Source organism: Cytobacillus sp. SAFR-174, assembly GCF_051964675.1.
GTDB lineage: Bacteria > Bacillota > Bacilli > Bacillales > Cytobacillaceae > Cytobacillus.
In genome coordinates this window covers 1-57,671 of the sequence record NZ_JBQCMZ010000025.1, presented here as the reverse complement: position 1 = coordinate 57,671, position 57,671 = coordinate 1, and the positions used below count along the sequence as shown (strand labels likewise).

Annotated in this window: 51 protein-coding genes, 2 pseudogenes and 2 riboswitches (1 of these 55 running past the window's edge); of the genes and pseudogenes, 7 read left to right on the top strand and 46 right to left on the bottom strand. The window is 40.9% G+C overall.

Translation table 11 applies throughout. From position 1 onward, the window contains the following. The 5 genes from guaA to ACTHRG_RS20430 all read right to left on the bottom strand — a co-directional run. Positions 1 to 1,321, bottom strand: partial view of a glutamine-hydrolyzing GMP synthase gene (gene guaA, locus ACTHRG_RS20450; protein ID WP_175609161.1) — the 5' portion only. It extends 200 nt beyond the left edge of the window; only the first 1,321 of its 1,521 coding nucleotides appear in the window; its start codon is at positions 1,319 to 1,321; the stop codon falls past the left edge of the window. Positions 1,322 to 1,538: 217 nt separating this feature from the next. Further along, a riboswitch (purine riboswitch) is annotated at positions 1,539 to 1,640 on the bottom strand. A 70-nt stretch (positions 1,641 to 1,710) separates the two neighbouring features. Then, positions 1,711 to 3,915: a transglutaminase TgpA family protein gene (locus ACTHRG_RS20445; RefSeq protein WP_440231875.1), complete on the bottom strand. Its 2,205-nt coding sequence runs from the start codon at positions 3,913 to 3,915 to the stop codon at positions 1,711 to 1,713. After that, positions 3,915 to 5,129 carry a DUF58 domain-containing protein gene (locus ACTHRG_RS20440; protein WP_076262128.1) on the bottom strand — a complete coding sequence of 405 codons (1,215 nt, stop codon included), beginning with the start codon at positions 5,127 to 5,129 and terminating at the stop codon, positions 3,915 to 3,917. Before ACTHRG_RS20440 ends, ACTHRG_RS20445 begins: the two co-directional genes overlap by 1 nt. A gap of 1 nt (position 5,130) precedes the next feature. Next, positions 5,131 to 6,087: an AAA family ATPase gene (locus ACTHRG_RS20435; RefSeq protein ID WP_076262131.1), complete on the bottom strand. Its 957-nt coding sequence runs from the start codon at positions 6,085 to 6,087 to the stop codon at positions 5,131 to 5,133. Between the two features lie 183 nt (positions 6,088 to 6,270). Further along, on the bottom strand, positions 6,271 to 7,728 hold the full coding sequence (locus ACTHRG_RS20430) for an esterase/lipase family protein (RefSeq protein ID WP_083675415.1): 1,458 nt from the start codon (positions 7,726 to 7,728) through the stop codon (positions 6,271 to 6,273). A 166-nt stretch (positions 7,729 to 7,894) separates the two neighbouring features. Between ACTHRG_RS20430 and ACTHRG_RS20425 the strand changes: the two genes are divergently transcribed. After that, positions 7,895 to 9,808 carry a DUF2207 domain-containing protein gene (locus ACTHRG_RS20425; protein ID WP_076262134.1) on the top strand — a complete coding sequence of 638 codons (1,914 nt, stop codon included), beginning with the start codon at positions 7,895 to 7,897 and terminating at the stop codon, positions 9,806 to 9,808. 39 nt (positions 9,809 to 9,847) lie between these two features. On the opposite strand, the gene ACTHRG_RS20420 is transcribed toward ACTHRG_RS20425, so the two are convergent. The 25 genes and pseudogenes from ACTHRG_RS20420 to ACTHRG_RS20300 all read right to left on the bottom strand — a co-directional run bounded on the left by ACTHRG_RS20420 (position 9,848) and on the right by ACTHRG_RS20300 (position 37,586). Continuing rightward, entirely contained in the window at positions 9,848 to 11,542 is a 1,695-nt protein-coding gene (locus ACTHRG_RS20420; protein WP_076262136.1) for a transglutaminase domain-containing protein, read from the bottom strand. A 200-nt stretch (positions 11,543 to 11,742) separates the two neighbouring features. Continuing rightward, on the bottom strand, positions 11,743 to 12,294 hold the full coding sequence (locus ACTHRG_RS20415; protein WP_076262139.1) for a DUF5381 family protein: 552 nt from the start codon (positions 12,292 to 12,294) through the stop codon (positions 11,743 to 11,745). 66 nt (positions 12,295 to 12,360) lie between these two features. Then, positions 12,361 to 12,912, bottom strand: a complete 552-nt coding sequence (locus tag ACTHRG_RS20410; RefSeq protein WP_076262225.1) for a DUF5381 family protein — start codon at positions 12,910 to 12,912, stop codon at positions 12,361 to 12,363. Further along, positions 12,905 to 13,717 (bottom strand): hypothetical protein, encoded by an 813-nt coding sequence (locus ACTHRG_RS20405; RefSeq protein ID WP_076262141.1) that lies wholly within the window; start codon positions 13,715 to 13,717, stop codon positions 12,905 to 12,907. The genes ACTHRG_RS20410 and ACTHRG_RS20405 overlap by 8 nt, the downstream gene beginning before the upstream one ends. Before the next feature lie 9 nt (positions 13,718 to 13,726). Then, complete coding sequence (locus ACTHRG_RS20400; RefSeq protein ID WP_076262144.1) at positions 13,727 to 14,977, bottom strand: hypothetical protein; 1,251 nt, start codon at positions 14,975 to 14,977, stop codon at positions 13,727 to 13,729. A gap of 36 nt (positions 14,978 to 15,013) precedes the next feature. Beyond that, a complete protein-coding gene (locus ACTHRG_RS20395) occupies positions 15,014 to 15,157 on the bottom strand; it encodes a hypothetical protein (protein ID WP_175609160.1) in 144 nt (47 codons plus the stop codon). A 26-nt stretch (positions 15,158 to 15,183) separates the two neighbouring features. Beyond that, positions 15,184 to 15,486, bottom strand: coding sequence for a WXG100 family type VII secretion target (locus ACTHRG_RS20390; protein WP_076262146.1), 303 nt, complete (start codon positions 15,484 to 15,486; stop codon positions 15,184 to 15,186). Between the two features lie 176 nt (positions 15,487 to 15,662). Beyond that, complete coding sequence (essA, locus tag ACTHRG_RS20385; protein WP_076262149.1) at positions 15,663 to 16,142, bottom strand: type VII secretion protein EssA; 480 nt, start codon at positions 16,140 to 16,142, stop codon at positions 15,663 to 15,665. Next, a complete protein-coding gene (gene esaA, locus ACTHRG_RS20380; RefSeq protein WP_076262151.1) occupies positions 16,132 to 18,978 on the bottom strand; it encodes a type VII secretion protein EsaA in 2,847 nt (948 codons plus the stop codon). Before esaA ends, essA begins: the two co-directional genes overlap by 11 nt. After that, a complete protein-coding gene (essC, locus tag ACTHRG_RS20375; RefSeq protein ID WP_076262153.1) occupies positions 18,975 to 23,447 on the bottom strand; it encodes a type VII secretion protein EssC in 4,473 nt (1,490 codons plus the stop codon). Before essC ends, esaA begins: the two co-directional genes overlap by 4 nt. Before the next feature lie 20 nt (positions 23,448 to 23,467). Next, a complete protein-coding gene (gene essB, locus ACTHRG_RS20370) occupies positions 23,468 to 24,811 on the bottom strand; it encodes a type VII secretion protein EssB (protein ID WP_076262156.1) in 1,344 nt (447 codons plus the stop codon). Positions 24,812 to 24,825: 14 nt separating this feature from the next. Continuing rightward, on the bottom strand, positions 24,826 to 25,065 hold the full coding sequence (locus ACTHRG_RS20365) for an EsaB/YukD family protein (protein WP_076262158.1): 240 nt from the start codon (positions 25,063 to 25,065) through the stop codon (positions 24,826 to 24,828). Positions 25,066 to 25,145: 80 nt separating this feature from the next. Then, positions 25,146 to 25,439, bottom strand: a complete 294-nt coding sequence (locus tag ACTHRG_RS20360) for a WXG100 family type VII secretion target (RefSeq protein ID WP_076262160.1) — start codon at positions 25,437 to 25,439, stop codon at positions 25,146 to 25,148. 478 nt (positions 25,440 to 25,917) lie between these two features. Then, a complete protein-coding gene (locus ACTHRG_RS20355; RefSeq protein WP_076262162.1) occupies positions 25,918 to 26,916 on the bottom strand; it encodes an ABC transporter substrate-binding protein in 999 nt (332 codons plus the stop codon). Between the two features lie 167 nt (positions 26,917 to 27,083). Then, positions 27,084 to 28,274: a M14 family zinc carboxypeptidase gene (locus ACTHRG_RS20350; protein ID WP_076262164.1), complete on the bottom strand. Its 1,191-nt coding sequence runs from the start codon at positions 28,272 to 28,274 to the stop codon at positions 27,084 to 27,086. Positions 28,275 to 28,461: 187 nt separating this feature from the next. Beyond that, the gene (locus ACTHRG_RS20345; RefSeq protein WP_440231873.1) at positions 28,462 to 30,030 is read right to left on the bottom strand and encodes a glycine betaine ABC transporter substrate-binding protein; all 1,569 of its coding nucleotides are present in this window, start codon (positions 30,028 to 30,030) and stop codon (positions 28,462 to 28,464) included. A gap of 30 nt (positions 30,031 to 30,060) precedes the next feature. Further along, positions 30,061 to 31,182, bottom strand: coding sequence for an ABC transporter ATP-binding protein (locus ACTHRG_RS20340; RefSeq protein ID WP_076262168.1), 1,122 nt, complete (start codon positions 31,180 to 31,182; stop codon positions 30,061 to 30,063). 336 nt (positions 31,183 to 31,518) lie between these two features. Next, positions 31,519 to 31,719 carry a hypothetical protein gene (locus ACTHRG_RS20335; protein WP_076262170.1) on the bottom strand — a complete coding sequence of 67 codons (201 nt, stop codon included), beginning with the start codon at positions 31,717 to 31,719 and terminating at the stop codon, positions 31,519 to 31,521. A 168-nt stretch (positions 31,720 to 31,887) separates the two neighbouring features. Further along, positions 31,888 to 32,343, bottom strand: coding sequence for a DUF4274 domain-containing protein (locus ACTHRG_RS20330; protein WP_076262227.1), 456 nt, complete (start codon positions 32,341 to 32,343; stop codon positions 31,888 to 31,890). Positions 32,344 to 32,377: 34 nt separating this feature from the next. Then, complete coding sequence (locus ACTHRG_RS20325; protein WP_076262172.1) at positions 32,378 to 32,752, bottom strand: immunity 22 family protein; 375 nt, start codon at positions 32,750 to 32,752, stop codon at positions 32,378 to 32,380. Positions 32,753 to 33,034: 282 nt separating this feature from the next. Continuing rightward, a pseudogene (locus ACTHRG_RS20320) lies at positions 33,035 to 34,150 on the bottom strand (T7SS effector LXG polymorphic toxin); the annotation flags it as partial. A gap of 77 nt (positions 34,151 to 34,227) precedes the next feature. Continuing rightward, entirely contained in the window at positions 34,228 to 34,668 is a 441-nt protein-coding gene (locus ACTHRG_RS20315) for an SMI1/KNR4 family protein (RefSeq protein ID WP_076262174.1), read from the bottom strand. Continuing rightward, positions 34,668 to 35,024 (bottom strand): annotated as a pseudogene (locus ACTHRG_RS20310) (LXG family T7SS effector ribonuclease toxin YxiD); the annotation flags it as partial. The gene ACTHRG_RS20315 and the pseudogene ACTHRG_RS20310, both read right to left, overlap by 1 nt. A gap of 355 nt (positions 35,025 to 35,379) precedes the next feature. Beyond that, complete coding sequence (locus tag ACTHRG_RS20305) at positions 35,380 to 35,817, bottom strand: SMI1/KNR4 family protein (protein ID WP_076262176.1); 438 nt, start codon at positions 35,815 to 35,817, stop codon at positions 35,380 to 35,382. Between the two features lie 8 nt (positions 35,818 to 35,825). Continuing rightward, positions 35,826 to 37,586: a ribonuclease YeeF family protein gene (locus ACTHRG_RS20300; protein WP_286149059.1), complete on the bottom strand. Its 1,761-nt coding sequence runs from the start codon at positions 37,584 to 37,586 to the stop codon at positions 35,826 to 35,828. 213 nt (positions 37,587 to 37,799) lie between these two features. Here ACTHRG_RS20300 and ACTHRG_RS20295 point away from each other — a divergent pair, with 213 nt between their 5' ends. Then, the gene (locus tag ACTHRG_RS20295) at positions 37,800 to 38,156 is read left to right on the top strand and encodes a YwqH-like family protein (protein ID WP_076262178.1); all 357 of its coding nucleotides are present in this window, start codon (positions 37,800 to 37,802) and stop codon (positions 38,154 to 38,156) included. 16 nt (positions 38,157 to 38,172) lie between these two features. Continuing rightward, positions 38,173 to 38,469, top strand: coding sequence for a YwqI/YxiC family protein (locus tag ACTHRG_RS20290; protein ID WP_076262180.1), 297 nt, complete (start codon positions 38,173 to 38,175; stop codon positions 38,467 to 38,469). Between the two features lie 101 nt (positions 38,470 to 38,570). On the opposite strand, the gene ACTHRG_RS20285 is transcribed toward ACTHRG_RS20290, so the two are convergent. The 4 genes from ACTHRG_RS20285 to ACTHRG_RS20270 form a co-directional block, all read right to left on the bottom strand. Next, the gene (locus ACTHRG_RS20285; protein WP_076262182.1) at positions 38,571 to 40,220 is read right to left on the bottom strand and encodes a pyridoxal phosphate-dependent decarboxylase family protein; all 1,650 of its coding nucleotides are present in this window, start codon (positions 40,218 to 40,220) and stop codon (positions 38,571 to 38,573) included. Positions 40,221 to 40,499: 279 nt separating this feature from the next. After that, the gene (locus ACTHRG_RS20280) at positions 40,500 to 41,699 is read right to left on the bottom strand and encodes a methyl-accepting chemotaxis protein (protein WP_076262184.1); all 1,200 of its coding nucleotides are present in this window, start codon (positions 41,697 to 41,699) and stop codon (positions 40,500 to 40,502) included. A 60-nt stretch (positions 41,700 to 41,759) separates the two neighbouring features. Continuing rightward, positions 41,760 to 42,536 (bottom strand): hypothetical protein, encoded by a 777-nt coding sequence (locus ACTHRG_RS20275; RefSeq protein WP_286149060.1) that lies wholly within the window; start codon positions 42,534 to 42,536, stop codon positions 41,760 to 41,762. Continuing rightward, positions 42,526 to 42,894 carry a hypothetical protein gene (locus ACTHRG_RS20270; protein ID WP_076262186.1) on the bottom strand — a complete coding sequence of 123 codons (369 nt, stop codon included), beginning with the start codon at positions 42,892 to 42,894 and terminating at the stop codon, positions 42,526 to 42,528. The genes ACTHRG_RS20275 and ACTHRG_RS20270 overlap by 11 nt, the downstream gene beginning before the upstream one ends. A gap of 112 nt (positions 42,895 to 43,006) precedes the next feature. Next, positions 43,007 to 43,094: riboswitch (cyclic di-GMP riboswitch) on the bottom strand. A gap of 386 nt (positions 43,095 to 43,480) precedes the next feature. Here ACTHRG_RS20270 and ACTHRG_RS20265 point away from each other — a divergent pair. Next, a complete protein-coding gene (locus ACTHRG_RS20265; protein WP_076262188.1) occupies positions 43,481 to 44,665 on the top strand; it encodes a DUF4317 domain-containing protein in 1,185 nt (394 codons plus the stop codon). 137 nt (positions 44,666 to 44,802) lie between these two features. Here ACTHRG_RS20265 and ACTHRG_RS20260 read toward each other — a convergent pair whose 3' ends face one another. The 6 genes from ACTHRG_RS20260 to groES all read right to left on the bottom strand — a co-directional run bounded on the left by ACTHRG_RS20260 (position 44,803) and on the right by groES (position 49,639). After that, complete coding sequence (locus tag ACTHRG_RS20260) at positions 44,803 to 45,150, bottom strand: VOC family protein (RefSeq protein ID WP_076262190.1); 348 nt, start codon at positions 45,148 to 45,150, stop codon at positions 44,803 to 44,805. Positions 45,151 to 45,384: 234 nt separating this feature from the next. Further along, positions 45,385 to 45,717 carry a hypothetical protein gene (locus ACTHRG_RS20255; protein WP_076262193.1) on the bottom strand — a complete coding sequence of 111 codons (333 nt, stop codon included), beginning with the start codon at positions 45,715 to 45,717 and terminating at the stop codon, positions 45,385 to 45,387. Positions 45,718 to 45,777: 60 nt separating this feature from the next. Then, a complete protein-coding gene (locus tag ACTHRG_RS20250; protein ID WP_076262196.1) occupies positions 45,778 to 46,299 on the bottom strand; it encodes a hypothetical protein in 522 nt (173 codons plus the stop codon). A 608-nt stretch (positions 46,300 to 46,907) separates the two neighbouring features. Beyond that, the gene (locus tag ACTHRG_RS20245; RefSeq protein ID WP_076262199.1) at positions 46,908 to 47,111 is read right to left on the bottom strand and encodes a hypothetical protein; all 204 of its coding nucleotides are present in this window, start codon (positions 47,109 to 47,111) and stop codon (positions 46,908 to 46,910) included. Between the two features lie 550 nt (positions 47,112 to 47,661). Next, positions 47,662 to 49,293 carry a chaperonin GroEL gene (groL, locus tag ACTHRG_RS20240; protein WP_048010891.1) on the bottom strand — a complete coding sequence of 544 codons (1,632 nt, stop codon included), beginning with the start codon at positions 49,291 to 49,293 and terminating at the stop codon, positions 47,662 to 47,664. Positions 49,294 to 49,354: 61 nt separating this feature from the next. Next, positions 49,355 to 49,639, bottom strand: a complete 285-nt coding sequence (groES, locus tag ACTHRG_RS20235; protein ID WP_009336289.1) for a co-chaperone GroES — start codon at positions 49,637 to 49,639, stop codon at positions 49,355 to 49,357. 291 nt (positions 49,640 to 49,930) lie between these two features. Here groES and ACTHRG_RS20230 point away from each other — a divergent pair, with 291 nt between their 5' ends. Both ACTHRG_RS20230 and ACTHRG_RS20225 read left to right on the top strand, forming a co-directional pair. Then, complete coding sequence (locus tag ACTHRG_RS20230) at positions 49,931 to 50,656, top strand: CPBP family intramembrane glutamic endopeptidase (protein WP_076262201.1); 726 nt, start codon at positions 49,931 to 49,933, stop codon at positions 50,654 to 50,656. Positions 50,657 to 50,700: 44 nt separating this feature from the next. Beyond that, a complete protein-coding gene (locus ACTHRG_RS20225) occupies positions 50,701 to 50,892 on the top strand; it encodes a YdiK family protein (protein WP_076262204.1) in 192 nt (63 codons plus the stop codon). A 23-nt stretch (positions 50,893 to 50,915) separates the two neighbouring features. Here ACTHRG_RS20225 and ACTHRG_RS20220 read toward each other — a convergent pair whose 3' ends face one another. Continuing rightward, positions 50,916 to 51,560 (bottom strand): redox-sensing transcriptional repressor Rex, encoded by a 645-nt coding sequence (locus ACTHRG_RS20220; protein ID WP_061794079.1) that lies wholly within the window; start codon positions 51,558 to 51,560, stop codon positions 50,916 to 50,918. A gap of 27 nt (positions 51,561 to 51,587) precedes the next feature. Next, positions 51,588 to 52,070, bottom strand: coding sequence for a cyclic pyranopterin monophosphate synthase MoaC (gene moaC / locus ACTHRG_RS20215; RefSeq protein ID WP_076262206.1), 483 nt, complete (start codon positions 52,068 to 52,070; stop codon positions 51,588 to 51,590). A 190-nt stretch (positions 52,071 to 52,260) separates the two neighbouring features. Here moaC and ACTHRG_RS20210 point away from each other — a divergent pair, with 190 nt between their 5' ends. Continuing rightward, the gene (locus ACTHRG_RS20210; protein ID WP_076262209.1) at positions 52,261 to 54,186 is read left to right on the top strand and encodes an ABC transporter ATP-binding protein; all 1,926 of its coding nucleotides are present in this window, start codon (positions 52,261 to 52,263) and stop codon (positions 54,184 to 54,186) included. A gap of 225 nt (positions 54,187 to 54,411) precedes the next feature. Here ACTHRG_RS20210 and tsaD read toward each other — a convergent pair whose 3' ends face one another. The 4 genes from tsaD to tsaE are packed head-to-tail and all read right to left on the bottom strand — an operon-like array spanning position 54,412 to position 57,062. Then, entirely contained in the window at positions 54,412 to 55,440 is a 1,029-nt protein-coding gene (tsaD, locus tag ACTHRG_RS20205; RefSeq protein ID WP_076262212.1) for a tRNA (adenosine(37)-N6)-threonylcarbamoyltransferase complex transferase subunit TsaD, read from the bottom strand. Then, positions 55,440 to 55,889: a ribosomal protein S18-alanine N-acetyltransferase gene (gene rimI, locus ACTHRG_RS20200; RefSeq protein WP_076262215.1), complete on the bottom strand. Its 450-nt coding sequence runs from the start codon at positions 55,887 to 55,889 to the stop codon at positions 55,440 to 55,442. Before rimI ends, tsaD begins: the two co-directional genes overlap by 1 nt. A gap of 16 nt (positions 55,890 to 55,905) precedes the next feature. Then, positions 55,906 to 56,610, bottom strand: coding sequence for a tRNA (adenosine(37)-N6)-threonylcarbamoyltransferase complex dimerization subunit type 1 TsaB (gene tsaB / locus ACTHRG_RS20195; RefSeq protein WP_076262218.1), 705 nt, complete (start codon positions 56,608 to 56,610; stop codon positions 55,906 to 55,908). Continuing rightward, on the bottom strand, positions 56,607 to 57,062 hold the full coding sequence (tsaE, locus tag ACTHRG_RS20190; protein ID WP_076262221.1) for a tRNA (adenosine(37)-N6)-threonylcarbamoyltransferase complex ATPase subunit type 1 TsaE: 456 nt from the start codon (positions 57,060 to 57,062) through the stop codon (positions 56,607 to 56,609). The genes tsaB and tsaE overlap by 4 nt, the downstream gene beginning before the upstream one ends. Between the last annotated feature and the right edge of the window lie 609 nt (positions 57,063 to 57,671).

Here is a 57,671-nt window from a genome sequence, read left to right as displayed (position 1 = left end):
TTACCCCCACACTGCGGATGTCGGGCAGAACAGTGAAGTATTGCCAAATATCACGGTCCAGACCTGCCTTTTTAATTTCCTCACGCAAAATGGCATCAGACTCGCGCACAATTTCCAGTTTGTCTTCTGAAATCTCTCCCAGAACACGGATGCCTAATCCCGGACCTGGGAATGGCTGTCTCCACACGATTTCATCCGGAATGCCAAGCTCAGATCCCAATGCACGCACTTCATCTTTAAACAGAGTGTTAAGCGGCTCAATCAGCTTAAATTGCATATCTTCAGGAAGCCCGCCTACATTGTGATGAGATTTAATCGTCTGGGCAGTAGCTGTTCCACTTTCAATAATATCGGTATAAAGTGTTCCTTGTGCAAGGAAATCAATGCCTTCAAGCTTAGCAGCTTCATCATCGAATACATAGATGAATTCATTGCCAATGATTTTACGCTTTTGTTCAGGATCGCTCACACCTTTAAGCTTATTCATAAAGCGTTCCTGGGCATCCACTTTAATTACATTCATATTAAAGCCATCAGCAAATGTCTTCATGACGCCTTCTGCTTCATCTTTTCTCAGCAGGCCGTGATCCACGAAAATACATGTCAGCTGGTCGCCGATTGCTTTATGGATAAGGACGGCAACAACAGATGAGTCAACCCCGCCGCTCAATGCGCAAAGCACCTTTTTATCTCCAACTTCCTGGCGGATCTTTTCCATTTCAATTTCAATGAAGTTCTCCATTGACCAATCACCGGTACAGCCGCAAACACCGAACACAAAGTTTTTCAGCATATCATTTCCATGAACGGAGTGGCGCACTTCTGGGTGGAATTGAACAGCGTATAAACCGCGCTCTTCATTGCTCATAGCCGCAATCGGGCATGATGGATTGGTACCATCCACTGTGAAACCAGCCGGAGCCTCTACAACAAGATCGCCATGGCTCATCCAGACTGTCTGTTCCCGAGGAAGATCTGTAAACAATTTGGACTCGTTTTCAATCTTCATGATCGCCTTTCCGTATTCACGGTGCTTGGCAGGTTCTACTTTTCCATCAAAGTGCATGGTCATCAGCTGCATGCCATAGCAGATTCCAAAAATCGGCAAGCCCAGTTCAAAAATTTCTTCATCACAGCGGAAGGCATTTTCGCCATAGACACTGTTAGGACCTCCGGAGAAAATAATTCCTTTCGGATTCATTTCCTTGATTTCTGCAGCTGTAATCGTATGCGGATGCAGCTCGCTGTATACACCAAACTCACGAATTCTGCGTGTGATTAACTGATTGTACTGGCTTCCAAAGTCCAGCACTACTATCATTTCCTGATTTTGAAGTTCTGTTTTCCCCGTCACACTGTTCACCTCATTAAATTTGTTATATTGCCTTTAGTCTTCTCTCCTGCAGATAAAATATCTAGTAAAAATATAATTTCTCAAGCATTTCATATATATCAGCGGGAAGCTGGACAATAAAAAAACCGGGACTCTTTCTCCACAAAAAAAAGTGAAGGCAGAATTCCGGTTCTCACGTATAGCAAAAAACTTCTTCTGCCTTCATAGTCAGATCATTTACGGCGATCCGGTAGAGACTTTCGAACCATATTATCGAGGATATATGAAGGTGCATGATTTAATTGTGTAAAACGGCAAAACCCGAACAATATGCCGCTGTCTTATTTGCCTATTGTAACAACAGCCACAAATCCCGGTCAAGCTATTGTCCTTTTAATTAAATTTTCCCACAATTCCTTCGTATCATTCCAGCTTCCTTCTTTCATGACTCCCCTGTAGACAAGCTCTTCGTAGCGGGCTGTCAGCCTGCTCATTTCCCTTGTTGAGAAAAAACTGTCAACATACTTGGCATAATCCCTTAAGGTTTGTCCGCTTTTCCGTTTTAACCCGTATCGGTCCAATTCCTTCAAAAGAATCAGGTAAGCCTTGGAGAAGTGCTCATCATTCCTTGTTCTTTTAAATCTCCAGATGAAATAATAAGGAAGCCATTTACCCCGTTTTTGGTAAATCAGGATAACAAGCAAAGCAGCTGCCAATACGGCTGCTCCAATGACTTTCCAATGTTCTTTAAAGAAAGACTCTATATTGCCCAAAAGCTTTTCTAAAGTAAACGGCGACTCTTCAGATGAAGTTACGTCAGGTTTGTCCGGCTTGACAGGAGTCTCAGTCTCTTTTGGCTTTTCTGCCTCCGGCTGGTTCGTATTTTCACCGGCCGTGTCAAAATTGAACTGAACGTTATTGTTAAAGCCTTGGGTTGGTTCAAATGGAACCCAGCCCATTTCAGGAAAATAAATTTCCACCCATGAATGGGCATTGTTATTTGTTACCTCAAACAAGCGAAGACCAGACCCAAGCGACTGCTTAAATTCTCCTTCTGTATAGCCCTTTACCCATCTTGCCGGCAATCCAATCGACCTCGCCATAACCACCATGGAGGAAGAGAAATTGTCGCAATACCCTTGCTTGGTATCAAATAAAAATTGGTCCACATAATCCTCATTTTCATCCGGAACCGCTACATCTGTCTGGCTGTAGCTATACTCAGCTCTGCGGAAATACTTCTCAAGCTCCCGGGCTTTTTCAAACCAATCCGGCTGATCCTGAGTGATTTCCTGCGCCAGCTCCCTGACTCTTTCAGGCAGTTCTTCAGGCAGCTGTGTATATCGGGACAAAAATTCCTCAGGAAGTGATTCCGCTTTTGCTCCCGATGCCTTCATGGCAGTCACACTGTATTCAGGCACCGCAAAATCCAATTTGTAATCTTCCAATGCAAATGGCCGTCCGCTATCCAATGTCCGGATCTTTTCTGTGGCCGTTTCCAGCTCATAGGTAATGAAAGGCGAGGCTTCTATACTTTTTAACCCTAACGGATACACCACATGAGGGTAATTCATAAAAGTATAAACCGAGCTTACTTCTTCAGTGGTTTCAATTGCATCGTTATCGATGAACGATGTAACCGGGATTTCTTCTCCCATTCCAAACGGAAGGTATTCCCCTTCAGGCTGAGAGGTTACCCAGCCCTTGCCTGTATACGTATCCTTCGTTTCCACCTTCCAGTAATGGCGGGACTCCACTTCCGCCCTGAAAACCACAGCGTTATCTCCTATAAAAGGGCCGCCAAGGCGGGAATCGTCTTCTCCATAGCCGATTTTCTGAATACCCGAGCCATCACTGCCGCTGTTTTGCCCATAGGATTTAATAAACGGAACAGGATCGGGCCAAATCGGTTCTGCCTTAGGAGCAGCAAATCCCAAGCCGGTGCTTAGCGCGATCAGGGCAGTCAGCGGAATCATCCATTTTCGCGATAGAGAGGCTTCTTTCTTCAGCCCTTCCTGCTCCAGAAGGCGGTTAAACGTTAAGATGCCCATAACTGCAAAGCCCGCAATAACTGTCCTGACAATCGCTGCGTCTGCCGTGTAAGGTGTAAAGGTGTCCAGGACCGTTATATAAATGAGTGTCATGAAAAAGAAAATGAAAATCTGCCTGCGATTAATCAGCCAGTACTGAATCAAATAGGTCATCAGCCACAGCAGTATGAAAAAAAGCAGGCTTCTGAAAAGATTGGTTATGGCGGGCCAGTCTCTCTCAGCAAGCAATTCTAAGTTGTGCCACATATCCGATGCAAACACGGCTATCCATGAAAACTGAAAAAAGGAGCCTTCAAAATATAAATAATGCAGCTCATATAAAATATAAAGCACCTTAATAATACTGCTCATTACTGGACTTACACCAAAGAAAGCCAGCAGGAGTGACAATACAAGGAACACAAGGAAAACGATAATATTCGACGTATCTGTCAGCTCTTCAACCGGGCGCAGCCATTCCCATAATAAGAAAAAGCCAAGAACATAAAGAAGAAAGGTGGCAAAATCCTTTTGAACCCGCTGATATCCCATTACATGCCCACCCCCGAAAACACATCTGCAAAATGTCCGTTATGAACTAATATGACACGTATTCCCCTGGCATTCGCAGAGGCTTTAAGCAGCAGTTCATCACCGGAAGGAGATTCATGCTCATTTTTGATTAAAAATATCGTCATGGCCCCATTTTTGGAAGTAAAAAATCCGGCTTTCTCTATAAGTACTTTTGTTAATTGTGCTGTAACAATCATCAGCTGACTGTTCTGCTGCAGAAGAAAATGCTCTGCTTCAAGAACCCGGTCCACGGATGCTGCCGAATCATCTTTTATTTTTGCCAAATGATGAAACAGCTGAAGCTGGTGTGCTTCTCCGCCTCTGATAGGAAAAGCTGTCCGGGCAGCTGCAGAGGTCAAAAACCCGACCTGTGCTCCTTTACGTAGAATCGCCCTTACAATGGAGGCAGTAAACGAAACGATGGCCTCAAATCGGCTATCCGCTGCACAGTCCATCAGAATATAGACATCATGGGATTGTCTTTGTTCAAATTCCTTGGTCATAATATCATTTCGCTTTGCGGTAGCTTTCCAGTTAATCCAGGAAAATCTGTCTCCCGGCTGATACTCCCTGATGCCGATTGCCATGGAAGTATCCCTTTGCACCCGCTCTTTTGAAGCAGTCATTCCCTGTTCGTAATGATGTGCCATGGGCTTATAGATGATTTCCTCATACGCCGGGTAGACAATCATCCTGCTCTCAGCGGGAGCTTGCCTTTCTTTCTCTACTAAACCAAGCAGATCACCTGTTTTAAAACGGACAGAGGCAAAAATATGCTCTCCCCTGGGCAGACTATTAATCTTGTATTGAATGGACATTTCCTTCTGGAACCCCGGAAATAAGAATCTCTTTGCCTCGTTTGACTTCCTGGCATGCAGGAGCTGTTCACTCATTTCATCCTCAATGACGAGGTATAATAAAGGAAAAGCTGACCCCCTGCTTATCTTCAGAGCAATCACTGCCTGCTCACCCGCATTGTATTCTGTTTTCGGCAGGATCCGCTCCACTTTAACGCCGTTTAATGAATAAAACGACAGACCCAGTGCATATAAAGCAAACGGCACAAAGCTGTAAAACAAAAACCAGCTGACAAAGCCGCCCTGGAACATGGCATACGAAAAGGTGAACAAAATAAGCAGAAATAGTACAATCAGCTTCCAGACACCTTTCAGTGTATTTAACAGCTGTTTCATTTTACTTCACTAGCCTTTGTACAGGGACAGACACCCTGGCAATGACCCTTCCCACCACTTCTTCAGCGGTAATGCCTTCGAATTTCGCCTCTGATCTTAAAATAATTCTGTGAACAAAAACAGCAGGCGCCAAATACTGAATGTCATCCGGAAGAACATAATCGCGGCCATACATGAATGCATAAGCCTGGGCTGCTTTCATTAAAGCAATCGAACCGCGCGGACTGGCCCCTAAATACACACTGCTGTGGTTACGGGTTCCATTGGCAATTTCCACAATATAGCGTTTAATCGTTTGATCCACATGCACTTCTTTAATTTCTGTCTGCAGGGAACGCAATTCAGCCAGATCCATTACCGTTTCCAGATCTTCTATCGGCGGAATGCGCTGCGCCCGGTTCAAGACCTCCATCTCATCCGCAATATCCGGATAGCCCATTTTCATTTTTAAAAGGAATCTGTCCAGCTGCGCTTCCGGAAGAGGATAGGTTCCCTCATACTCGATGGGATTTTGCGTTGCCATAACGAAGAAGGGTCTTTCAAGACGATGCGTCACTCCGTCGATGGTCACACTGCTTTCTTCCATCCCTTCAAGAAGAGCGGATTGCGTCTTGGGAGAGGTCCGGTTGATTTCGTCTGCTAAAATAATATTGCCCATAATGGGACCAGGCCTGAACTGAAACTCCATTTCCTTTGGATTATAGATGGATACACCTGTCACATCCGAAGGCAGCAAATCTGGCGTGAATTGGATGCGTTTAAATGCAGCTCCGACTGATTTAGCCAGCGCACGTACCATCATCGTTTTCCCGACACCCGGAACATCTTCAAGCAATACATGGCCTTCCGCTAAAAGCGCCACTAGGCTTAACTCTGCGACATCCCGTTTTCCGATCATGACTTTTTCAATATTTCCTAATACCCTCTCAATTGCAGGGTGCATCTGATTTCGATCCATGTGAAATCTCTCCCCTTTTTCTATATCTCTAATTCCACTAATTTACAATTTACTAAATTTAATTCTAACCTATTATATATTCGCTGTCGCGCTGGAAACTCCTGTGTTTTTCTTGGGATGGTTCTATCTTCTAAATAGTTTTAGAACATAAATAAAGGCTGCTTCTCAGCAGCCAAAGACCAGTTAGTTATGTCGTTTTCCATTCTGATCTATATAAAAAGATTCGATAAGTGTTCTTTCATATGGCTTTCCATTTTCGGTATGGCCCTTTATTTCCATTGTCACATTGTATACGCCTTCCTGTGAAAAATCGCTATCGGTCATGAGGCCAGGCTTTTCTCCTTTCGCTTTTCGCTGCAGCTTTTTCCCTGAAGAATCAAACCCGAAGCGGATCCATTTTGTTTTAAAGGCTTTATGACTTTTCGCAGACTCGTCCTGGATTTTATCAGTTAACGGACTGTTTAGTGTTACGGTGTAAAGATACGATGCATTTGCCGGAGCCTTTAACAGCCAGCTTCCCGCTTCGGGATACTCGATTTCAAACTGGTGAACCCATGCTCCTTTGAAGAAATCGGATTCTTCTTTATACGCTTTTCCCGTTTTATATTCTTTTCCCTCCGGACTGATTAATTTTAAAGCAGACAAATTCTTTTCACTTAAAAAAGAAACAGTTAGGGAGTTTACATTATCCTCCACGGAAAACTGCTCACTGATTGCACTGACAGCTTTCCCGCCTTTTACAATGGAATGAAAGCCAGGCTGACTGGAAGCGGCTTCTGTTCCTGGAGACGAGAAAACTGCTGCAGGCTGAGTAATAGTAGTATAGGGTTTGAATACAAGGAATGTATGGGATCCTTCCCGAATGGTTGTGTGATTCCAGCCGCCTTCCTGAACAATGGAAGCTCCAGGCAGCCGGGAATTAACTGCTGTCACAACACCATCGTTTTTTCCGTACGTGCTCAGGTATAAACCTCCCCAGTAGGAAGCACTGCCAAATGAACCCCATTTGGTGCCGCCAAGTGTATAATAACGATTTTTTCCAGCATTCTGATGGGAATCTGTAAGGCTTCGAAAGTATTGCATATTGCCTGTCTGCAGGGATTCGGTTGCTTCATTATTGTTTCCAAGAAGAGCAGCAAGCCACCAGGCGGCGCTGCTGTGTGCAAGATCCGCAAGCTGGGTGCCATGATGAGGAGAGGATAGAGAGATGACGTTTGATACATAGGGGTGGGCATTGTAATGCACAAGGGCTGTCTGAATATCCACACCGCCTTTGCTATAACCGATGACCACCAGCTTTTTTCCCCCAAAATGATGGTACATTTCCTGAAGCTTCTCAGCCAGAATGGCACCATTCGTCCACATATCCCGGTCATGATGAAGATCAATGAAGGCTGTTTCATATCCATTTGCCAAAGCCACTTCGTACATATCATTACCTTCATGCCAGACTGCTGATGAATTATTATAGCCGTGCACAAACACAAGAGGTGATTTGGAAGGGTCAATGCTTGAAGGTGATTCTCCGGCATACCAATAACCCGGAGTCCCGCTGTCATCACCGCCAAAACCGCCAGCCTTCGCCATACCAGGGAAAATCAGCATCATACAAAAGATCACTCCTGCCAAATGTATTTTCAAGCCATTCCCTCCTTAAGGGAGATCCGGACGGAAGCCCAGTCAATTTAATTTTATAATTTTCAGAATATATATTGAAGGGTATTTCGGTTTAAATTCCCATTGAATTGGCAAAAACATCCCTGCTTTCCGTTATAATGACCTTATGGAAGAATGGGGGTAAATTACAATGAAACTGCATTCATATGTTTTTCTTATATCTATATTACTGCTGCTGACACTCCCGGCAGAGGCTAAGGCAGAATCCTTTTCCATTGACCAGGCAGAAATCAGGACACTAATTTTAGATAATGGAGATATCTACACAGAAGAATTATATACATACTCCTTCGATGGATCTTTTAATGGAACAACGAGAACAATCGGGGACGACGACCACGGGGGAGTGGAGTTTTTTGAAGGCTATCTTGCTCCTGATGATGCCAAGCTTGAAACGATTAATCCCCAAAGCTTACAGACGCTGAAGGTAGAGAGAGATGATTTAACTTATAAAATACATACAGCTTCTAAAAATGAAACAAAGAAAGTGTTTTACCGCTACCGCATTAAGGATGCAGTCAGCAAATATGGGGATACAGGGCAGTTTTATTGGCGATTTTTTGATGAAATGAATGAAAATGATATACACAACCTTCGTATTCAAATTGCTTTATATAATGATTCATCAGCTTTAAACAAGGGCTATGCCTTTTTACATGACTTGACTGGCGGATCGATGAAAAAATCCAGACAGGATGGGATTCTTTATGAAAATAAGCTCCTTCCTGCAGGAAAAACGGCGGAAATCCGATTTTTGTTTCCTGAGACATACTTGAAGAATGCTGTATATACAGAAAACACCGCTAAACTTGCCGAATTTCTTGCTGAGGAAGAACAGTATCAGCAAAAAAGGGAGAGCCGGAAAGACTGGATCAACCCTCTTGATACAGTGAATTCGATCATTACCCTTATTTTGCTGATATTCCTGATTTATTTGGTAATCTATCCCCGCAGACTATACAGGTGGTTTAATAAAGGAACTTCGCCGGAAAAATTAAAGCATAAGGATTCCTTTCTGCTTGCTGCCATCTACAGAAAGGGAAGGCTTCGGCATTTCGATATTATCAGCGCTCTGTTTCGGATGCAGCAGAAAGGGTTTCTATCCATGGAACGGGTCACCGCCAGACCTGCTTATTTGGAAGATGAAAAAGCACCTGATCACACCTATCTTTTTACAGTTATCAGTGAAAATAAAGGTTTAACCGAATACGAGCAGAAACTGATTGATTGGCTTTTTACCCCAGATGAAACAGGCCGAAAAACTTTTTCCCTGGATCAGCTTCCCTTTCCAACTGCTCAGGAAAAAAAGAGCAACTGGAGAATGGAGGATGAATATAAGCGAATGGAAAAAGAGTTTAACAAGGCATTTAAAGTCTGGCGCAAAACAGTACTGAAAGATACCGAGATAAAAGAGTATGTAAGATTAAATTTAATAAGAGAGAGCTTTCTCAAATGGGGAATTCCTATTTGGATTCTAATGTCGTTATTCAATGCCTATATAGGGATGTCTGACTTATTCGACTTAGCTTCCATATTGGCTTTATTAACAATCGGATGGGCCATGGTGCTGATTCAAAAGAAAAATCGGCTGGCATTGCCAATCTATTTTGGCTTAGGCTCTGTTTTTGCGGCAGCTATTGCATACGAAATGCCGGAAGACTTTTTCCCTTTAAACATTCTCCTTTTTCTCGTCAGCGTCTTCCTGCCTATTTCGGATATTACCTTTAAAGGAGCCCCTTATCATAAAGCGATCAGGGAGTTTAGAAATAGCATAAAAACAGGCAGATTTCACTTTCAGGATTCAGATAAGTGGATACAGCACGCCCTTTCACTCGACTTATTTACCGAGCTGAATCTGCATTATGCCGGAAAGTTTACAGAAGATGCGAAAACTTTTTCTGCGCTTCTCCTATCTTCTGCAGATGCAAAAGTATTTTCATATACAAATCATTATTATCATCAGACATACTATACAAGCTCCGGTTCATCCGGAAGCGGATCAAGCGGCGGTTCCGGCGGAGGCGGAGGTGCAGGAGCGTTTTAAGCATAAAAAAAGTGCCATTGCTGAGAATGGCACTTTTTTTTAGTATGATACACCTGTGCGGCTATGTGTTTTTTCAAACTCAGCTTGATTCGGATCAAAGTATTTTTCATTGAAAGCTGCCACAAATTTATCATCCTTAATGTAACCCGCTCCCCATGTTGGATCCATCGTGAGCCAGCTTCCATCCACCTTCACTTCCACCCATGCATGCTTCTGCGGCCAGAATCCGCCAAAAGCAGTTCCTTCAATAAAGCGGGCTTCCATGTTGCTGGCCCGAAGCAGGGCAATGGCCAGATACGAATAATCCTGGCAGACTCCCGTTTTGGAATCAAGTGTCTTGAGCGCACTATCATCCCAGCTGAAGTCATCTGTTTCGAGCTTATTTACATCATATGAAACGGTTTTAGCGACATAATCATAGATGGCCTTCGCCTTTTCCCTTTCACTGCTAATGCCTTCTGTCAGATCTTGCGCCAGTTCAGTAATCTGCGGAGCATCGGACTGAACGCCTCTTGATGGAAGCAGGTCCCGCTTATCCTCGCCTGTTGACTCCACCTCAAATTTCGCAAATCCATAAAAGCGAAAATAATCACTATTCTCTTCCTTAATTTCCGGCACACTTAGTGTGACTTCATATGTGCCAGGACCAAACCTTAAATAAAAAGAATCATCAAACGTGAAATCTTTTACAGGGATAACATCCAGTGCTTCGTCTTCACCTTTTTTAGTCGTAATGTAAATATGATCTGTTTCAGGACCGAATTCTGCCTGCGGATCAATTTTTCCTTTTACAGAAAAGACACCGTCGGACTTCTCACCGCCATACTGCGGGTATTCAAGCGCCACTCCCCGCTCCTCATATGTTTTAGAAAATTCAATTGGGCTCATCGTCCTATCAGACTCGTTGTCTATTAAAATGGTTGTGGCTGTCTGATAGTAATTTTCCCTCTCTTTGTCAGGAACGAGCACCTCAAGCTTGTGCAGGCCTTTTCCGTAGAATAACGGCACATCATAGGTGAATTTTCCATCCTTAAGCTTAATGACATGCTTCCACATTTCTGAATCCTTATTCAGCTGTAGCATGATTGTATCGCTATCTGTTAGGCTTCCGGCTTCCCCTTTTAAATTGAATACTTCATTGCCTTTTAGATAGCTCGACTCGATATCCAGGTCCAGATCTGCTTCCTGGCCAAACGGAGTAAACGTCACATCCCGCTCTGTATCCGGATTCACATTGTGCACCGTGAAAGAAGCAAGATCATAATAATAATTCTCACTATCCGTGCTTGGAAGCTGGACCGTTACCTTATACTCGCCTTCCCCATTAAATAATCGGATATTCTGCTTGAACTTCCCTTCTTTGATGGGTGCGTAGTATTCCAGATCATTCCCTGCCGGCCCATCCTCTGTGGAACGAACCTTGATCCAGGCATAGTCTGATTTGAGATCAGAGTACTTCTCAACCTCTCCTTGCACAGCCACCTTTCCATTTGCGGCAAACTCCTTATACTCCGGATTTTTCAGAGCGGCCCCGACTTCCTCGCTGTAAGAAGTCAGCTCAAGGGGTTCGAGCTCAAGTTCCTTGTTTTTCTCTTTAACCAGCTTTTCATATTTATCTTCTTCCTTTTTCTCCGCTTTGGCTTCTGAATTGCTTTCAGAGCTGCTGCAGGCTGAGAGGAAGAGGAAGCTGGTTAATAATACAATTAATATGGTGATGGGGCTTTTCTTTGGCATGGGGTCCTCCTTTTTAATCTTTCTTGACTTTATTACGTGCGCAATGCCTTTTCGGTTTCATAGATTAAGAAACTCAAAACAAAAGCTCTTTATAGGGTTAGACCTTTAAAGAGCTTCTCTGTGGTACTGTTTTTTAAAAATTTAATATTAATAGCTATAAAATTAAATACAAAAAGAGAGAAATTCCACACATAAAATCGTTATTCAGCCTTTGGTTCTTGCCTCTCATAATTAGCCTGCTGCCGAAGATTCTCCAGGTTTATTTTTAGATCCCAAACTTTTTTTGCATTTTCAGTCATATGAGGATAAATATATTGGTCAACTATTATCTGATAGCGAAAATCACCAATCAGGTTATACGTGCGAATTTTAAACTTTTTATCATTGAAGGTTTCAATAACAATATCATTAATTAAATTTAATGGATTCCTTACAAGATCAATGTTTCGAATATCCTTAATTGGAACTGTGCCTTTTTTTGATTTAATCACACCATTTTCTCCGGGGATAATGGACAGCAAGATTTTACCCGGGATTAGACCTGGTAAATTCCAAAGGGTGATATAGAGATAAAAAGGAGTGAAAATTATTCCACCGCCAAGATAGAATAAAGAATATTTAGAGTCAAACTTCAATCCGTGAACAATTAGAAAGATACAGGCTATTAAAAAACCTGCAGTAGCAAGAGACATTAGCACATAATAAATTTTTGATCCCTTCACCTTTATGGAATAATCTTTATTTTGAATCATCGATAGATCGCCCCCTGAGAAAGCTCTCTCTTTAGAGAAGACTTGTTTGATCGATTCAATTAATTTTTATTCAATTTTAGGCTCTTTTCTCTCGTATCTTGCCACTTTACGAAGACGTTCAAGATCTACCTTTCTGTCCCAAACCTTTTTTGCATTTTCAGTCATATATGGATAAATGTATTGATCTACAATCATTTCATAATCTAAGTCCCCAAGAAGATTATACGTTTTAATTTTTATCTTTTTATCATTGAATGTATCAATAACAATGTCGTTGATTAAATTTAATGGATTTCTGACTAAATTGATACTGCGAATATTACTTATAGATACCATATCTTTTTTAGCATTAACTGTTCCCTTTTCTCCCGGGAATATTCTAAACAAAACCTTTCCTGGCATTAATCCAGGCAGGCTCCAAATAGTTAAATAAAGATAGAAGGGAGTTAATACGATTCCTCCGCCAAGATAGAGGAAAGAATATTTAGAATTGAATTTCAGTCCATGTATAATTAAGAAGATACATGCAAGTAAAAATCCTACTGTAGCCAAAAACATCCATACATACATGAACTTAGAACCTTTTATTAATACAGATTCTCCTTTGTTCTCAATCATGGACAAGAGGAATCCCTCCTTGGACAGAATTGTTAAATAATAGGTTTCTAATAGATGTCTCGTCTGCCCTTTGAACATTTAAATCAAGATTATCGTCTCTTGAAATCATCCAGAAGTCCACTTTCCCAGGAACAATAAAAATTAGATCAATTAAATCAGGATTTTTTGCAGAATCATATCCAAGACTAAGTAAACTGTCCATTCTGCCTTTTCTATTGGAAATATCTTTTAAAAACTCAAATGAGAATGAACCATTAACTCTATTTTCCCACTTTTGAGCAGTAGATTCAGACAATGAATCTGGTTCACTCATATCACCTAAGAATTCTTCAAATTCTTCATTCTTCAAACTAAAAAGCACTTCATCATGTAAAGGCAGCTTGTTAATATCGAAGAAATTTTTAATACTTGGTATCATATCCTTTGGAGTGGATTTTGAAATATAATGTACTTGATGGTCATGCAATAACTTATGAAGATAAACTTCCCCATTCCCAAAATGAAAGGATATGTTCTCTTCCCCTTCGAACTTTAAATTAAATCTAGAAGCTTTAACCGTCTTCTCCGCATTACTAAGAATATTAATATAAGACTTATAGTCTTCTTTTAATCTATATTGATTATTAACCTCTACCACCATATCTTTTGCCAGCAAAGAGCGAGCTGCAAACTCAAGCAGTAACTTCAATTCGGAATCTTGGAGTGAAGGAAAGTATGTCTCTTTCATAGATATTCCTTCTTCATATAGCCCTTCACTATAAAATGCAAAGATTAATTCTTCTATACTTAGTTGAATGGTACTCATATTGCCTCCTTAAAAAAAAGATAATTTTTTATCTAAAAATCCCTTTGCTCCATCTATTAAAGATCCAGCTGTCTCCTTTGCCTTTGACAATCCTTTTCCAATATCTTTAATTTTCCCTACCGGATCGGACATTGTTTCTTTAATTTGTTTATTAACAACATCAATACCTTTATTTACTGCTTCAACAGCTTTTCCAGCTTTCTCAAATCCATCTTTAAAAAGCTCGACTCCATGGTGCAAAGGCTCTTTAATAAGGATAGCACCTTTTTCAGCAATTCCAGCAGTTAATTTAGCAGCTTTCTCTCCAATAACTCCACCAACGAATGAACCTGCAGCTGCACCAACAACTGTTCCAACGGGACCAGCTAAACTACCTAAAGCTCCTCCTATTACTGCACCTGTAATTGCTCCTCCCGAGATAGCTACTGTATTATTTACAGCATTACCAATTGCTTTAGCATTTTCACGTTTCAAAACATCGGGGTTATTTCCGTACTTAGCATAGTTCTCTGAAATTTTAAGCCCCATTCCTCCGACTTCCATTGCACCGGTTAAAACAACTGTACTTAATGCATTTGTTTTAGCAAATTTGGCACCCGTACTAACGAAAGATTTGAACGTAGTGGGATTAAAAGTTTTATATTTAATTTCATCCAAAAATGCCCTTGAGCTACTCGTAAAATTCGCCACATCATCCGGCAAGTATTTAGCAATCTTTTTATGAACCAAATCCGCAAGTGGTACATCTTTATACTTACTGGTTAAATATAATGGACTCAGAAACGCTCTTGTCATCGTTCTTAACTTTTTAGTTTCATCAATTTTATCTGTTACTTGTTGAAGGGCCGCCATATGTTTATAGGTGAATACACCATCAGCATTCTTAATAAATTGAGTAAAACCTAATCCATAAAATGCGAGCTGTTTTGTCATCAATGCTCCAAGAGCTGTTACGGCCCCATATTGCTCATACAACTTATACAACTTGCCTACCAGATTATCAGCATCAGCAAATTTATTTGCCACCATCCGCAGGTCAATTTCCATTTCACTAAGCTGCCCGGTAAGCTGGTTACCTGTACCCCATGGGTCTCCTACATGATAAAAGCAATGCCTGTATTCCGCCGGAGCGCTGTTAATTAAATCCGCAAGCTCCATATGGAGATTTCTGTATTCGTCTTCAATTCTGGACAAACGAGTAACCATATCATTTGCCAGGTCTTCCAGGCGATCCGGATTTACAGAGATTTCACTTCCCATTTCAATACCTCTTTTCTATTCGATTTATTATCCTAATTAAAATAAATTTATTATTTGATAGCCTGCTATAAAAACTTGTATTGGCAATAAAAATAGATCAACACACCCCGGAGCACATCCGTCATCATACGTCTTACTCTTGTCATAAGAACCTTTTTTCTTCTTTTCATTATTAGACATAAAAACCCATCCAATCTTTATATTCTTCAATCCGCTTTAAGTCTGGCCAGTCTCTCTAATTCTCTTTGTCTTTCAATTTCTTCTCTGACTCTATCAACTTCATTAGCAGCACTTTCCAATTCTCGACTGATGTTATAAAGGTTATCCGAGTGCCTTTGGAAGAGGACGCCTGCTTCTTCCAATGCGGAATCAAATTTGTCCCGCGCTTTGCCCTTCCATTCACCTGCATGGTTTTGGACACTTTGCTTTAGTTTGAATTCCTCTGTTTTGATATCATCTGAAGCTGTCTGAAATACCCTTGCAAGGGCTCTTACATGTGATGAGTTCATTTTGACACCTCATTTTTAAAAGTTTTTTATCCAATAATTTAAAGTCTCTTCATTTCTTTCATGCCTAATTCTTTATTCTATTTTTAGAGGGCAGTTATTTGAGAGGAGTTTGCTGAAGAATTTGGTAGCAGTAATTATGTACATGTCTCCAAACCGGAGACATGTACGGGAATTATTTAATTGTCAGCCTGCTTCGCCATCCTCGGAATGAGGAATCCCATAATCACACCTATGGCAATGACAAGCAGAATACTATAAAGAATCATTAATTTGTTATCCTGTTCAGCGGGTGCTTGATCCTCCGCAGTGAAAAAGCTTTCCTGTTTCGAATCGGAAAAAAGCTGAAGCTGGTCTGCTTTTGCGGTGATGGTATTAGTAGTGGTTTCACCGCCGTCGAAAAGCTTCTCCTTCACTTCCTTCAAAGGATCCAGGTTCTTTTTTGTAAAAGTAAGATCCTTTTGTTCTTCCGGGATCTCTTTCTTATTTTCATAAAGCGATTTTTCATGGAGGTAATCGGTATTCTCTTTGAATTCCTTTTTTTCATAGGTATTCGGTGTTACGTTATTAAAATCAGGGGTTGCCCCGGCAGATTGGCCAGCAAGCAGCCAAAACGCCGGGAGCAGAACTATTACTTTAAGGAATTTATTAAGCTTCATAAGCCTGGTCCTCATCCCTCTTTGTACGCAGGTCCTTTATAGACCGGACTGCAAATGGAATGATGGCAAGGAAGGCAATAATGCCAAGCAGTATGACGATGGCCGGAATAAACAGGGTTTGTGAGTCATACTGAATGGACATATACACCTTGGACATTGGGTCCTCATAGTTAATATTCGGTGCTGTAAGAGCAAGGAACGGACTGATGAAGAAGGCGATAAGACCTACACTCAGAATCCATCCTGCCAAATTGCCGATCTTGAACCCTGCCAGTACAATGGCCGAGGCTGCCGTCAGCAGCAATATGGTGAAAATGGTCCACTCTATTGCGCGATCCTGTTCCATTGAGTAAATATTGAGGCCGAATATGCTGATAATCAGACCAACAATTAGATTCAGCAGCACAAACATGGATGCATGGACAAGCATCGGCGCATTTTTGAAATAATGGCTGAAGTATCCGATCATTAAGCTGCTGAGCAGGACAATGGCCAATACGACAACCGGCGGCAGCTTGTTTTCCTCTTTCTTTTCAGCTGTTTCTCCGCTGATTTGAAGCGGGCTGGATAATTGCTCGTATACCGGACCATTCTTTTGGCCATTCACATAGGTGTTTCCAAGAAGATTGTAAATATCATCCCTGAACATCTGAGTTGTCTCTACGTTCGAGCCCCACTTGGAATTCAGTGTATCTGCATCCTGCTGGACACTTTGCACCTTTTGCTCCAGCTCGTTTGTATAGGATACGATATTGCTTTGATTTTCTCCTATAGATCCAACAAGATCATTAATCATCAGCATTCTTTGGCTGATTCCCTCTTGTTTGACCATAACGGAAGTTCCGTCAATGCCATCGACAGGCATTTGGGTATTAGCCGATAATAACTGAATATTATCCATAACAGCTATTGCGCTTTCCTGCAGTGCAGATAAGTCTGATTGCATAGCAGATTGCTGCTCTTCAATCTTCTGGCTATAATCATTAAAAAATGCAGTAACCTGATTATCAAGACCTGAAAGCTGTTCCTCAGAATATGGGATGGATGTATTCAATTCATCCCAAACCTTTTGTTCATCCTCGTTCACCTTTACAATAGGATTCAACTTCTCAATAAAGGTTTTAAGTTTCTCAGGATTATAATTAATGGAGGACTCTATAGTTCCTTCGAATCTTCCGAGTGCAGAATAATATTCCATCATTTTTGAAGGAACGGCATAGATAATTGGCTGGTTAAACACTTCTGTTAACTTCGCCTTGCTTTCGCTGTCTAAATTTAATTCAAGAATTTTATTTTCTTTCTGGTCGATTAAACCAATTAAAGATGAAAAATTTCCGGAATTACTTAACTGCTGAATCAAATTTTTGTTCTCTTCAACCAGCTTATTATAGTCTTCAACCAATTTTCCGTTTTGAGCAGCCAATTCATTGTTGACAGCCTTGAGTTCATCCACTACTTTCTGCAGAGGATTTTCTCCTGTGTCATTCGCAGAAATCTTCTGCTCTACATTAAGCAAACGCTGGGAAAGCTTCGGCAGGCTTGCGACTGCTGCGGCAGCTTGCTCCGGAGTTCCTTCAATTGTTTCAAGCGAAGATTTAATCGTGTTTATTTCATTGGCAATGGCCTGCAGCTCTGCTCTCTCATTTTCCAGACCTGGAACTGAAGGAATGGCTTTATCCGGATTCGTGGTAGCAGCAGTCTGTTTTACAGCATAGCTTTTGTTTGAAGCCGCTGATGCTGTTCCTGGATTTCCGGCAGATGTCCCTTTTGACAATTCCTGCTTCAAAGAAGCTATGTTTGCCTCGACTTGGCTTAGGGTATTTCGTTCTTGTTCCATAAGATAATTAATCAATTCTTCTCTTTGTCTATCCACTTGTGAAGTGCGGATAGCAGAGAGGCTGCTGAATGTCTCACTGTTTTCTTTTAGCTGAGACTCAACTGAATCAAGTGTGCTTGACAGCTGCTCACCGCCTTCATTTAGTGCGGCTAATGATTCAGAGTACTGCGGATCGTGTTTCCCGGTTAGGGCCTGTATATTTAGCACACTTTCATCCTGCAGCTTCTGAAGAGTTTCCCGCTGTGCATCCTGATATTCCTGGTATTGGTCAACATATTGAACAAATCCAGCAAGACTCTCTTCAAATTGAGTAAGGTTATTTTCACCTTCTGAAGTACTCTCTGCAGCTGTCTTCACTGTCGACTGAATGCTCTCCAGCATATTGCGCTGCTGTTCAATTTCCGCTGCCAGGTTCTTTGAGCTGGGCTTATAGAAAGCGAGCATGGCATTCTGGAAGTCTATTTCTTTTTGTAAAATGGTATCGAACTGGGATTTCACATTTTCAAGGTCCTGTGATACATAGGTCCAGTACAAGGTTGAAATCTTTCCATTCACACGGTTGGTGGCTGTCTGAATCTCGCGCAGAACTTTTTCCCGGTTCAGTGAGTTCAGCTGGTTCTGAACGGTATATTCAAAATTTGCTTTTTCAGGCTGCTGGCTTTCATAGGACATGATGTTCTTTGAAAAATTGGAAGGAATATAAACGACTGCGTCATACTTGGTATTCCTCAAGCCATTTTCTGCAGCACTTCTGCCGATGACGCTCCACTCATATTGTGAACCGTCTTCGAGGATCGATGTGATTTCCTCTCCAAAATCAAGAGACTTATCTTCCTTGTCAGCCCCTGTATCTTCATTAACAACTGCTATGGTTCTTGTGGCATTCTCCCTGACCAGCAGAGGATTATCGCCGATTGAGCCAAAAAAGATGGCTGGCGCGGCAATAATCAGAAGCATCACCAAAACCATTTTCACGATATATTTTGTTTTGGCTGTCATGCTAAGACCTTCCTTTCAGTGGCACATAAAGGAATTTGAATTTTTAATTCCTTTCCGTTTATAACGTAATAACCATATCCCGGCTGAATCTCCGCCTCTTTCCGGTCGTATGGAAGGGTAAAGAGCGTCTGCTCTGATTTTTTCATCAGAACGACTGCCTGGCGGATCTGTTTGATTTCTGCCGTTAAGGAATCGTATCCTTTCGTCAGTTCATTATTGCTGCCTGTCACGATGACGCTAAAGCCAAGATGGCTTCCATTTTTCATCAGCCTTGCCATTCTTTCCTGCAGGCTGTTATCCAATGTCTGTGCAAAACGGGAGTATCCATCCACAGCCAGCACGATCGGCGAAAACTCTATATCTGTATTGCCATGCTGGATGGAATTAAGATATTCTTTTTCCCTTAGGGATAACTGTTCTTCAGCCTTTGCTGCCCAATCGCTGATCTGATCCTTTGTCTCGATATAGACTGACTTTTCCTCACTGGCATAGGATGATAATCCTCTGTCAAAGGAATCGAAAATACCGACAGATTCAGCACCCTGAGAAAGCATTTGATTGATCATAAGCTTAAGGACATTTGTCTTTCCTTTTTGGGCCTGCCCAAGGATAATGCAATGCTTCGTTTTATTGAAGTTTGCATATACAGGTTTGACTGATTCTTCATCAAGGCCAATTGGTACAAGTCCTGGCTGTGTCTCTCCCGCAGTGTAACGGGTAAAGTTAATTGTATTAAGCTCTGCCGGAAGCATCGGAACCTCTTCAGGCTGACTGCAGTCCTTGTATTTCTCCTTCAGTTCCTGGATGTCAGCCCGGATCGATTCCATGATCTCGAAATCGTCCTTGCCCTCTGCCGGCAGGAATACCTGTGAAAAATAGGCCTCTTCCATTTTAATAATGGCTCTTCCTGGTATTGGCTCAGGTGCGAATGGAACTCTCCCCAGAACGGAGTAAGCCTCGCTGCTGTCCATCAGATAATGGACGACTTTTGTTTTGAGGTTATTCATGAGCGACTGCCGGATAGAATTGATCCGTGTCGCAGCGAAAATCATATAGATGCCGAGTGACTGTCCATCCCTGGCAATCTGATTAATTTGCGTTTCAAGCTCCTGCATTTCCTCTTTTACTAAATCGAAGTTATCAAATGTGATATAGACGAGCGGCAATTTTTCATTGCTCATCGAATTGTACATCTTAATTCCGCTGACTTCCTGCTGCTGGAATAATAGCTTTCTGCGGGCAATTTCATCCTTGATCAGATTCATAAACTTTTCAATTTTTCGTTCTTCATCCATCAGGAAGAAATCGGCCGTATGCGGCAGCTGCCTTAATGGAAGGAGTGAACCATTGCCAAAATCGAAAATATAATAATGTGCTTCTTCAGGAGACCGCTTTTCGGCAATGCTGAGCAGCAGTGTCATAATTGTATGGGATTTTCCATAACCGGATGAGCCGAACACGCCTACATTTCCATCCTCTATGATTTGATAGCTTAATGGATACTGGCTCTGCTTCTCAGGCTCATCCACCATTCCTAAATGAATTTCATTATTCTCCTCAGCGCGATAAAGTTTTCTGCTTAAGCGCCCTTCAAGAGGAGGAAGCCACGGACTTCTAAGTTTCTTAATGCCCATCGAGAACTGTGCTGCTTCAATTTCTTCCACAACTGCTTCAATTTCTGTCTTTCCGCCTTTTTTCTTCCCTTGGCGTGAATTCACATCTGATAATGGCACAAGCCCAAGGTCAGTTACGATTGCAATCTCATCCTCTGTCTCAGAAGAGTCTTCCATATAAGGGGCCCCGCTCCATGCAGATTGGAACAGTTCATAGACTTCATTATTGCCGACCTGCAGATAGCCGCGGCCGGTTACGGTAATAGCAGCGGCATCGCCGTTTTTAATGATTTCCCGGCTGTCATCTGTGTCCTGAACCTTTAAAGCCACCCGGAAACGGGCATTACTCCAGATCTGTTCGTCAATGACACCGCCCGGCTTTTGGGTTGCCAGAATTAAATGAACTCCCAGGCTCCGGCCGATTCGCGCGGCACTGACGAGCTCTCTGATGAATTCGGGTTCTTCACTCTTAAGCTCCGCAAACTCATCGGAAATCAAAAACAGATGAGGAAGCGGCTCCTTTGCCATATTGTTTTTATAAAGGTCTGTGTAATCGTTTATATGATTTACCTGATATTGATCAAAAAGCCTTTGCCGTCTTTTTAATTCGCTTTTGATGGAGGCAAGCGCTCTTGAACTGAAGTTTTTGCTGCCTTCAATATTGGTAATCGTACCCAGGAGATGCGGCATGTTCTTAAACGGCTGTGCCATGCCCCCGCCTTTGTAGTCAATCAGCAGGAAAGCGACCTCATGGGGATGGAAGTGAACAGCAAGTGAAAGAATATACGTCTGCAGAAATTCACTTTTTCCCGACCCCGTTGTCCCGGCCAGCAACCCGTGAGGGCCATGCGCCTTTTCATGAAGATTCAATAGCGAGAGGTCTTCCTTTCCTTTTAAACCGATTGGAACTGCCAGGGATTTGGAAGACTCCTTCGTAAGCCAGTTCTCTTTGATTGGAAGTTTCCCTACTTCTTTAACCTTCATCATTTCCAGGAAGGAAACGCTATTTGGAATGGAATTGGTCATTCCAACCTGATGATCAAGCGTTCTTAACAGACGGGAAAATTCCTCATTTCCCTTCTTCTGATGAACATCAAGCTTAAATGGAATGCTCACGGCCTTTTTATCTTCAATCAGAATGTCCCCTTCTTCCTGATTGACATATCTGACAAGGGTTTGAATATTATCATGCAAGCTTTCCTTTGAGTCTGCTGCAAAGATCACGGAGATTCCCATATTGGAGTGATCTCCCTCCAAATATTCCAAAATCACATGATCTGCAATCAGCTGGTGATTGGCTATGATGAACACAAGATGAGGTGAATACACCTGCTTCTCTTTATTTTCATCCAAATCCCTTTCACGCAGGATTTCATAAAGGGAAGACAGCAGCTGATCTCTTGTTTGTTCGTTATAAATCAGCCCTTTTGCATGTGCATGCGGCATCTGGAAATGCGGAAGCCATTTGAGCCATTCCCATTTTTTATATTCTTTTTCATTAAAAATAAATACGAACCGAACATCATGATAGCTGTGAAAAAAGGCCAGCTGCCCAATGATCTGGTGGATCTCATTTTTAACAACCGACTCTTTTCCGATCAGCCCGATTGGCCCCTTTGCCAGATCAGCCACCACAGGTACATTTCTAACTTCTTTATACACTTTTTCCATCTGCTGTGACTGTTCAAGCAGATCATCGATTTCACGGTTTGACATATCCCCTGAGCTGACCTTCACCTCATAGCTCGCAGGCACATTTCCGGTACCCAGTCTGAATTGAAGGAAATCAAAGCTCTGCAGAGGCCGCTCCCAAATGCGGTCGGATATATGGCCCGTAAAATACTTCATTTTCTCAAAAGACGGAAAGTGGAATTCCAGAACATGCTTCTGCTGGTCAGACAATGCCTGCAGCTCTTTTCGCTTCTCTTCCAGATAGGCAGTATAAACTCGATGCCTGCGCTCTTTCCGCTTTTTTTGATTGCTTTTATCCTTGAAGTACTGGACTGTGGATGTCACTAAAGTGGTCATGAACATGACCATTGAAATGATAATAAAAATCCCTCTTGGCTGAATTAAAGCCACGATGCCCATAACGATCAGCATAATCAGCGGCGGCATGATAATCAGCCATAATCCCCTGCCTGAATCATCCGGCTCCTGTGACGGAAAGGACAGGGAAACCTTCTCATCCGGCATTTCATAGATCATTCTTGGCGTTCTCCGATAGAGCGGATATTTCTTTGCCATCTCAGATTGCGGCCTGATGGTAATGGGAAGCTTTGATTCATAGTATTCAAAGCTATCTATCTGGAAAAGATCTTCTTCTATTATTCTTAAAGACATAAAGGGGAAGAACAGCACATCCCCCATTTCAAGGAAGGTCCTCTCTTCAACTCTTTTTCCGTTTATATAAAGCTGTCCTGAACCCGGCTCTGCCATCCAGCCCTTTTTTGTTCTTATCAGGTCAAAAGAATGGCTGGCCTCCATTAAAATGCCGTTCTTTTTATAAATGGAAGCTGCCGGGTTATCAGAGGAAATCTCTATTTCCCTTTGATAGCCCGAATAGTAGGTCTGGCTTTTAAGGGCTTCAGAGGTTACTATTATCGTCAGGATTTCCCCCGCATCATTTATATGAAAGGGTTCTCCGCCATTCAGCCTTCCGAGAACCGACTCATTCTGCCTAACTTCATAGAAGCTGTCGTGCTTTTCTATTGACACAATTCCTTTTGTAAAAGGAAACTCCCTTATTGTCACCAGCTGTTCCAGCTCAGGGCCAATGGTGATCCTGCTGATTTTTTCAATTGGCATAGACAGCTGCTGGCAGTAATCGCTGTAAAACAACCATAACTGTTCCATCTTTCCACCTCCTGTCTATCTTAATTTGGCTTTGTCTTTTCTGACTCTTCCTTCTTCTCCGCAGGCTTTTCTGCAGATGTTTCAGCTGCCTTTGCATCTGCAGGCTTTTGCTCTTCAGCAGCCTTTTGTTCAGGCTCTTGTTTTACTGCCTGTTCATTATTTTCGCTGCTGCTTTGCTCATCCTGAAGACGCTGCTCCTCTTCCTCCTGAGCTTTCTGTTCCTCTAAATACTCATCAATCTCTGCTTGAATTTCGTCGATTTTCTGCTGTTTTTCATCGGATTCAAGGCTATCATCCGCTTTGACAACTTCACGGTACTTAAGCAATGCGAAAAGAATTAAGTCCCGATCCTCAAGATCCCGCGAGATATCGAGAGCCTCCTTGGCGTCTCCCCTCCCAATGTGAATCCAGTAATGATAGTAAAGGGGATCCGTCTGAAGGGTGATTGTATTTTGGACATTCTCTTTTTGGTCTTCTGTCAATGCTTCATTTATTATGTAGGACTGTGCCAGTTCGTACTGTACCACTCTTGGCATCTGATCAATATCATAATTGGATAACTCAGAAACGACTTCACTATACTGGCTTTTCAGGAAATGCTCCTGGCTGTTAATAAAAGCTGCCTGTTTTGGCTGAGTAAAGATAAGGGAATATAGGCTGAAAGCAACGAAAGGCACTAAAGCAATCAGCAGACCCCATGCCGAATATCTTGTGGCTTTCCACTTTTTTTGCGGAATCCTAGCATATTCCTTATCTTTCTTTTCAAGCATTTCTATATTAGTCCGGATGACGTCTGACAATTCATTTTCATCCTTGGCTTGGATGATACTTGCCGCTGCGGGCGACAATTCAATGGTTTCATGAAGGCTAAGGTAATCCCGGAAGGCGCGATTTCCATCTACAGCAGAAGCGATGGTCGCTTTCAATTCCATCCAGAGTTTTTCCTGATTGGTTTCATAGGGCGGAAGGCTTTCACTTACACCATAATGAAGCAAATGGGGTGACAAGCTTTCATCCGCCACAATGTTTTCAGGACAGATGATAAGATGCAGCCTGGAATACGGATGACTTTTCACAAGCTTCAGGAGCTGCGAAGAAAAAATCCATCTGCTTCTCTGGTCTTTCTTTTTTAATTTGGAAAAGGTTAAGTAATTTGAGGGAAGTTTCAGGACGAGGCGCAGTTCATCCTCTGTTAAATGGATATCCCTTTTAATAGCTGATTCCATCGCCTGGAGCAATTCCAATTCCGCAGCAGCATCAGCTTTAATTTTTTCTCTTTGGAAAAGAATAGTAAGGGATTGATGATCTGTTTCGACAACCGCTTCAAGCTGCTCTTCAAGGTAGGTTTGACTCTTTTCTGACATTTTTAAATGCTCCTTTATAAAATTTCGAAACGGTCTCCAGTGGTAATCCCCTTTTCTGCCAGCTTATCGTTTCCTGACAGAATCATTTGCTTGTTGGGAATTCTGACCCAATATCCTTCCCGGGGCGGCTGAGAAATTGACTTAGCTTGCCAAACAATATCAACTACTTTTTTAACAGAGTGATAGTTAGATAGACGGAGGTCAAAAGGTTCAAGTTCATAATGTTTTAAATCAATTGTCACTTCTATGTACATTGTCAACACCTCATAAAAAAAGAGCGCTTTTCATCCTGTGAATGCAGCGCTCCTTCTCCACTTAATTGATTCAGATCTAATTAACCGCGGATTTGGCCAGCGATCTGGTTATCAGCATCTTCAAGAGCTCTTGCAGTATTATTAAGCTGAGCAGAAATATCCTCTAATAACTGCTGCATTTGAACAAATGAAGGTCTTAAAGATTGGTATTGTTCAGCAAACGCTCTGCTTGCTTCCCCTTCCCATGCACCTTCCAGTTCACGAATCATATTATCCAGACGGACAATCTGATCCCCAACCTGGCTGCTTTCTCCATTATAGCGGTTAGACATGCCTACTAATTCTGCTGGTGTAACGCGAATAACTCCTGACATTCAAATCTCTCCTTTTCAATAGGTTACTATTATTGTAAAAATACACAATAAAAAGGTCAATTACTTACTTGCAAAAAATAACAAAACAGTTATTTATACCCACTAATACCCACTTTCGAAAAGTTTAAACCTAAATTGGTATTTTTTTCATAGTTTTTTACTATTTTTTTGATTTTCAAATTCAAATTTTCTACCTATTTATTACTATCATGGCAGTCAAAACTCGTCAAATCGCTAATGCATCCGTGTCGAATTATGTCTGTGGTTTTATTCCTATTATTCTATAAACCCCTAATTGTATTTTATAGGTTAAATTACCCTGTTATATAGATATTTACTAAACTTTATTGTACCCTTTTTTTTCCTAAAACCAGCCTTCTAGTTTATATGGTACTTTTGAATCATTTTCCAAAATAAATTTCGGGATTCATTAAGCAAAAAAGATACAGCTGAATCGCTGTATCTTTTAACAACCTATTTATTCCCCAACCACCTTAGCATCCTTTAGCATGTCCTCAGTCAAAGCAACTCCCTGTTCCTCAGCTGCTTTCTTGTTAATCACAAGCTCAAGGCTTTCCGGATAGCCGACAGGAATCTCACTCGGCTTTTTGCCTTCAAGAATATCAACAGCCATTTGGCCTGTAGAGTAACCAAGATCATGGTACTCAAAGCCATAGGAAGCAAATCCGCCCCGTTTAACCGAATCGCTTTCTCCCACAAAAGCTGGAATGTCTTTTTCATTGGCTACGTTCAGCACAGATTCAAGGGCAGATACCACAGTATTGTCCTTAGGGATGTAAAACACATCAGCACGTCCCACTAAGGATTCTGCAGCCTGTTTTACCTCTGAGCTTGTTGAAATTGTTGTCTCTACTGCTTCCAGACCTGCCGCCTCAATGGCTTCTTTCGCATGCTTAACATTTACTACTGAATTTGGTTCCCCATCATTGTAGATAATGCCCACCTTTTTGGCATCAGGTACAAATGTTTTGATAGAGTCAATTGTATTTTTGATGGCATCCGGATGTGTATCAGATGTACCCGTTGCATTCCCGCCGGGTTTGTCCATGCTTTCCACAAGCTCAGCTCCCACAGGATCGGTGATGGCTGTAAAAAGGATTGGAATATCTTTCGTTGATTGCACAACCGATTGTGCACTCGCAGTAGCAATTGCCAGGATTAAATCATTCTTGTCCGCGACCAGGTTCTGGGCAATGGACATATTATTGTTCATATCCCCCTGGGCGTTCTGGAAGTCGATTTTAAGATTTTTTCCTTCTTCATATCCAGCATCTTTCAATGCAGCTATAAATCCTTCTCTCGCAGAATCCAGTGATGGATGCTCAACAATTTGCGTAATGCCGATTTTAACCGTTTTCTTTTCTGAAGCTTCTCCGCTGGTTTCCTCATTTCCTGAACCGCAGGCAGCAAGCATGAGCAATGCACTGCTTGCCATGATGGCCAACATCTTTTTCATCAAAAAATCCCCCTGAACAATTATGTATTTTTTAAAATTTTTATAATATTTTGATATTAACATGTTTAATATGTTTGTAACAATAGCTAATCCTCTTTTTGTCAGATAAATTGAGCTCCATGCAAAATAAAAGCTGATTCCAAATGGAACCAGCCTCTGCTGCTCTATTAACGAATGGACTCCCTATTAGGGATTTCATTATATTCTTCCGGATTCAAATCATAAACACTGCCATCTGCAACACCATTAATGATTCCCATAAGACCAGTTTCTACAGTCTTAACCAGCTGGCCTTTCATCTTTTGGCCATAGTTCTGTGTCTGCCCTTTTACTTCAAACAAGACTACCCCGCTTCCGTTCAAGGCAAAGGAACCAAGTGCTGTTCCAGGCAAATCTAAGTCCTGGTCATATAACGAAATATTGGTAAACACTGAATTGCCTTTTTCCTGAAGTGCATCATAAAGTGCCACATTTAGCTGCCGGGAGAAATCAAAGCGGTAATTCTCCGCATATTGATTATATTTTGATCCCTCTGGGGAATTTGGATCGGGAATGAAATCGGCTGAGATGGACATTGTAACGTCTTCATCCGTTCCTTCAATCTTATAGAAATTTTGGTGATGAAGATCTAAAAAGACTTCTACATTTCCAAACTCCTCTTGCAGACCTTTATATACATCCCGAACTGTTTGGGATTCAGGTGTGATATACCAGCCTGGAGTGCTCGAATTACCCGGAAAGTTCTCCGCTTTCGGAACATAGTTCAAGTCGGGGTTAAAGTCACGGTTTACATCAAAACCTGGAGCTGCTGCATAGTCATCCCCCTGCAGAGTGCGTGTGTAATAATTCCAGGTTGGCAGTGCGTTATGTAATTGAGGAAACTTCTCCTGGACTTCTTCCCAGGTCATCACATTACCACGCCTGTCCAATTCAGAACCATCGGCATTCATCATCGGAATCGCTACAATCGTCAGTTCTTCCCTAATTCTTTTCGCGGCTGCTGATTGGCTTGAGCCTAAGTGCTGAAGAATATTCAACAATGCGACAGTACCAGTCTTCTCATTGCCATGAATTTCACTTTGCACCAGGACTACTTTATCTCCATGGCCCACTCTTGCTGTAAAGATATCTCTTCCCTGATTCGTTTTACCCGCGGACTCAACCTGAACCAGGCCATTCGATGACTTTTCAAGCTGGCTCAGCATTTTCTTCAATTCTTCATAATCTACAAAGCCATTAACAGATATATTTTCCTCTGTCACTGGCTTTGCTCCCTCAGCAAAGCTAACTTGAGGTACTAAGATCGATGCCGCCAGCGCTGCTGAACTAAGTACTTTCCATAATGATTTTTTCTTCATTTTTAAGCCTCCCCTGATCTTCTTTTAATTCGGTATCCGAATTATTTCTATCATGCCTTTTCAACCTGAGGATGTAAATCTGCTAAAAGAATTAATATTCTGAATTATAAATATCCTACATTTTCCTTATTGGATAAGACTTTCATCACGCTAAAAAGGACTGCGTAAGATCGCAGTCCTTTTTGCGTCAGTCAATTAATCCCTCTTCTTTCAGGAAATCAACCGCCACATCTTCATATTGTTCTTTATCAATATCAACTCTTGCATTAAGCTCCTGCATTTTTTCATTATCAATTTTACCTGCAAGCATCTTCAATGCTTCTTCAATTTCAGGATGTTCTTTCAGCGTATCAGCCCTGATGACAGGGGTTGCATAATACGGAGGGAAGAATTTTTTATCATCCTCAAGGACCTGCAGATTGAATGCCGGTATGCGGCCATCAGTGGAAAAGGCATCAATGACATCCACCTCTCCATTCTTGATGGCACTGTACATAATGCCGGAGTCCATGGCCTGTGTTCCGCCAAATTCAAATCCGTAAGTATCCACAAGGCCGGGATAGCCATCAAGGCGCTCCAGAAATTCCGGCTCCGAGCCTAGAGACAGCTCCGATGATTTCTTGCCTAAATCTGAGATGGTTTTAACTCCCCAGTTTTCAGCATCTTCTTTTCTTATAGTCAGTGTATACGTGTTATTAAACCCAAATGGCTCAAGCCAGACCAAATCATAATCAGCCTTGAAGCGCTCTTTTACGAGGTCATACACCTTGTCAGGATCACTGATCATTTCTTCTTTTAAAATACTCAGCAAGGCTGTTCCCGTATATTCCATATATAAATCATAATTTCCGTTATTAACGCCTTCAAATGCAGGTGCGGTACCTCCCAGGAAGGACTCATATTTCACATTTAAATCTGTATGCTCTTCAATCAGATGCCCCATGATGTAAACCATGATCTCCTGCTCCGTGAAGTTTTTGCCTGTAATGGTGATCGTATCTTTGCCGCCGGCTGTTTCGCCGAGCTGAGCAGCAAACGCAGAAAGAGGAAGGATTAAAATTAATGCGGTCACCACCCATTTTCTCCAGCGGCTCACAGCTGGATTGGTTTTCTGCCCTTGTTTAAGCCCCTGCGGAGTCACATCTGTCTCCAGAAGCTTCAGCAAATAGTCAAAAATAATCGCTAATAGAGCAGATGGAATTGCACCTGCCAGAATAAGACCCGTATTATAAGTCTGCAGTCCGCGGAAGATTAAATCTCCAAGACCGCCAGCCCCAATGAGGCCTGCAATTGTCGCAACACCGATAATTAATACAGTCGCAGTACGAATCCCGCCCATGATAACACTCAGGGACAGTGGAAGCTCCACCATCCAAAGGACCTGCCGATTCGTCATTCCCATTCCGACCCCGGCGTTGATGGCAGACTTTTCAACACCAGTAATGCCTAGATATGTATTTCGAAGAATGGGCAATAAGCCATAAACGGTTAAAGCAATAATGGCAGGGGCTTGTCCCGTTCCGATGAATGGCACGAGAAATACAAGAAGTGCGAGACTTGGAATCGTCTGAAAAACTCCTGCAATCCCAATAATTGAATCGGCAATTTTTCGATGGCGGGTTAAATAAATCCCCAAAGGAACAGATATTAAAATCGCAATGGCGATCGAAATAAGTGAAAGATACATATGCTCTAAAATTAAGTTCCATATAGTCGGCCAGCGGTTTACAAAAACGTCAGCCGTGCTGCTGATCATGTTAAGAATCGTCTACACCCCCTATCCTGTTTATTCGACGATTTCGTCGACCATATATTCTACAAGACTTGATCGGGTCACAATGCCCAAAAGGTTCCTGTGTTCATCCATAACCGGAACAAAGCCGTAAACAGATTCGTTCACAAGCTGAAAGGCCTTTTCCGCCGGATCATTCTGCTGAAGTGTCACAACGCTTGAATCCATAATATCTTTAAGCATTAACTCTTCATCTTTGTAATTTTTCTGGACGTCCCAGACGGTTGCAATTCCCTGAAAAACATTTTGATTATCCACAACGACAAGACTGTTAACCCGCTTGCTTCGCATCAGCTTCAAGGATTCAGCCAGCCTGCGGCTTTCGCCCGCTGTTACAGCCGGAACCATTAATTTGGTTAGTTTAGGGAATGATATGCTGTCACTTTCCTGAAGCCGGTCTTCTCCAATAAAGCTTCGGACAAACTCATTAGCCGGCCTGCGGATGATATTTTCCGGCGTATCCAGCTGCACCACCTCCCCATCCTTCATAATACAGATGCGGTCAGCGATTTTAAGCGCCTCATCCATGTCATGGGTTACAAATACAATGGTTTTCTGGATATCCCGCTGAAGGCGGACTAACTCATCCTGCAGCTGCTCCCGGCTGATCGGATCCAGTGCACTGAATGGTTCATCCATTAAAATAATTTTCGGCTCAGCTGCCAGCGCACGGATAACACCGATTCTCTGCTGCTGCCCGCCGCTCAGTTCTGAAGGGTAACGTTCACCAAACACCTCCGGATCCAGTCCTACCATATGCATCAGTTCGTCCACTTTATCTATGTATCTTTCCTTCTTCCATTTCATCAGCCTCGGAACAAGCGAAACGTTTTCTTTAATCGTCATATGCGGAAGCAGCCCTATTTGCTGGATCACATAGCCGATCGTCCGGCGAAGCTTGACTGGATCTTCTTTTGAAATATCTTTTCCTTCAATTGTAATTGTCCCTTTTGTCGGCTCAATCAGACGGTTGATCATCCTCATGGTTGTGGTTTTTCCAGATCCGCTGGGTCCAATCAGAACCAGCAGTTCACCTTCCTCGACCTTAAAGGTAATATCCTTGAGAGCATGAAACCCGTCCTGAAAGACTTTGTTTACTTCTTTAAACTCAATCAACTTTTCAGCACCTCCTATACATCAAACAATTGTAAAATTATGGAACAACCTATCCGCAGATACGTTTTTCAGGGTAACATAAACCGCTAAATCATGCAAAAATCATTAAATTAGTTATCCCACTATAATTCCATAATATTCATATTTAACCTTAATCTTCTTTCTCCAAACCAAAAAGGTACTTCATCTTAAAAAAACTCCTTATTAATCACCATCTTTAATTAATGTGGAGGATTTATGCTGCCTTGAGCCTTGCCTTCTTCTCTGCAATATGACTCCGGTGCTTTCAGGCATCAAAAAAGGGAAGCATTTCTTAAGAGCTCCCCCTGACAGGTATTAATAAGGATATCCAAATCCCGGTCCACAGCAAGGCCGCGGGTAATAATAAGGCGGCGGTGGCGGATATCCATAATATGGACGCGGGTAGAATAAGGCAGTGCCCAATAATCCTCCTGCTAACCCGCCTAAAAAAGGCAGACCAAAGAATCCAAAAAACCGCTGATCCTGCGGCTGGTAAGGGCCTCTATAAGGGTACATACATACATACCTCCATTTCCTCTGTATATGCCTACATTATTGTATATGCGGGGAAATGGGTTTGGCTTGGGCAAATTCACTACATTTGGAGGGGGAATGTTGAGGATATATTAAACGAAAAACAACCTTGAAAGGCACTTTGCCAATCAAGGTTACAAATAAATTACATTATATCTCAGGTATATCAATCTCTTTGCCTGGAGACTTACTAATTAAAACGTTAGGAAGGTCTGGGTTATTCTTTTTCAACTTATACTTTTGAATTTTTGTTAATTCAGGGTCAAAGGAAATGTCTTGTGATTTAAAGCCTAAGCTTAATAGTTTATTATAAATCTTCCTCAAAAAAACTTTCCATTCCTCTAATGAAGAACTTGAAATTTCATCTGAACTCTCTAACAAACGATAGCCATCTGCATAATGGAACATTAGTAAACCTGTCCCTAAATCACAAGCCTCATTTTCTAAGATGACTGTTGGTACTTCAAAACCGCTATTCCAATTATAATTGGCAGCAAAGTAATGGAGTGTTAGTGGATTATCTACTTTTTTTAACTGGCTGATTAAAATATTTTTATCTGTATTATAAAGCAACCCCACCAGATAAGTAATTTCTGAGTTAACCATCAACTAAATAAATTCTCCATACCTTTAATTTCTCTTACTCATAATTTGTAGCAGCAATAAAATCAAAAGCACCTGTTGAACTAATTTCGTTTTTATATTCAAAATTATATATTAAAATTACTGCATTATATGATTTCTTTAGGTTTATACTTTTCTGGATTTTTGGAATGACAATTTCTTCATATGAACAACCATCTAATAATGCTGAAATATCACTACTACTATTCTTATAGACAGCTTTTTCTATAGTATCCTCATCTGTTTCATCCATATCAATATTAAAGTCGATAAAGAATTGGGATGGGACAGACTCGCCATCCTCATCATACGTTAAATCAACATACTCTCCTATTAAGTCCTCATCGTTAATATTTCCTAACCAAATTGAAACCCATCCTTGTTTTTCCATTATAGTAGCCTCCTACTTTAATCTTAGACCTTGTGGTAAAGACGAAACTCCACCCTCTAACCTATAATTAGCCCAATTATTAAGTCGTCTAACAAATGTATTATAGTCGCTAGAAGTATCTATTATTGCTAACAATTCATTATGTGCTTTAGTTGAGCCTAACCCTCCATGAACACCGTTTGGATTGACAAATTTGACATCCGAAATAGCTGTTCTTAAATCTTTAATCTCTTCAGCACCAATATTCCAATACTTAAATTGAGGAGCCCTTGAAACTAAGTGCTACTCATGTAAACCTCCAGGTTCTCTAAGTTGGCGTTCAATTTTCTTTCTAATCTTTTTCTCTTTCCAAAGTTCGTCTAGTTCACTACTTGTAAGGGAATTGAAGAATTTATTAAAATTCCCACTCTTTGCAGTTGGTATATCTTCAACAGTTAATTTTGTTATATCTTTAGCATTACCCGTACCCTTACCAGCCTTCCTCCCCGGCAAGACCACATGACCCTTTTCCTCTTTCAATATCCTGACAAGCGCATCAAAGTCGGCCTTTTTGATGCTTTTCCGTATGACCTTGGTACCCTGTTTTCGGACAACAGCTGCGAGCGACAGGTATTCGAGTATTTCAAGCGGGGTTCCGTCAGCTATGGAGTCCAGTTCCCGTACTCCTCCCACGCGGTCTTTTGGAATGGAGTCGACAAATTCGTAGGCTGTTCCTTTTTCACTGTCGAATTCTCTTACGATCCGGCCATCTTCATTTAGATAGAAATTGCCGCCATCATTATGGCTGATGGTTCCATACTCATCTATGACTTTAACAGTCAGGATCTCCCGGCCGCTCAGGGAGGCGAATTCCTCCGGGCTGATTTCGTTACTGTTTAGCTCTGCTAAAGCCTTCAAGGCTCTTAACTGATAGTGGATGGTCTTTCTTTCGTAGGTACTCTGCCAGATAGACCAAATGGAATAAGCGCCGGGCTGCAGAATCTGGCCCAGGGCCGTGACGCCCAGCTCTTTAAAGAAATCCGGTGAACGCATGGAATTTCCTGCTTTATGCCTGATGCCTTCTAAAAGCTCTCCATAGACTGGGCTGGAGTGAAGCTGCTTGACAGAATAGCCGGTAATGCTGAGAATTCCACTCTGAAAGAGGCTTGAAATTTCATCGATGTATGTCTGCATCAGATGAAGATCCTGCTCAATTGGATCAAGCGCCAGTGTTTGCTGGCTGTCAAAGGTCATAAGGTTATCAACCTTATTTTGCCGGTGCAGTTCCGCCCTTCTTACATGTGCCGAAAACTCCCCATCCTGCAGGTGAGGGAGACTGACAATATCAGAAACTTTCTGCATCACCGCATTGGTCTCGTCTGTTAAGCTATTAGTGATAGATTCTGTTTTTACCAGGCCCTGTGCCGCTTCTTAAAAGCATTAAAAAACCTTGAAAGGCATTTAGCCAATCAAGATATGCGTTTTATTATGCTTTTTTAATCAAGTAGCAACTCCAAGTAATATTTATCATTTTCTTCTATTTTTCTTAAAAATTCTTCAAGAGAAGTCTCAATTTGAATATCATAATAGTAAACCGGACTTCTATTCTTTTCATTCAATTCAATTGACATTAAAGCTGATTCACTGCCTTCAAAAAATATTAGTTTGTTATTTTCAAATTCATCATAGATTTCTATGTCAGGATAAAACTCAAAATCGTTAACTCTTAATCGAAAATCTCTTACGGAATAAGGATCCATAATACGATTTATATTAATCTCTGAACCTTTAATAAACCCGTAGCCAACCTCTATATAAAAATTAACTAACTCCTTAGGAAATTTTAAATCGAGTTCCTTCTCAACCTCTTTTATTTCGTTTTCAGTTACTCGATAAAAACAATTTTCTTGATTTGCCTTCATAGGTTCGTAGCCCATTATTTTTTACCTCCTTTAAATAGCGAATTTGCTGGTGATCCTGTTCCATAAATACCAGCTTGATGCTCATTTGGGAATTTTGCAGGATGCATATTCCACCGTTCATGTTCTCCTCCAAATGTATTCTCAATTATATGATGAGCATCATACTTATCTCCTTTTTTCCTAATTATTTTACCTGTTTTTTCTGAAATAACATTTTCATTATACACAGGCCACTTTTGCCCTGTATTTTCTTCCCACTCTTTGATTACTTTATTTTTATTTTTAAATTCTACCCTATGCTTAGCTGTTTCTATTGGTGACATTTTTTTATTTTCTTTATTTCTTAAGGCTTGCTTCAACTTCTCTATTTTACCAGGCCCTGTACCGCTTATTAAAACCATTAAAAAACCTTGAAAGACATAAAGCCATTCAAGGGTCTGTTTTTACAAAACAGTTTTTTTCATTCCATAACTCAAAGATATCATCAGGCAATAGTTCGTCAGCATTCGAATATACTAAATCATCTCTATATTTTCCTTTTAATCTATTCTGCTTCACATTATAATGTAACTTTATCTCTGTAGGCATTTCTTTTCCATATTCTTTACATTTTTCATGAATTTTTTCAAGTCCAATATCTTATCATAAATCCAAAGTAAAAAACCTTGAAAGGCAGTTCATAGCCAATCAAGGTCAATTATTTTTTACTTTTTCTACCAATTAAACCTAATCCTCAATTAAATCTAAATAATATTCATTATTATTGAGAAACTTTTTAAAAAAATCCTCTAACGATTCAGCTATTTGAATATCGAAATAATATATTGGATTATTAACTAATTGTAAATCTATTGTAATATAAACACCCTCGTTTACTTCAAAAAAAATAAGTTTATCTTCATCATCAAAAAGTTCATCTAAATCTGGGTCAAATTCAAAAATACCTTCTCTTAATCTAATATCTGCTACAGCCCCTGGTCCCAATATTCTATTTATTGCATTAGCACTTTGACCTTTAATAAAACCATAACCAACTTCTAAATATAACTGTTTTAAATCATTTGGAAAACTGATATCCATTCTTTGTTCAGCTTTTAAAAGATCATCTTCAGGTACCTTATAGGTTTTATTTTCTAGCTCATTAATAAATTCAAAATCAGCCATATGCTATTTTACCTCCTTGGAAATAGTTTACCTGATGGTGCTCCCTTTCCATGTATCCCTGCTTGGTGTTCGTTAGGATATTTTGCTGGATGAATATTCCACCACTCATGAGGGCCACCAAAGTTATTCTCTATGATATGATGGGCATCATACGGTTGACCAATACTCCGAGCAACCTCTCCATTCTTATCAAGCACTTCTTCTGTATATCTTGGCCACTTTTGGTTGGTTTTTTCTTCCCATTCTGCAATCAATTTATCTTTCAAGCTCGATGTAAATTTGCTTCTATACTTAGCTGTCTCTTTTGGTGTCAATTTTTCATAGTTTTTGTTTCTCAAGGCTTCTTTTATAAGATGAATCTGCTCTTTATTAACCTTTCGTCCAGTTTTAGCCTCTATATCCCTCAGATAAGCTTTTGCTAAATCCTTATTAAGTTCATCCGTACCCTTACCAGCCTTCCTCCCCGGCAAGACCACATGACCCTTTTCCTCTTTCAATATCCTGACAAGCGCATCAAAGTCGGCCTTTTTGATGCTTTTCCGTATGACCTTGGTTCCTTGTTTTCGGACAACAGCAGCCAGCGACAGGTATTCGAGTATTTCAAGCGGGGTTCCGTCAGCTATGGAGTCCAGTTCCCGCACTCCGCCCACTTGGTCTTTTGGAATGGAGTCGACGAATTCGTAGGCTATTCCTTTTTCTCCATAGAATTCCCTGACAATCCGGCCGTCCTCGTATAGATGAAACTTTCCGCCCTGATTCTCGCTGCCGATGCCATACTCGTCTATGACATCAACAGTAAGGATTTCCCGGCCGCTCAGGGAGGCGAATTCCTCAGGGCTGATTTCGTTACTGTTTAGCTCTGCTAAAGCCTTCAAGGCTCTTAATTGATAGTGGATGGTCTTTCTTTCGTAATTACTCTGCCAGATAGCCCAGATGGAATAAGCACCGGGCGGCAGAATCTGACCCAGGGCCGTGACTCCCAGCTCTTTAAAGAATTCCGGAGAATGCATGGAATTTCCTGCTTTATGCCTGATGCCTTCTAATAGCTCTCCATAGATTGGGCTTGATTGAAGCTGCTTGACGGAATAGCCGGAAATGCTGAGATTTCCACTCTGAAAGAGGCTGGAAATTTCATTGATGTATGTCTGCATCAGATGAAGATCCTGCTCAATTGGATCAAGAGCCAGTGTTTGCGAGCTGTCAAAGGTCATAAGATCATCAACCGTATTTTTCCGGTGAAGTTCCGCTCTCCTTACATGTGCCGAAAACTCCCCATCCTGCAGGTGAGGGAGACTGACAATATCAGAAACTTTCTGCATCACCACATTGGTCTCGTCTGTTAGGCTATTGGTGATAGATTCTGTTTTTACCAGGCCCTGTGCCGCTTCTCCATCCAAAAAGCTCTGACGGATGAATCCATTGCTTGCCGGTTCGAGCATCTGAAGGGAAGAAGCTATTCCTTTTAAAGTATTTTGATAGTCTGCAAGAAAGCCTTCAAAAAATAAGAGAAAAGGAGAATGACATTCCTGGAAGAAAGCCTGAATAGCGGCTGCTCCCTCTCCCCGAAAGGAGTCCTCAAACGAAGTAATTCCTTCTACATCACGTGCAATGTTTCTTATCTGCTCTTCTAAGGAGTCGAGACTGGTGTGAAGCTCCTTCAATCCGCTATGCAACTCCCTTGCATCTAATACCTTCAGTATAAATCGCCTCCTGCCATTCGACAACTGGAATAGAGGCGCTTCAGAGAGCCCCTCACTAGAATTTTCCATAATTTATACTTTACACTAAAAATTAGAGTAATTTTATTACGAATAGGATTATTTTTACACTTTTGTATAAAACAGTAATAAATACCCATCGACATAATGTCTAAAATAAGAAAAATGTATCATTATTACATTATTTCCCTGTGATATAGTAAAATAGATTCTTTTTACCCGGTTTAATAATATGAAAATGGCAGTATATAGAGGTGAATATTCATGTCTTTAGGCTATTACTACAGTTTATTGGCGAAGAAACAAAGTGATCTGCAGAGACTGCTGGCCTGTGAGGGAGAGCTCCAAGGAAAACAGCAGGAGTTTAACCACTATCGGCATACCGTCACAAAGCCGGATCTTTCCCCTTTTACCTGGCAGGGAAAGCTGGCAGATGAATTTGAGGATATCCGGTTTGAACAAATGCTCACGAGTTATACTGACATTGAGTCAAATCAGTTTCATGAGGTGTTTTCAGCCATAAGCCGGAAGCTGCAGCAGATCCAGCAGGAAATCGATTCTATCAAACAAACAATCGCTTCCCTGGAAGCACAGCTTGCAGCAGAGAGGTCGAAGAAATAATGAGGAGGTATTGAGTATGGATACTGAGATTAAGCTAAGGATAAACGATATAGAACAAGCACTTTCTAAACTTCAATCCTCCGCTAACGGGCTCCAGCCATCCTTTGCATCCACTATTGGAGAGAATAATGTCCTTGATTTCATCAATAAATTGAACGCTTTAAATAGGCAGCTTCATCAGGTGACAGAAGCCTATAAATCCATATTGCTCCAAAATGAAGAAACAACACGGCAATCCGTACAATTCTTGGATGAATCGGATCGGCTGCTTTCCAGGGGGATACATGGAGAAACTGGCAGAAAAATTACGTAGCAGGTGGCTGTACATTACAATTAAACAAAAAAGAAGCTTCCCACAATCAGCTTATGAGAAGTCTCCATAAATATTTTCCAGTCAATTGCTTGATTTACTCATTAGGAACCTAAAATACTATACTTACGATTTCTCATTTTCAGGAATATCTCCAAGTGTTCTTTTAAGAATCCGACATAACGGTTGACCTCTTCTATCGTAGTGTAGGGAGAGATCGCGAAAAATTTATGTGCGTACACAGGCAGCTGCTTGTTTAAGTCTGCCGCTTCAACGAGTCGCTGCTTTTTTGTATTTCCAAAAAAGACAGTATCTCGTTCAGTACCAATTATTTCAGCAAACTCGTCATTAAATTGATTAATTTCCATTATTTCTTCCATAGTTAAATGTCTGTTCAATTCGTTATCCCATTCTATCTTTTCAGGGTAAAAACGGAATGTTGTAATAGGAGAAATTTCATTCGTTACTGCCACATTCGAAACTTCTCTTGTTAACATCTCTCTAAATGCAATATTGACACGGATATAATTGGCCAAAAGCTCTTGATAGCCTTCCATTCCAAATGCTAATAAAGATGCATAAATCCCTAAAGCACTTCCCATCCGTGAGCATTCCAGCGTGAAGCCTGTATGATAGCTCCCATACCCACGGTTCCCAACATAAGGCGTTTCCGCTGCATCTAAATCTACATACTTAAGATACTCTCTGTTTTTAATTAAAAATAAACTTGTGATATATGGGGTTTGTCCAAGCTTATGGAAATCAAAGACCATGCTATCTGCAAGCTTTATCTGTTTGAACTTACGCTGATAGGATCTTAAAACCTTCTTAACATTGTCTTCAAATCTCAGAGGGTTACTTTCAAAATCGTAATGGTTAAAGAAGGTATACATACCGCCCATGGCCGAGTCTGCATGGATATAAATCGGATATACGCCATGGGTACGTTCCAAGTCTTCTGCTACCCGCTTAATCCCCTCAATGTCATCAATCCCAAATGTATCAGTCGTTCCCATTGTGGCAAGTACATAAAGAGGAACACCGCCTTTGACAATAACAAGCTCCATTTTCTCTTTTAAATCATCGAGATTCATAGAATGATCAGCATTCACTTTTACCCGAATCATATTCTTCACGCCAATCCCTGCAGCTTCTACAGACTTATACAGACTATAGTGTGATAGCTCTGAACAGAAGCAATAGAGATTTTGCGGCACACCATTTTCTTTTGAAGACGGTGCATACCGTGCAATGGCAAGTCGCAAAGAATTAAAAACAGCGCCTTGTCCTCCCCAGGTTGTATACCCTGCACTAATGCTCTCATCGTATCCGATTAATTTGGATAGCATACTGGTTATCTCGATTTCTGCTGCAGCCGCTGCTGGGCCTTCCACATCCCAGAGATTGTTCCCATTGACCAGGACCATTACTAAGTTCCCGAGCATACTTGCTATATTCGGAAGGGGCGCTGCGTTTGCTACATAATTTCGATTGACGTAGCGGTGTCCTTCCGCCAATTTAAGAAGCTCCTGAATCACTTCCTCCATCGGCACACCCTTTTTCGGAACATCGGCCTTTTCGATGATACGATTATAGTAATCCTCTGTGTACTCGGGCATTTTTCCAAGTGTTAGTTTGTTGGGATCCTTTAACTCATCTATTTTCGTTAAGATTGTCTTAAAGTAAGACAATAATTTCTCTCTTTGAAGTTCATTCCCGTCCATACTGGGAAATAACTTTTGAATTTCCTTCATCCTGTACCTCCTGGATGCTTTTTCAAGAAGCAGATTTATCTAAAGATCCTATAAAAAAAGTCCACACAGGTGGACAAATCATTGCCGCATTAAGTAATATTCAGCCTTTCCGGCAACCCGGCTGCCATAGATATTCCCTGTTAAATAGAAGGAATAATGTGCTATTTATTTATTCTTTCATAAGGACTAATTCGTGCATCAAATGGAAGCTTCCCACAGGCTGCGCTTAACTGAAATAAGAACCTATATATGAATCACAGCCAGCAAGGGTAAAACTCTTTATACTGCTGCACGGACCTTTTTATCAGCAATTTGACCCTGAGCCGCCTCTGTTTCATCACCATGATTCCATGCAAATATTAATTTATTCACATCATTTGTAAGCTCAACAAGGTTCTTTGCTACCTGTACAAGTTTTTGCATTGCAGACAGTTCATCATCACTTATATCGATTAGCTCCTCAAACATTTCAACAGATTCCCGTGAGATTGAGGCAATCTCAACAATTGTTGCCATGATCTGCTGTGAAGCAGAGGATAATTCCTGTGTACTCGCAGAAGAGTTTTCATTATTTTCAGCAATAATTGTTGTAGTAGCCAGAATTTTTTTGAACATGGTCCCAACTTCTACAAGGGTGGTATTTGTATCTTTCAATTCCTCTGTTCCCTGCTGCATGGAATTTACAACTATTTCAGTTTCTTCCTGTATATTCCTTACAATGGTTGATACTTCAGAGGAAGACTGCCGTGATTGTTCGGCCAATTTCCGAACCTCATCAGCAACGACCGCAAACCCCTTGCCATGCTCCCCCGCACGGGCCGCTTCTATGGCCGCATTCAATGCTAATAAATTAATTTGTTCTGAAATTCCTGTTATCACTTTTACAATTGTGCCGATTTCATGAGATTTTTCTCCGAGTTTATTTATGGCATCAAATGTTATATTTACAGTTTGATTAAACTGATTCATCTTATCTAAGGAATCCTTTAGCTTCTCGTTTCCTTCCTGCGTCAGTTCTAAGGTAGTATTCGATTGATCTGATATCTGAAGTGATCTGCCGGATAGATTTTCGATAGCCTGTGTCATTTCTTCCATAGATGCAGCACTTTCTTCTGTTGCTGCCAATTGTTTCGTCAACCCTCTGCCTACCTCATCAATTGCCGCTCTAACAATATCTGCTTTCTCAGAAGCATATTCACCGACTTCCGTAAGGTTTTCACCTTTTTCCTGAACATCTTTTGAATATGAATAAAACTTTTCCCTTACAAGGCCGAAATAGTCGATAAGCCCATTAAATACAGCATGTTTAGAGCTTCGTTCATCAACTTTGTTTGCAATGTTGCCCGCTGATAATTCTTCCATTCCATTTAATATTTCTTTATGAATATGAAGATGGCGCTTTAACGAAAAATACCGGTAGGCCAAAAAAACCGATACTCCCATTAAGATAATAATGATGCCTAGCATAATCGCTTCCATTTTTGAAAATCCCCTTACATCTATTTAATTAAATTAAACTTCAGTTTAGTGTGTTTACATTTAAAGCTCTTTTATAAGGATATATGTACCATCCGCTACATTTTCAGGAATGCCACGCAACTTAAGGTTCTCTTGATATTTATAGACGATAAAATTTCCTTCTGTATCTTTATATTTTTTCATATTATGATATTTTTCCATTACACGTATTGATTTCGGGTTGGTTGCTTCACCTAGAACAGCCTTTAATCCTTGGGATGATGCTTTTGCGATTAATCTATTTCCTAGTTGCTGAATAATTTCTTGACGATTATGTTCAGCAATTACGCCTAACATAAAAAGGTGTAATAGTTCCCCATCTATAATGTCATGTCCATTCTGTATTTTATAATCTTCCATGAAACGTTTATCCACATCTTCCAAAACACGCAGAATTACATTCATATCATAAAAAGAACCTTCAAATATATCTTCTCCGATTATCTCAGGTGCATTTGTATCTCCCGCAAGTACACCAACAACATTATGATGAGCATCCAGTGCAACTGCGCAATATCCCTGTTCAATCGTAGAGTCTAAATAATCCTTGGTAAACTGATAGAAATCCTCATAGCCTATATTCAATTGACCTACCATTGGCTCCTGAATCCATTTCCCTGCAACCTCTACCCCTATGAATGTTCGAGCCAGACAATCTGCTGCTTTCACAATTAATTCTGGCTGATCCTTCTTTATGATTTCGTATGTATATAACTCTAGTGTTGTTTGCACTTCTTTACTCCCTTTCAAATGTAAAATAATGATTCCTTCATCATTGTCACCAACATCAGATGCCATGAGGCACTTTATCAATGAATGTACCCGAGAACTCAATTCTCTCAAGTGCATTCCTGATTTGCACCTGCGCAATTTTAGATGATGGTTTTACTACAAGAATATCCTTAAATCCCAGTGAAGAATAAAATTGCATTGTCTGTTCAAGCTGTGGAACCACCTTTGATGGGACAGGTGATTGGTGGGTCCCATCTACAACAAATGTATAACTTTGCCTTGATACCTTATTAATCGTATCCTGTAAATCTATCATATAACCTTCCGCATCCTCCTCTCTCATTAACCCATGAACCTGTACATGAACTTCCTTTGCAACCTCATTAATGGCCATTTTGTATTTTTTCTTATCTACAACTATCATCTCTGATCTCCTCTGCCTGTATTCTTCATATTTTTTTGCCTATTTAGACAGTGTCCAAAAAAAGACTATCCCCAAATTAAAAGGGATAGCCAAATAAACTGTCTTTATTATCCTTGGCAACCCGACTGTCATTACCCCAAGAGGATTTTAGACTCGTAGCTTTGCGTCCTTACCTTTCGATAAGTTTGCCTTTTTCTATTTTATTAAATAGGACTAATTTCACGATTACATTTTACTATACCATTATAGTAAACTTGCCATTTTTTGTCGATACTTGTATTTTTTATTTACAAATCCAATTTTATACAATTTGATATTAAAGAAATAAAAATGTCTCCCATAGGTTTAGTCAACTTATGAGAAGCCTCAATTAACAATCTTTATGTTAGCAAAATAGCAGCATTCCACAGAACATCGTTAGCACAAACCCCGGCCGGTAAAAACCAACTCTATGTTCTTAATTTCTAAATTAACAAGTCCCTTTTCAAAAAAGCGAAAATAACTGAGATTAATAATTTATAGAACTGATGTATTTTGTTATTCTAGTAAATATGCATATTGGGCAGTTTAGGAGTGGATTTTAACCGTGAACAAAAAAGACATTGCACAGATTCGGAAACAATTTAAGTTAAATAATGACTTACTAAAGATCTCAGATATTTTTAACGTCTATATTATGAAGGAATCAAGCGAGATATATCATTATGAGAGCCAGCCTTTTGAAATGCTGGATCAGGATCAGCAGGAGCTCTTTATGGACAACTTCAAAAAGATGCTTGGCGGCCAATTGGATGAAAAGCTCTTTGAATTAAAGTTTCAGAGGGATGCGGAAAACAGCAGTCAGCTCATCCTTCATCAAGGGCTGCTGACCAATGATGCTGAGGGCTGGACGGAACAAATGCTTCAGATTGTCGGCAAAATGCTGGGAGTCCGGCAATATGAAAAAGATATTGTTGTTACGTTCATTCGCGGAGAGTATCTAAAGCCTATGAAGCGCCGCAATCCAGAGGCCGAGGAAAGTGAACGGGATGCCGTTTATTCTCATCCCTTTATTCTCTGCAGCATCAATAACACGCAGGAACCGAAGAAAGAACTGCTTTTTGATTATGTTGAAAGGGAATTTAAATATCATTTTACCGTTGATCCGATTATCAACCTCAAGTCTCCCATTTCAGGGTTCCTATTCCCTTGCTTCACTGATCACGCGGCTGATGTCAATCACGTCCTGTATTCTGCAGGCAAGGTCCATGAGCCCGACCACCAGTTCATTGAGGACGTGTTAAACGGGGAAGAAACAATGACGGCGCAGGATGATAAAATCGTTTTTGAAGAAATTATTAAAGACGTCACAGGAGATCAGCTTAGCCCATCAACACTTTCCAGCGTATATGAAGAGATAAACCGGATGATCGTGGAAAACGAAGAGGATGAACCGCCGAAGCTGGATTCCAAAGACGTAGAACATGTTTTAAAGGTAAGCGGCATCGAAGACATTGATTCAGAAAAGGTCCAATCCGCTTATCAAAAAATCATCGATGATGACAAATATGAAATAAAAGCAAGCAGCGTCCTGCCCAAATACAATTCAAAATCAATCAAAATCAGCACAAAAGCAGCCAACATATCCATCTGCCCGCAGGATCTTAGATATGTAAGACAAATTAATTTTGACGGCAAGCGTTACCTGATGATCGAGGTGGAAGAAGATACCGTGATTGAAGGCTTTACGATGATTCCGGAAGCTTTTGGCGGGGGTCAGGATAAAGAATAAGCAGCGGCGATACCTTTCGAAATAAGTATACTATTTAAAAAAGGAATTTCCAGATAGGAATTCCTTTTTTGGCGTTATAAGCAGTTTAGGGGTTGAGACAAGGCGCCTGTCTCTATGTCTCTTTATTATCAAATACGCTATTTCTCCCAAAGCTCGACCAGTCTACCTTCAGGATCTTCAATCCAAATAAACTTTCCAAACTCACTAACCTCTTTTTCCTTAACCAGAGGTACACCAATTTGTTCTAGATGTGTAATCATCTCGTCTAGATTATGGACCTGGAAATTCAACATTACTTCTTGTTCTGTTGGAAAATAACTGTCCTTTTCTGCAAAGAAAGAAAAGATCGTCTCATTTCCTAATTGGGGGGTAATCACAGTCCCATTCCAATTATCTATTTCAATCTTCAGCACTTCACTGTACCATTTTTTCACAACATCAAGATTCTTGGTTCTCCAAAATATCCCGCCAATACCTTTTATCATTGTAACCAGCTCCTGTCTTTCTTTTTATTTTTCAATTACATTAGATATTCGAGATGTAATATTAAGCTCCTTCTTCAACTATACTGTCCTATTAGACTAAAAAGAGGCTTCCCACAAGTTTGCACAACTCATGAGAAACCTCTAATTTTAGTTGAGAAATAATAAGCCCTCTAAAATATTAAGGGGTTTGGGCGATGATTACATCATGCCGCCCATCTTTTGTGCGCTTTTCGCTTATTCAAACTTTGTTAAAGTACCTGAATACTGTACTTTCCACCAATCCTTATTTGCTCCATATTCAGTAATAGATTTTCTATAAATGGTACCATAATAACCATCGGATGTAGTAATAAAATGACTTGAAGGAGTTGACCCACTCATTTGATATTCCTGTTTTGAGTAATATCTGTATTCCATGTGGGCTCTTTGCACATTTAGAATAGATATTGATGGTTCAAAATTTGTTGTAGGTTGTTTTGCAGTTGGAATTGATGCAGCTCCTGCAGCTCCTACGATACCGAATGATAAACTTAATACGGTAATACAGCTAATAACTTTCTTTTTCATTTTTGCACCTCCAAAAATTTTTTATAACAAACTAATGGCCAATTAGTATGTAAACATTTTTTATAGTTCATCTTTTCCTTCTACATAAATAACTGTTGAACCTAATAATTCGTTATCAACATATGACTCTATTTTCCATTTCCCTTTTCTAAGCAATTTCAATTTAGCATAGAATTTCACAGCTAACTCACTACCAGGAAATTGTGGATCATCGGAAGTCAATTTCTCTATATTACTAGAAGTCAATAACTCTTTTTCCTTAGTTCTTTCATTTGTTCCAAAAATCTCTACTTCTTTTCCAATCAATTCCTCAGCTTTTTCCTGGTTTTCTATCCAAACTAACCAAGTATATGTATCTTCCTTTTCTACTTCAAAAGGCTTCTTAAATAAAGCGAATTTTTCCATCTCGCCAATTATTTCATAAGTCTTTTTATCAGAAAAACTCTCAAAACTAGCCTGTTTAATTGGCACTTGTGCTATGTTTTCAGTGCTCTTTTCCACATTTTTAACGTCTTTAGTTTCCTCATTGGAACAACCGGCAATAAATAAGGCAGCTAAAAGAGTATACAATAATTTCTTCATATTAAATTCTCCTCATCTCTATTCAATTAAATACTTATTAAACGCCCTTCAGATTTTAGAAATATCCTTTTCTGCACTTATTTTTCATGGCTAGTTACTTTCTACTAAAATTAAACAACATATGGAAAAATAGTGTAATTGATAAGAATAAAGACCTATTGTAATTCTGACAGTCTTTAATTTATATTTCGCTCATTTACGATAAAAAATATAACTATAAGCATACTTTTTACAAATAACCCCACTTCACTATACATAGGTTAAGCAATAAATAATCCTATAATTATTTTTATCTTAGGGCATATCTAATAATTAGAGAAAATCTGGAGAAGGTCTAAGAATCTTCCCGTTTTCAGAAGTAAGGATTACTTTCTTTAAATAGTAAAATAGAACCGTAAAACCATTTAAACGCAGCTGGGGAGTTATGGGGAACTACAAAGTAATATATAAAGATAAAGTTTATTAAGTGATTTATGTATATAAATCTGGTTATTGAGAGATTAGAGACCTTGACACAAAGCAAATTGAACTTGTCAATGTAAAGGATATTCAAGTAATTTTCGATAAAAATGCCCCTCTCGAGTGAGAAGGGCATTTTCAGTTTATTTCTATTTTGTTTTAAACCAGATCGTTTGTTCATTTCTTATTTGCCAGATAATTAATGGGTCATTATCATTTTCGTCAAGAAGTAAAACTACCCATTCTTCTGTTTTTGTGTCTGCCCCCGGTCCAGGTTCGAAGTTCCTCACCCTAACCCCTGATGTAGCTTTAACTATCTCTGCTGTTTTATGTGAATCTGTTATTGTTTCCACAAGTTTAATTTCATATAGTGTTTTCCCATACCACCAGTCATCATAAGTAACATTCCAACTTTCACCTATGTTTGAAGAGTAGCTTTGAGAGCCATATGGATTATTAATACACTGAGCTGCTCTTAACTTTGTTTTGTTCGGTGTTTACTACTTAAGCTTAGTATCTCGATTAACATAGTATCCACCACCAACACTTAAAGCAGAACAAGAATAAGTTAGCAAACCGACTTATGAATCCAGATTATCACGATGCCAATTTCATTTTCTGCAAAGAGAAAGCAAACTGATTTATTCAAAAGAACACTATCGTTCGAATGTAAAGGATATTAAGAAGACTTCTATTGAGAAGCATGCCACTCCAAATCTCTTTCGCATACACATGTTACAGAAAAAAGAAAAAGAATGCTGCCGAAAGGATTAAAAGACCATTTCAGCAACATTCTTCATATCACAAAATCGCAGATAATGTGAACGAAATGTGATTTTTTACTGATTGAAGGCTACCTCTGTAGCCCTCAATCCTTGGTATATCAACGTTTATGGGCAATGATTACATCATGCCGCCCATTCCACCCATGCCGCCCATGTCAGGCATTGCAGGGCCAGCATTTTCTTCCGGCTTGTCAGCAACAACTGCTTCAGTTGTTAAGAACATAGCTGCAACTGATCCAGCGTTTTGAAGAGCTGAACGAGTTACTTTAGTTGGGTCAACGATACCAGCTTCGATCATGTTTACCCACTCGCCAGTAGCTGCGTTGAAGCCTGTTCCAACTGCTTCGCGCTTTAAGCGGTCAACAATAACTGAACCTTCAAGGCCAGCATTGTGAGCAATTGTGCGTACAGGCTCTTCCATCGCACGAAGTACGATGTTGATACCTGTTGCTTCATCGCCTTCAGCCTGGATAGAAGCCACTTTGTTGTATACGTTTAGAAGGGCAACACCACCACCGGAAACAATTCCTTCTTCTACAGCTGCACGTGTAGAGTTAAGGGCGTCTTCGATGCGTAGCTTGCGCTCTTTCAATTCAGTTTCAGTAGCAGCACCAACTTTAACCACTGCCACACCGCCAGCTAGCTTAGCAAGGCGCTCTTGTAATTTTTCGCGGTCAAATTCAGAAGTTGTTTCTTCCATTTGAGTGCGGATCTGGTTCACACGGCCGCCGATTTGCGCGCTGTCTCCAGCACCTTCAACGATCGTCGTGTTTTCTTTAGAAACAACCACTTTAGAAGCGCGTCCTAAAGAATCGATTGTAGCAGATTTAAGGTCACGGCCTAACTCTTCAGTGATTACTTCACCGCCAGTCAGGATCGCGATATCTTCAAGCATAGCTTTACGGCGGTCACCGAAGCCAGGAGCTTTAACCGCTACTGCATTGAATGTTCCGCGAAGCTTATTTACTACTAGTGTAGCAAGTGCTTCACCTTCAACATCTTCAGCTACAAGCAATAATGGCTTGCCTTGCTGTACAACCTGCTCAAGTACAGGAAGGATTTCCTGGATGCTTGTGATCTTCTTATCAGTGATTAAGATATAAGGGTTTTCAAGAACCGCTTCCATCTTATCAGAATCTGTCACCATGTATGGAGAAGCATATCCGCGGTCGAATTGCATACCTTCTACTACATCAAGCTCAGTTGTGAATCCTTTAGATTCTTCGATTGTGATAACACCGTCGTTGCCAACGCGCTCCATTGCTTCAGCGATCAGCTGGCCAACTTCATTGTCAGCAGCAGAAATCGCAGCAACCTGTGCGATGGATTCTTTGTTTTCGATAGGTTTTGAAATAGCTTTTAACTCTTCAACAGCGGTAGAAACCGCTTTTTCAATTCCTTTGCGGATGCCCATTGGGTTAGCGCCTGCAGTTACGTTCTTAAGGCCTTCACGGATCATTGCCTGAGCAAGAACAGTTGCAGTTGTTGTACCGTCACCGGCAACATCGTTTGTTTTGCTTGCTACTTCAGCAACAAGCTTCGCACCCATGTTTTCAAAAGCATCTTCAAGTTCGATTTCCTTTGCGATTGTCACACCATCATTAGTGATTAATGGAGAACCGAATTTCTTCTCAAGAACCACGTTGCGTCCTTTAGGTCCAAGAGTTACTTTTACCGCATTTGCAAGGGAATCTACACCGCGAAGCATCGCGCGGCGGGCTTCTTCACTAAATTTAATCTCTTTAGCCATTGATAAAAACCTCCTCAAAAATTTTAGCTTTATCTTTTAATAATCTTCGTCTGATCGGCGCTTAGCCAATTACAGCAAGAATGTCATTTTCACGTAAAATTAAATATTCTTTGCCTTCATACTTCACTTCAGTACCAGCATATTTTGAGAAGATGATACGGTCGCCGTCAGCAACTTCAAGTGCAACACGCTCACCATTTTCAAGAACGCGGCCAGTTCCCACAGCTACAACTTTGCCTTCTTGAGGCTTCTCTTTAGCAGTGTCCGGCAGTACGATGCCGCTTGCAGTTTTTTCTTCAGTTTCAACAAGCTCGATAATGATTCGATCACCTAGTGGCTTTAACAAGTGAAACAACCTCCTCAAATAATATGTAAATATTTTTATTTATTAGCACTCTCTCTATTTGAGTGCTAACACAATTATTATATTAATGAATCTCATTTCTATTTGCAAGGGTGAAGCTTAAATTTTTTATAAAAAAATTCATTCGCGCATGCACGCTATATTTCGACACAAGTCATCTTTACCATAGTATTTTCCTGCTTGGGTGTGCTGATATTTGAAACCCGCTCCTTATAAAGAGTACAATGACTTTAGGACTTGTTTTCCAACACTCAGATTAAGGAGTAAAACATTTTGAAAAAGGAATACTGGATTATATTAATCGCCTATATTGCCATGCAGCTTTCAAGCTTATTTGGCGTTCCGCTCGTTTTATTAGCTGCCGATGCCCTGGGACAGAATCCGGAGAATATGCAGATTCTGGCTGTTGCCTATTGGCTCGTGATCAGTTTCACGATAACGCTGATCATTACACTTCTATTACTAAGGAAAGAAATGAAACGGGGACTGGATAGGGATGCCTCTTCTATAGCAGGCTCAGTGGGCTGGGCTATTGGAGGCATATTTTTGGCCCTGATCGCTCAAGCTACTGCTGCAAGCATCGAAAACCTGATCGGCATTGAAATGGGATCTGAAAATACACAGCAGATTATCCGGATAATTGAAGCATCGCCAATCGTCATTTTAATCAGTTCCGTCATCGGGCCCATCCTTGAGGAGATCGTCTTTAGAAAAGTTATTTTCGGCTCTCTTCACAAGCGCTTCAACTTCTTCCTTTCGGCCCTGATCAGCTCGGTCATTTTTGCACTTGCCCATTTTGAGCCTGAACATGTACTGTTATACTCAGCAATGGGATTCACCTTTGCCTTCTTATATGTCAAGACAAAGCGGATCATCGTGCCGATTTTTGCCCATGTGGCGATGAACACCTTTGTTGCGGTTGTCCAGCTGAATCAGGATAATATGCAAAAGTGGTTAAAGGAAATGGAAAACATGCAGAGCTTTATCAGCTTTTTCTAGCATAGCGAAATGCTGTGGAGTTTTAAAATTACTGGGGGATTATCATGAGAAGTACACCTTTGTTTTCAGGCTTTATTTACATCCTTCTCGGATGCCTTTTCACCTTTATAGCCATCCAGAATACCCAGCGGGAAGAAAGCTGGGGATTCTTTACTTATTTTCTGATGCTAATTGCCACATTTGATTTTGGCACCGGTCTCCGCTTGATTGGTCAGCATTTTAAAACGAAAAAATGAGCCCGCAATAGGCTCATTTTTTTTTACACTTCTTCAGGATAATTTTTCAGAAAATAAACCAGTGACTGCAATTCCACTGCCAGATCGATATGGTGAATCCGAATCGAGGACGGTACAGTGAGCCTCGCAGGTGTAAAGTTAAGGATTCCTTTTATTTTCGCATTCACCATCCGATCGGTAATCGTCTGGGCAGGCGGTGCAGGCACTGTTAGAATCGCCACCTGAATATTATTTTTAACAATCACTTCTTCAAGGTCATCCATATGATGGACCGGCACATCACCGATTTTCGTGCCAACCTTACTCTCATCCACATCAAATGCCACTTCTATTTTTGTATTATTATTTTTAAGAAAATTATAGTTAAGAAAGGCCGTTCCTAAATTCCCTACCCCAACCAAAGCAACTTTCGTAAGCTCGTCCTGGTCAAGAGTCTTCCGAAAGAAGCCCAGCAGGTAGTTCACATTATAACCATATCCCTTTTTCCCCAACGCACCGAAGTACGAAAAGTCACGGCGAATCGTGGCAGAATCCACTTTAACCGCCTCACTCAATTCTGCTGATGAGACTCTTTGTTTGCCGGAGGAATGAAGGTTCTTTAGGAAGCGGTAATATAAAGGCAGCCGTTTAGCTGTTGCCTGCGGTATCTTAATTGGTTCATTGGCCATTCGTCCATCCCCATTTCTTATGATGAATTAATTTCGTTTAAAATCTCCGTTTTTGCCTCCAGTTTTCTCTATTAAAAAGGTTGGCCCAATTACCATTCCTTTATCTACAGCCTTGCACATATCATAAACGGTCAGCGCACAGACAGAAGCAGCTGTTAACGCTTCCATTTCCACACCCGTATTTCCTTTTGTTTTAACAGAAGCCGTAATGATGAGGACGTACTCTTCCTCTTCTGCTTTCCATGAAAATGAAATGTCCACACCCTTTAGCGGCAGCGGATGGCACATCGGAATAATGTCCCAAGTTTTCTTGCTCGCCATAATGCCTGCAGTTTGTGCAACAGCGAGTACATCCCCTTTTTTCATGGAGTTGGAAGTGATCTTCTCGTATATCTCCTGATTCACCGTAATACTTGACTGAGCGATGGCCGTCCTTGACGTCTCAGGCTTATCGCTGACATCCACCATTTTTGCCCTGCCCTCTTGATTAAAATGAGTAAAATCCGCCATTAAAAACACCTCTCTTCAAAATCATACACTATTTTTCCGTTACTTTGTATGTGCTTTGTAAGGTTCTTCACATATTTATTTACCTTTTTTTATGATTTAATGCCCTTCATGCGTGCTTATAGTCCTGTCTCCTTTATTGCCGAACATATATGAATGAGTTACACTTACTCTATACCCGAGGTGAAAGAACATGATACTATTACAAGTCAATCAGCTGGCAAAAAGTTTTGGCGCTGATCCCATTTTAACGAATATAAAGCTTGAAGTACAAACCAGGGACCGGATTGCCCTTGTAGGGCGCAATGGAGCAGGAAAATCCACCCTTTTAAAAATAATTGCCGGACACATGGCATATGATTCCGGTGAGATTATAAAGCCAAAGGAAGTAACCATTGGATATCTTGCACAAAATACCGGCCTGGAATCGGAATTATCCATTTGGGATGAAATGCTGACTGTTTTCAGTCATTTGCAGAAGCAGGAAAAACAGCTCCGCAGCCTTGAAGAGCAAATGGCAAATCCTGATATCCTTAATAATTCTGATGCCTACGAACGCGTATTGAAAGATTACGACAAACTTCAGGTTGATTTCAAAGAAAATGGCGGCTATCAATATGAAGCAGATATCCGCTCCATTCTCCATGGACTCAATTTCAGCTCATTAGGCTATGATACTAAAATTTCGTCATTGAGCGGCGGACAGCGAACAAGGCTGGCCCTTGGTAAACTTCTGCTCACAAAGCCTGATATTTTAATTCTGGATGAGCCTACCAACCACCTTGATATTGAAACATTATCTTGGCTCGAACAATACCTGCAGGGATACAGCGGTGCTATTCTAATCGTATCACATGACCGGTACTTCCTTGATAAGGTCGTTTCCCAGGTTTACGAGATTTCCCGCCACCAAATAAGAAAGTACCCCGGAAACTATAGTTCCTATTTGGATCAAAAAGCGGCTAATTTTGAAAAAGAAATGAAGCAATTCGAGAAACAGCAGGAAGAAATCGCTAAGCTGCAGGACTTCATTCAGCGAAACCTCGCCCGGGCCTCCACAACCAAAAGGGCACAAAGCCGCAGAAAGCAGCTGGCCAGAATGGATGTTATGGACAGGCCTCTAGGAGACGAGAAATCAGCTTCTTTTGGGTTTGACATCGAGCGGCAGTCGGGCAATGAGGTTTTAAATATACATTCTTTAGCTATAGGCTACGATGAAAAAGTGAGCGAAAATATTTCAATGCGGCTGGCAAGAGGCGACAGCATTGCACTTGTAGGACCAAATGGAATCGGCAAATCCACATTGCTTAAAACCATCATTAAAAAAATCCCTTCTTTTGCAGGGGAGATTCAGTACGGTTCCAATGTGACAATTGGCTACTATGACCAGGAACAGGCAGAGCTCACAAGCAACAAAAGAGTCCTGAACGAATTATGGGATGAATACCCGCTGAAACCGGAAAAAGAGATCAGGACCATACTTGGGAACTTTCTCTTCTCCGGTGATGATGTTCTTAAAACCGTTTCAACACTGAGCGGCGGTGAAAAGGCCCGGCTCGCACTTGCAAAGCTTATGATGCAGAAATCCAATTTCTTAATCCTGGACGAGCCTACAAACCACTTGGACCTGGACAGCAAGGAAATTCTTGAAAATGCATTGATCGATTATCCCGGTACCATTCTCTTCGTCTCTCATGACCGCTATTTTATCAACAGAATTACAACAAAAGTAGTTGAACTTTCTGGAAGCGGGGCAACAGAATATCTTGGCGATTATGATTATTATGTAGAAAAAAAGCAGGAGCAGGAGGAATTGCTTGCACTTAATGAGCAAGTTGACACCACCGCATCGCAGCCTGTTAAGCAGGATAAAAATAATTATCAGCTGGATAAAGAAGCTAAAAAGCTCGAACGTCAGCGGAAAAGAAGAATGGAAGAAATTGAAGAACAAATAGAAGCCTTAGAAACAGTAATAGATGCTAATGATCAGCTTCTCTGTGATCCGAATGTTTATCAGGACCATGAAAAGGTGATGGAAATTACGAATGAGACGGATGAAGCAAAAGCAAAGCTGGAAGAATTGATGGAAGAATGGACGCTTTTAGCTGAAGAGGATTAAAGAAATATTCATAACTTTTAGACTGGTAGAATAGTCACTGCCAGTCTTTTTTATTATCCACAGAGATAATCACAAGAAAAACACAGTTATACGTACTCTCCACAGACTTTTCCACATTATCCACAATTTAAATTGATTTTATCCACATTATCAACATAAAATTCTGAAACAAACGATATTATCCACAGAAAAAGTCCCCTGTACTGTCGGGGACTTTTTCCTAAATTATTTATTATTGTGGATAGTAATGTCCAAACCGGGATTTGCATTTAAATCCAGACCGGCGAATTGTCCTTTATCAAACAGGACACTCCCTGCTGCCGCTATCATCGCTGCATTATCTGTACATAAAGATAATGGCGGAATAATAAGCTTTATATCCGCTCTATTTCCAAACTTCTTTTCCAAAGAAGCCCGAAGACCTTTATTCGCCGCAACTCCGCCTGCGAGCAGCAGCTGCTTCACCTGATACTCTTCAACTGCTCTTTCTGTTTTCGTTACCAGGACGTCAATAACACTATCCTGGAAGCTCGCCGCCAGATCCTCCGGTACTATTTTCTCTCCACGCTGTTCAGCGTTGTGGACAGTGTTGATAACCGCTGATTTTAAGCCGCTGAAGCTGAAATCGTATGAACCTTCTTCCAGCCAGGCTCTTGGGAGCTGAATAGTCGGATTCCCTTCATGTGCGAGTCTGTCAATGTGAGGACCTCCCGGATATGGCAGATTTAAGGTCCGGGCAACTTTATCATATGCCTCGCCTGCAGCATCATCCCTTGTCTCGCCAATCACTTCGAAATGGCCATGCTCCTTCATATAGACCAGTTCTGTATGTCCGCCAGAGACTACCAGGGAAAGTAACGGGAATTCCATTTCTTCCACCAGTCTGTTTGCATAAATATGGCCAGCAATATGATGCACGCCTACCAGCGGGATGCCGTGAGCAAACGCTACTGCTTTTGCGGCATTAACCCCGATCAGAAGCGCACCTACAAGGCCAGGTCCTTCCGTTACAGCAATTGCTGAAAGATCAGAATATGTGATGCCTGCCTTATATAATGCTTCTTCCAGTACGATTGTTATCTGTTCAACATGATGACGGGAAGCTATTTCGGGAACTACTCCGCCAAAACGTTTATGGCTTTCAATTTGGGATGCAACGATATTGGCTGCAATTTCACGTCCATTCTTAATGATGGCTACAGCCGTTTCGTCACAGCTCGTTTCAATCCCCATAATCCATTGATCTTTTTTCATTATAAATTCACCCACATTACTAAAGCATCTTCTTGATTATCAGTGTAGTAGTTCTTCCTGATGGCTCCGTTTTGAAAACCAAGCTTTCGGTATAAGGACTGAGCCGTGAAGTTGGATACCCTTACTTCCAGAGTCATTGTAATGGCTCCCTTTTCACTCGCAAGCTCCATTAGCTGCCTCATCAAAGCTTCTCCAAGTTTTCTCCCGCGGTATTCAGGGAGCAGCGCAACATTTGTGATATGAGCCTCATCCACGACTATCCATGCTCCACAATATCCTATTACTTTATCTTCTTCTTCTAAAACAACATACAAAGCAAACTGATTATGTGTTAATTCGTTAAAAAAGGCCTCCCTGCTCCAGGGTGTTGCAAAGGATTTGTGTTCGATCTCCAAAACATCATCAATATCCTCTTCATTCATCAAACGGAAAGTTAAGGATTTATTCATACGTCCGCTTCCTCATCTATAACTTTTTTTCCTTGTTTGCTTTTATCCAATTAGCTTCAGCTTCCGCAATCCTAATGTAATTAGGTACAAAAGAATGGACATCCTCAGCCTCGCGGTCTCGTCCTAATAAAGCAAGTTCGGCCGGCCTTGGGTTATGTTCTGCAGATGAAGCAAACACTGCCCGCTCATTAAGGAATTCTGCGAATACATCTTTATGTAAGGGCAAATCATTCCCAATGAAAAGAACGTTTTCCTGCTGTTCTGAAAGCATGGCTGCCCAATCTTTTGAAAGCAGGAGCTGGTCTTTGACAACCGATACTAACTGTCCATCCCTATACTGATACAGGCCGGTATATATTTGCCCTCTCCGTGCATCAAATATGGGAGAAATGACTCCATTAAAGTATCTGCCAGCCGAGGCTGCATAAACTTCAAGACTTGATACCCCAATAAGCGGCTTATTTAAAGTCCATGCCAGCGTTTTTGCAATCGTGACCCCGATACGCACTCCTGTATACGAACCAGGTCCTTTCGCCACAACAATTTTATCTAATTCAGCTGGCTTAACACCGCAATCTTTCATTAAAATATCAATAGCCGGCATAACCCGGACAGAATGATTCTTTTTTACATTTGTAATATATTCGCCTATAACCTGATCGCCATCCAGAAGAGCTACTCCCAGAGGGTAATTGGATGTATCTATGGCCAAAACCTTCATGACATAATCTCCTTACACAATTCCTCATATCTTCTGCCCTGAGGTTCCAGGACAAGCCTTCTTGAGTCATGATCATCAAGATATAAATAAATCGTCAGTAACTCTTCGGGCAGCTGTTCTTTAACAAGATGAGCCCATTCTACAACTGTGACCCCATTGCCATCAAAATATTCATCAAACCCCAAATCCTCAAAGGAATCTTCAACTCTATATACATCCATATGATAAAGGGGCAATCTTCCGTGGTATTCTTTAATAATCGTAAAAGTAGGGCTATTTACATTACGTGTTATATTAAGCCCTTTGGCCAGACCCTTGGTGAAGGTCGTTTTCCCTGCACCCAAATCGCCTTCCAAAGCAAGGACATCCCCCGGCTGAAGCAGGCTGCCAAGCTTTTCTGAAAACCCCATCGTATCCTCTGGCTTCTTTGAGATAAACTCAAATTGACTCATATGTTTCAACACCTTTTATGATCTAATCTATAAACGAAAGGCTCTTTTCGTATAAATTGTTGTTTTTGGCCTATTAATGTTGTCCGGTGATTTCCGCTCCAGGCTGCTCAGCGAACCGCGGGGCGGGCGGTGAGCCTCCTCGACGCTTTGCGTCTGCGGGGTCTCACCTGTCCCGCTACTCCTGCAGGAGTCTCGCACCTTCCGCTCCAATCAACTCAGTAAATAAGATACAAAAAGCAACAAACTTTGCGAAAATAGCCAAACGAAAAGAAAAAGTACAAACGCCTTATCACCCACGCCGCCTCAGGACAGTTGGAGATAGGGTAGACAGTTCTCGAAATTCAAAGAACTGAATTCTAAGATTACAAAAAAACCTTAGGATAAATCCTAAGGAGAATAGTCTATATGTAGTTTACCTTATTTTGCAGCAATGGGCAAAGTAAGCTATTTTCATTATTAACATCATATATACTTAGGTTAAAAAGGCATAAAAAAAGACGAAACCAAGTTTCGTTTTATCTTTTAGAGCTATAAAATGGCGGTCCGGACGGGACTCGAACCCGCGACCTCCTGCGTGACAGGCAGGCATTCTAACCAACTGAACTACCG

Coding starts and splice junctions, on each gene's coding strand:
- ACTHRG_RS20445 (WP_440231875.1), bottom strand. CDS start 3,915: ATGGGATATCAGCGGGTTCAAAAGGATTTTGCCACCTTTCTTCTTTAT.
- ACTHRG_RS20440 (WP_076262128.1), bottom strand. CDS start 5,129: ATGAAACAGCTGTTAAATACACTGAAAGGTGTCTGGAAGCTGATTGTA.
- ACTHRG_RS20435 (WP_076262131.1), bottom strand. CDS start 6,087: ATGGATCGAAATCAGATGCACCCTGCAATTGAGAGGGTATTAGGAAAT.
- ACTHRG_RS20425 (WP_076262134.1), top strand. CDS start 7,895: ATGAAACTGCATTCATATGTTTTTCTTATATCTATATTACTGCTGCTG.
- ACTHRG_RS20420 (WP_076262136.1), bottom strand. CDS start 11,542: ATGCCAAAGAAAAGCCCCATCACCATATTAATTGTATTATTAACCAGC.
- ACTHRG_RS20415 (WP_076262139.1), bottom strand. CDS start 12,294: ATGATTCAAAATAAAGATTATTCCATAAAGGTGAAGGGATCAAAAATT.
- ACTHRG_RS20410 (WP_076262225.1), bottom strand. CDS start 12,912: ATGATTGAGAACAAAGGAGAATCTGTATTAATAAAAGGTTCTAAGTTC.
- ACTHRG_RS20405 (WP_076262141.1), bottom strand. CDS start 13,717: ATGAGTACCATTCAACTAAGTATAGAAGAATTAATCTTTGCATTTTAT.
- ACTHRG_RS20400 (WP_076262144.1), bottom strand. CDS start 14,977: ATGGGAAGTGAAATCTCTGTAAATCCGGATCGCCTGGAAGACCTGGCA.
- ACTHRG_RS20395 (WP_175609160.1), bottom strand. CDS start 15,157: ATGTCTAATAATGAAAAGAAGAAAAAAGGTTCTTATGACAAGAGTAAG.
- ACTHRG_RS20390 (WP_076262146.1), bottom strand. CDS start 15,486: ATGAACTCATCACATGTAAGAGCCCTTGCAAGGGTATTTCAGACAGCT.
- essA (WP_076262149.1), bottom strand. CDS start 16,142: ATGAAGCTTAATAAATTCCTTAAAGTAATAGTTCTGCTCCCGGCGTTT.
- esaA (WP_076262151.1), bottom strand. CDS start 18,978: ATGACAGCCAAAACAAAATATATCGTGAAAATGGTTTTGGTGATGCTT.
- essC (WP_076262153.1), bottom strand. CDS start 23,447: ATGGAACAGTTATGGTTGTTTTACAGCGATTACTGCCAGCAGCTGTCT.
- essB (WP_076262156.1), bottom strand. CDS start 24,811: ATGTCAGAAAAGAGTCAAACCTACCTTGAAGAGCAGCTTGAAGCGGTT.
- ACTHRG_RS20365 (WP_076262158.1), bottom strand. CDS start 25,065: ATGTACATAGAAGTGACAATTGATTTAAAACATTATGAACTTGAACCT.
- ACTHRG_RS20360 (WP_076262160.1), bottom strand. CDS start 25,439: ATGTCAGGAGTTATTCGCGTTACACCAGCAGAATTAGTAGGCATGTCT.
- ACTHRG_RS20355 (WP_076262162.1), bottom strand. CDS start 26,916: ATGAAAAAGATGTTGGCCATCATGGCAAGCAGTGCATTGCTCATGCTT.
- ACTHRG_RS20350 (WP_076262164.1), bottom strand. CDS start 28,274: ATGAAGAAAAAATCATTATGGAAAGTACTTAGTTCAGCAGCGCTGGCG.
- ACTHRG_RS20345 (WP_440231873.1), bottom strand. CDS start 30,030: ATGATCAGCAGCACGGCTGACGTTTTTGTAAACCGCTGGCCGACTATA.
- ACTHRG_RS20335 (WP_076262170.1), bottom strand. CDS start 31,719: ATGTACCCTTATAGAGGCCCTTACCAGCCGCAGGATCAGCGGTTTTTT.
- ACTHRG_RS20330 (WP_076262227.1), bottom strand. CDS start 32,343: ATGGTTAACTCAGAAATTACTTATCTGGTGGGGTTGCTTTATAATACA.
- ACTHRG_RS20325 (WP_076262172.1), bottom strand. CDS start 32,752: ATGGAAAAACAAGGATGGGTTTCAATTTGGTTAGGAAATATTAACGAT.
- ACTHRG_RS20315 (WP_076262174.1), bottom strand. CDS start 34,668: ATGGGCTACGAACCTATGAAGGCAAATCAAGAAAATTGTTTTTATCGA.
- ACTHRG_RS20305 (WP_076262176.1), bottom strand. CDS start 35,817: ATGGCTGATTTTGAATTTATTAATGAGCTAGAAAATAAAACCTATAAG.
- ACTHRG_RS20300 (WP_286149059.1), bottom strand. CDS start 37,586: ATGGAAAATTCTAGTGAGGGGCTCTCTGAAGCGCCTCTATTCCAGTTG.
- ACTHRG_RS20295 (WP_076262178.1), top strand. CDS start 37,800: ATGTCTTTAGGCTATTACTACAGTTTATTGGCGAAGAAACAAAGTGAT.
- ACTHRG_RS20290 (WP_076262180.1), top strand. CDS start 38,173: ATGGATACTGAGATTAAGCTAAGGATAAACGATATAGAACAAGCACTT.
- ACTHRG_RS20285 (WP_076262182.1), bottom strand. CDS start 40,220: ATGAAGGAAATTCAAAAGTTATTTCCCAGTATGGACGGGAATGAACTT.
- ACTHRG_RS20280 (WP_076262184.1), bottom strand. CDS start 41,699: ATGGAAGCGATTATGCTAGGCATCATTATTATCTTAATGGGAGTATCG.
- ACTHRG_RS20275 (WP_286149060.1), bottom strand. CDS start 42,536: ATGGCATCTGATGTTGGTGACAATGATGAAGGAATCATTATTTTACAT.
- ACTHRG_RS20270 (WP_076262186.1), bottom strand. CDS start 42,894: ATGATAGTTGTAGATAAGAAAAAATACAAAATGGCCATTAATGAGGTT.
- ACTHRG_RS20260 (WP_076262190.1), bottom strand. CDS start 45,150: ATGATAAAAGGTATTGGCGGGATATTTTGGAGAACCAAGAATCTTGAT.
- ACTHRG_RS20255 (WP_076262193.1), bottom strand. CDS start 45,717: ATGAAAAAGAAAGTTATTAGCTGTATTACCGTATTAAGTTTATCATTC.
- ACTHRG_RS20250 (WP_076262196.1), bottom strand. CDS start 46,299: ATGAAGAAATTATTGTATACTCTTTTAGCTGCCTTATTTATTGCCGGT.
- groL (WP_048010891.1), bottom strand. CDS start 49,293: ATGGCTAAAGAGATTAAATTTAGTGAAGAAGCCCGCCGCGCGATGCTT.
- ACTHRG_RS20225 (WP_076262204.1), top strand. CDS start 50,701: ATGAGAAGTACACCTTTGTTTTCAGGCTTTATTTACATCCTTCTCGGA.
- ACTHRG_RS20220 (WP_061794079.1), bottom strand. CDS start 51,560: ATGGCCAATGAACCAATTAAGATACCGCAGGCAACAGCTAAACGGCTG.
- moaC (WP_076262206.1), bottom strand. CDS start 52,070: ATGGCGGATTTTACTCATTTTAATCAAGAGGGCAGGGCAAAAATGGTG.
- ACTHRG_RS20210 (WP_076262209.1), top strand. CDS start 52,261: ATGATACTATTACAAGTCAATCAGCTGGCAAAAAGTTTTGGCGCTGAT.
- tsaD (WP_076262212.1), bottom strand. CDS start 55,440: ATGAAAAAAGATCAATGGATTATGGGGATTGAAACGAGCTGTGACGAA.
- rimI (WP_076262215.1), bottom strand. CDS start 55,889: ATGAATAAATCCTTAACTTTCCGTTTGATGAATGAAGAGGATATTGAT.
- tsaB (WP_076262218.1), bottom strand. CDS start 56,610: ATGAAGGTTTTGGCCATAGATACATCCAATTACCCTCTGGGAGTAGCT.
- tsaE (WP_076262221.1), bottom strand. CDS start 57,062: ATGAGTCAATTTGAGTTTATCTCAAAGAAGCCAGAGGATACGATGGGG.